Source organism: Tenacibaculum sp. (assembly GCF_050290165.1).
GTDB lineage: Bacteria > Bacteroidota > Bacteroidia > Flavobacteriales > Flavobacteriaceae > Polaribacter.
Window position 1 is genome coordinate 1 of the sequence record NZ_JBNKHD010000008.1, and the last position, 49904, is coordinate 49904.

Here is a 49904-nt window from a genome sequence, read left to right on the forward strand (position 1 = left end):
ATAGAAAAAATGGGCGATAAAATTTACTCTAAGAAAATTGCTAAAAAAGCCAATGTTCCAACTCTTGATCCAGTTTATATTGCCGAACTTTCAGATGATGAAATTATTAAACAAGTAAAAAAGATGACTTACCCAGTTTTAATAAAAGCCTCGGCAGGAGGTGGCGGTCGAGGGATGAAAAGGATTGATCAGGAGAAAGATCTTTTAGGGGCCATTACTGTTTTAAAACAAGAAGCAAAAGCAGCTTTTGGGGATGAGACACTTTTTATTGAAAAATTTATAACTAACCCAAGGCATATTGAAGTCCAAATTCTTGCAGATAAGCATGGAAATGTTATTCATGTAGGAGAGAGGGATTGTACTATTCAAAGGCGTTTTCAAAAAATTTTAGAGGAAGCACCTTCTCCTGTTTTGTCAGATAAAAAAAGAGAAGAAATTTGTAGCGCTGCTGTTCGTCTAGCAAAATCTGTTAACTATGATTCTGTGGGTACAGTTGAGTTTTTATATGATTTGGATAGTGAGCAATTTTATTTTATGGAAATGAATACTCGTATTCAGGTTGAGCACCCAATTACAGAAGAAGTAGTAGATTACGATTTAATTCGTGAACAAATTTTAGTTGCGGCTGGTGTGCCAATTTCTGGTAAAAACTACAAGCCACAATTACACTCTATTGAATGTAGAATCAATGCAGAAGATCCTTATAACGGATTTAGACCTGCTCCTGGTAAGATTACCTCATATCACGCTCCAGGAGGTCATGGTGTTCGTATTGACACACATGTTTATGCTGGTTATATTATACCGCCAAACTACGATTCAATGATTGCTAAGTTAATTGTAACGGCTCAAACAAGAGAAGAAGCAATCAACAAAATGAAACGTGCATTAGACGAGTATGTTATTGAAGGAGTAAAAACTACAATTCCTTTCCACAGACAATTAATGGATCATCCAGATTATGTAGCAGGTAATTATACTACAAAATTCATGGAAGATTTTGAAATGGAAGCATAACATGTTTCAACATATAATAAAAAAATCAGTGAGCTTACTCACTGATTTTTTTATTTCATAAATTCGCATAATGAATTTTTTATACAACTTACTTCTTTCAATCGTATCTATTTTACTTCCTATTGTAGCCTTATTCAACAAAAAAATAAAGCTGTTTTATAAAGGTAGAAAAGAAACTTTTTCAAAACTTGACAGTATTACTGCAACTGATAAAGTTATATGGTTTCATGCTGCTTCTTTAGGAGAGTTTGAACAAGGGAGACCCATTATTGAAGAGCTGAAACAACTTTATACAGACTATAAAATAGTAGTTACTTTTTTTTCTCCTTCAGGATATGAAATAAGAAAAAATTATCCGTTAGCTGATGTGATTTGTTATTTACCGTTAGACACTAAAACGAACGTTAAAAAGTTCATCAAACAAATACATCCTGAAGTAGCCATTATGATAAAATATGAATTTTGGCCTAATCTATTATCAGAATTAAAAAAACAGCAAATTCCAACCATCTTAATTTCGGGAATTTTTAGAAAAAAACAATCATTTTTTAAGTGGTATGGAGGTTTTATGCGTGAGAAACTAACGGTTTTCAATCACTTCTTTGTACAAAATGAAACTTCAAAAAACTTATTGAATTCTATCAAGTTTCATAATGTATCTATAGCCGGTGATACTCGATTTGACCGTGTACATGATATTCTACAACAAGATAACACCCTAGATTTTATTTCAGAATTTAAAAATAATCAATATACTACCGTTGCGGGTAGCACTTGGAAGGAAGATGAAGAACTTTTAGTTGATTACATCAACAATCATGCTTCTAATGATGAAAAGTTCATTATCGCTCCCCATAACATTCATCAAAAACAGATTAAAGAACTACAAAACTCCATTCATAAAAAAACAGTTTTGTTTTCTGAAAAAGACCAAAAGGATTTATCGGAATATCAAGTGTTTATTATTGATACTATTGGGTTACTCACAAAAATTTATTCCTATGCTGATATAGCTTATGTAGGTGGTGGATTGAAAACCGGATTGCATAATATTTTAGAACCTGCTACTTATGGCATTCCTGTTGTTTTTGGAGGTAATAAATACAAAAAATTTCAAGAAGCTGTTGATTTACTTTCTTTAGGAGGAGCTAAAACAGTTGTAAATACTAACAATTTTTCTAGTAATTTTGCTTTATTAGAATCAGGCAAAAAACTAAGAGAGCAAATGGGAAGTATTAACCACAATTACATTTCTAAAAATGTGGGTGCTACAAAAACCATTATCACTTATTTAAAAAACATATTATAATGGATTTTATATTACAACCTTGGCCTTGGTATGTATCTGGGCCACTTATAGCTATAATACTTTTCTTGTTTTTTTACTTTGGAAAAAACTTTGGAGTATCTACCAACCTAGAAACTTTATGTACAATGGCTGGTGCTGGAAAAGTATCAGACTATTTTAAAACAGATTGGAAAGAACGCGATTGGGCTTTGATTTTCTTAGTTGGATTATTAATTGGTGGGTATATCGCTATCAATTATTTGTCTGTATCTAAAGGTATTAACCTAAACCCTACAACTGTAAATGAATTAGCTGATTTAGGTTTTGCTGATGCAGGAAAAACGTATGTACCTAATGAGATTTTTAGCATTGATAATATGTTAAGCCTAAAAGGTTTTGCTATTTTATTAATTGCAGGAATTTTAATTGGTTTCGGAACAAGATATGCTGGCGGATGTACTTCTGGTCATGCTATTACAGGATTGAGTAGTTTACAATTACCTTCGTTAATTGCTGTAATTGGCTTTTTTATTGGTGGTTTATTAATGATTTGGGTTGTGTTCCCTTTAATTTTTGGTTAAAATGAAGAATATAAAATTTTTACTTATCGGAATTATTTTTGGAATTATCCTATCTAAATCTGAAGCTGTTTCGTGGTATCGTATTTACGAAATGTTCAAGTTTCAATCATTTCATATGTACGGAATTATCGGTTCCGCTGTAAGCATTTCAATGATTTTTATGTACTTCTTTAAAAGTGGAAAAATTAAAGATTACTTAGGAAATCAAATCAATATAAAAGAAAAACAAAAAGGTTTTATAAGAACTTTAGTTGGAGGAACCCTCTTTGGATTAGGCTGGGCATTAGCTGGCGCTTGTCCTGCTCCAATATTTGTATTGATTGGACACGGTATCCTTCCGATGATTATTGTCCTTTTAGGAGCCGTCTTAGGAGCTTTTATTTATGGATTGTTGAGTAAGAAGTTACCTAACTAATCTTTAATCGACAAAGGTTCAAATACATTAGAACTGGTATTATCCACCACTTTCCAGTTATAGATTTTAGAAAGCTGGTAAATCTTTGATAATTCTTCAAATAAACGTGTTTTAGCGTCTTTTTGCAGTCGAGACACGGTAATTGTCGATTGAATCTTTTCAATAGCTTTAGCGTTGAGATTATTCAGTTCTTCTTTAGAGAAAGTATTGAACTGACTTTGTTGTAAGTCGAAATACTTTATATCTGGAGAAATAACTACTTCTTCTGTGGGAATCTTGTTGATAATGATTTGCTTTCCGACACTGTCAATTTGAATTTCTAATTTAGATAAATCATAACCAACCTCAACCTTCGCATTTACAGAAAGCATTGCTCTTTTTTCAAAAGAAAGATATCCATAGAAGTATTTTTTAGCATCAGAATAATTATACATTTCAGAGAAGTTACCTTCAGCAACTACTAATTTACTAAGGTTTTGGATACCGTTCACAACTACCTGAATTTCTTCTTGCTTATATTTTTCTTCTTTTTTATTGTACCAAAACTTTGCAACTAAAAACCCGAATACAAAAACAGCAGTGTATTTTAAAAAACGCATGTAGTTCTTTTTTCTATAAATATAGAAAAAGTATCCAACCTACTTTACGAAGTTTGTTTTGCTTTTTTTTCTTCTTTAGGGAATGCTTGTTTGTTAAATAAGATAAGTAAAGCTACCCCAATGGTTATCCATGAATCGGCTCCGTTAAAAATAGCATTAAAAAAAGTGAAATTCTCTCCTTCATAAATTGGAAAATACAACATATCTACCACCTTACCATGAAACCATTCTCCATAAGGATTGTCAGAAAAAAGTGTCGCCGTATTATGATATGAAGAATCGAAAATTACCCCATAAAAGATAGAATCAATAATATTACCTACAGCACCTGCTAAGATTAATCCAATAGCAATAACTACTGCTGTATGCGCTTGTTTTTTGATGGTTTGCCATAACCAATACACAATACCAGAAACTGCAACAATTCTAAATAATGTTAAAAACAACTTCCCTGCTTTTCCACCAAACTCAAATCCCCAAGCCATTCCATTGTTTTCTGTAAAATGAATTTTGAACCAATCATTAAATACCACAACTTCTTCGCCTAGTTGAAAATGTGTTTTAATATATATTTTACTTAATTGGTCAATTAATATTGCCAAAACTACGGTAAGTATTGCGATGTATTTTTTAGACATTTTTTCAAATTAATGGAAACAAAAATAAGAAAAGTATTCTTATGTTTTTGATACTTCTATTTTATAAGAAAAGACCAATAAACATTGGAGCTCATTGGTCTTTTTATATTGATTAGATAATGTGTTTATCCTTTTAACCACGCTTTTCTCAACTCATTTTGTTGTTGAGTAGCATTTGGGTTTTCTTTTAAACTAGTTCCTGTAGTATACGATTGAGTTAGTGTTGTTTTAATTATCACTTCTTTTCCATCTCTCTCTAACTTTACCTCAACTTCTTTTCCTGGTTGCCACATGTACATATTCGTAAAAACCTGATTGGCTGTTTCTTTAGTTACAGCAACCCCATCAACTTCTTTAATAGCATCATTAGGTTGTGCTCCATTTTCTGCCCAAAAACTATTGGCTTTTACCGCATCAGTAAATCGGACAGTTTCTGTAGCTTTATCTGCCTTAACAATCATAGCGCCATTATTTTGGATGTAATTTGTTTTTACTTTTGATTCTTCTAACATTAATCCTGCTTTTGCAAAAAACTTGTTATAATCAATTGGTGTACCACCTACTACATGTGTATTTAAAAACTCTCCTATAGATGGATACGTCATCGCAGTAATCTCTTCAATCAATTTATCATCTTCAAAAGGTTTATTTTTCCCATACTTTAATGACAACTCTTTCATTAATGATAACACTCCTCTGCTTCCATTGCTCTCTTCACGCATTAAAATATCAATGCACATACCAATTAAAGCTCCTTTTTGATACACATTGTAATACTGAGAAGCATAAGGCTCGTCTAATACATTTTCACTCATTGTAGTAAAACTCATTGTATCATTCATAGAAGATGCCGTTTTAATTTTACCCATAACTTTACTGTAAAACTCGTCTTCTGAAACTAACCCTTGGTTTACTTGGAATAAAGTTGCGAAGTATTCTGTAATTCCTTCATACATCCATAAATGCTTAGAAAACGTTGGTTGGTTGTAATCAAAATAATGTACATCTTCTGAATGAACACTCAATGGAGTTACAATATGGAAAAACTCATGAGAAACCACATCAATCATACTCTTTGCTAAAGCTTGATCAGGCATTGCTTCTGGTAACACTACAACTGTTGATGTGTGGTGCTCTAAAGCTCCAAATCCTTTCGGCGCTTTTTCTGTTCCATCAGATAAGTATAAATAAATGTCATAACGAGCAGTACTATTGATGCTTCCTAAGTACGCTTTTTGCGCTTGCATCATCTTTTCCATAACAGCTTTTATTTTCTCTGCTGAATGCTTTTTATTTGGTGAGTATACACTTAATACAATTTTAATGTCTCCCACTTTAAATTCTTGAACATCTAAATCACCATAAAACATTGGGTTATCTGTAATATCAAAATAACGTGGTGCAAAATAGGTAGATGTTAATGTTGAGCTATCTTCACTTGTTTTTGTATCTACTACTTGTAACGCTGATGTTCTTTTAAATTTAGAAGGAGATACAACGTCTAATTTATACTGATTGTTTTTTAAAGAATCAAAATATCCAACAAATCCATGTAAATTTAATACATAGTTAGTTGATTCAATATTTGTTCCTGCTGGTGAAAATGGAGTTTCTCCTCCAATTCCTCCTTTAATTTCCATATCAAAAGTATCATTTACCAAATACGTTACTTTATCTAACTTCTTTGCATCATTGATTTCCCAAGTATTGGTATCTATTTTTTTCACTTCAAGTTTGTTTCCTTCGTAATCATAGGCTGTAAAATCATCTACATATTTACCGAAGTCACTCACAGAATAAGTTCCTTGCACTACTCTTGGTAATCTATAAATTGCTTTTTCAGTAGTAAAACGTCCCGGATTAATTGTTACGGGTACTTTATCATTAGTAACTTTTGTTAAATCTAAAGTGGTTACTATTGGATTATCAGTAGCCAAATCATTTGTAGTAGTCTTTTGTACAGAACTACAACTTGATAGTAGTAACGCTGCTATAGCTGTGGTGGTTAGTATACTTTTGTTCATTTTTAATATTTATTTATTATGAATTAGACAGCAAACAATATTGTTTGTTACATGAAATTTTATAAAATTTTGTTAATCTCCATAAGTTTACTACTCAACTTGTATGTTAATATTAGCATGTATAGAACTTATGGTAAGTAGTTTTGGGGAAGACGGTTCTGTTTTTATAAATGGAGAAACTTTTTTTTCGCTATTTATCATAATACTTCCTTTATTAGTAGAAAGATTTAATCCTATATTAGCTATTCTTGCGAATACATTTCCTTGAAAAAGATGAACAACAGTATTGTCTAATATTGTATTTAATTGAATATTTCCTCTTTCAATATATATGTTTAACTCACCTTGATAACTTTTTGAAGTTACTCCTATAGTTTTTCCATGAAGCGTTACTTTTTTGTTTTTAGGAATTTTAATATGTACACTAGCTCTTTGTAATCGTTTTGTAATATACTTTCTAAAAACACCTTCTTGGATTGGAGAAAAGTTAAGCTCGAATTCAATTTTCAAAACATTTTCTTCTTCTTTAAAAAGAATATTATGTGTGTTAGGGTTCTCATCATATAATACAACCTCTAACTCGTCATTTTCGGAATTCTCAATAACAATATCATCCAGACCGTATGTAACAATTTCTAGCTCCTCTTTTAACAGGCTTCTTTTTTGCATGATTTTTTCTTGGCAAAAAAGAAGTGAGTTACTAATAAATATAGCTATTAAAAAAATACACTTTCTCATATAAAAAAAGCCTCTAAAAGAGGCTCTTAATAGTTTATTATACAGATTATTGTTTACGTTTTGCTTCAATACTTAAAGTAGCATGAGGCACTAACTTTAAACGTTCTTTTTGTATTAACTTACCTGTAACTCTACAAATTCCGTAGGTTTTATTCTCAATACGAATTAGCGCATTTTTTAAATCACGAATAAATTTTTCTTGACGTATTGCTAATTGCATATTTGCTTCTTTGGCCATAGTATCTGACCCTTCCTCAAACGATTTAAAAGTAGGAGAAGTATCATCGGTTCCATTATCTGCTCCGTTTTTATAAGTTGATTGTAACAACTTTAAATCTTCTTCTGCTTTTTCTATCTTCTTGGTAATAATTTGCTTAAACTCCTGCAAATCACTATCTGAATATCTTATTTTTACATCTTCCATAATGCTATACTTTTTCAATTAACATTCTACTTTTAATGGTATCAAACTCAATTTCTGTACCATTCTTCAAAACATCAACAAAAGTTAGCTCTGTTGTTAATGTTTCTGCTTTGATGTAGTTTTCATTAGCCAATACCGATTCCCTTAAGTTATCAGCTTGCAAAATGGTTAATTTAATTTTATCGGTTACTTCTAAACCTGTATCTTTTCGTGCGTTTTGAATTCTATTAACTAATTCTCTTGCCACACCTTCTTTACGTAAATCTTCGTTTATTGTAACATCTAAAGCTACGGTTAACCCTTCCGCATTTGCTACCAACCAACCTTCGATATCTTTTGATGAAATCTCTACATCATCGGTTCCTAAAGTAATCATTTTATTATTAATTTCCACAGAAATTTCTCCTTCTTTTTCTATTTTGAAGATATCTTCCTGTGTGAAACCTTGTATTTTATTAGCTATTAGCTTCATATCTTTTCCAAATTTCGGTCCTAAAGCTTTAAAATTTGGCTTGATTTGTTTCACTAATATCCCTGAAGCATCATCTAATAACTCAATCTCTTTTACGTTTACTTCTGACTTAATTAAGTCGGCTACTGCTAAAATTTCTTCCTTTTGAGTTGCATCTAATACCGGAATCATAATTTTTTGTAATGGCTGACGTACTTTAATTTTTTCTTTAGCTCTTAGAGATAAAACTAATGACGAAATCGTTTGTGCATTTTCCATTTTACGCTCTAATGACTTATCTACTAAATCAGCATTATACTTAGGGAATTCTGCGATATGTACACTTTCAAAATTCTCTACCCCTGTAGCATTTGTTAAATCTTTATATAAACGATCCATAAAGAAAGGAGCAACTGGAGATCCTAATTTAGCTACAGTTAACATACATGTATACAACGTTTGGTATGCAGAAATTTTATCTTGTGCATACTCTCCTTTCCAGAAACGTCTTCTACATAAACGTACATACCAGTTACTTAGGTGATCTTGTACGAAATCAGAAATTGCTCTAGTTGCCTTAGTTGGTTCGTATTCTGCATAAAATGCATCTACTTTCTCTATTAACGTATTTAACTCAGATAATATCCATCGATCAATCTCTGGTCGTTCATTAATAGCTATTTCAGCTTCACTGTAAGTAAAATTGTCAATATTTGCATATAAAGAGAAGAATGAATAGGTATTGTATAAAGTTCCAAAGAATTTACGTTTTACCTCTTCTATTCCTGCAATATCAAACTTTAAGTTATCCCAAGGATTAGCGTTTGAAATCATGTACCAACGCGTAGCATCTGGACCGAATTCAGACAGTGTAGTAAATGGATCAACAGCATTTCCTAAACGCTTCGACATCTTTTGTCCATTTTTATCTAACACCAATCCGTTAGATACTACATTTTTGTAAGCTACAGAATCAAATACCATTGTTCCTATCGCATGTAAGGTATAGAACCATCCACGAGTTTGATCTACTCCTTCAGCAATAAAGTTCGCTGGGTAACTTTCTTTATTATCTATTAACTCTTTATTTTCAAATGGATAATGCCATTGTGCATATGGCATAGAACCAGAATCGAACCAAACATCAATTAAATCGCTTTCGCGCTTCATTGGTTTCCCTGATGAAGAAACTAGGGTAATTTTATCAACTACATTTTTGTGTAAATCGATGTTGTCGTAGTTCTCTTCTGACATGTTTCCTACTTCAAAATCAGCAAAAATATCTTCAGCCATCACCCCTGCATCCACAGCTTTTGCGATTTCTGATTTTAATTCTTCTACTGAACCAATACAAATTTGCTCTGTTCCGTCTTCAGTACGCCAAATAGGCAACGGAATTCCCCAGAAACGAGAACGAGACAAGTTCCAATCATTGGCGTTTTTTAACCAGTTTCCAAAACGTCCTTCTCCTGTCGATTTTGGTTTCCAGTTAATAGTTTCGTTTAAATCGAACATTCTATCCTTTATATCAGTTACCTTGATAAACCAAGAATCTAACGGGTAATATAAAATTGGTTTATCGGTACGCCAACAGTTCGGATAACTGTGTACATATTTTTCAACCTTAAAGGCTTTATTTTCTTCTTTTAATTGAATTGCTAGCTCAACATCCACCGATTTTTCCGGTGCTTCACCATCAGCATAATACTCATTCTTCACATATTTACCAGCATACGCTCCCATTTCTGGACGGAACTTCCCTTGTAAATCTACTAGTGGAACTGGATTCTCATTTTCATCTAAAACTAACATTGGAGGTACTTCTGGAGTTGCCTGTTTTGCTACTAATGCATCATCAGCACCAAACGTAGGTGCAGTATGTACAATACCTGTACCATCTTCAGTCGTAACAAAATCTCCCGAAATTACTCTAAAAGCATTTTCTGGGTTTTGGAATGGTAATGCAAACGGTAATAATTGCTCGTATTTAATTCCTACTAAATCAGCTCCTTTAAACTCTTTTACTACATAATAAGGAATTTTCTTATCTCCTGCTCCGTATGCAGATAACTCATCTGCATTTTCTACTTCATAGAATTTTCCAACAAATTGTTTACCTACCAAATTTTTCGCTAATACTACTTGAATTGGCTCAAATGTATATTGATTGAAGGATTGCACTAATGCATAATCAATCTTTGGTCCCACAGTTAATGCCGTGTTTGATGGAAGTGTCCATGGAGTAGTTGTCCATGCTAAAAAGTGTACATCTCCTTCAACTTGTAAAAACTCAGGTAACGTTTCTTTAATTGTTTTAAACTGAGCTACCACTGTAGTATCAGTAACATCTTGATAGGTTCCTGGTTGATTTAACTCGTGGGAACTTAATCCTGTTCCTGCTTTTGGCGAATACGGTTGAATGGTATATCCTTTATACAGCAAATCTTTATCATAAATTTGTTTTAGTAACCACCAAACCGATTCCATATACTTTGGTTTATAAGTAATATATGGATCTTCCATATCTACCCAATACCCCATTTTTTGAGTTAGGTCATTCCAAATATCAGTGTAACGCATTACAGCTTTTTTACATGCTTCGTTGTATTCTTCAACTGTAATTTTTGTTCCAATATCTTCTTTGGTGATTCCTAATTCTTTTTCAACCCCCAATTCTACAGGTAACCCGTGAGTATCCCAACCTGCTTTACGCTTAACTTGGTATCCTTTTTGGGTTTTATAACGACAAAATATATCTTTAATGGCACGTGCCATTACGTGGTGAATTCCTGGTAAACCATTTGCTGAAGGTGGTCCTTCAAAAAACACAAATGGTTCATTTCCTTCACGTGTAGTAATACTTTTTTCAAAGATGTTGTTTTCTTCCCAATAGTTTAATATTTCTTCAGCTACTTTTGGCAAATCCAATCCTTTGTATTCAGTAAACTTCTTACTCATTTTGTCGGTTTATTAATTGAATGTGCGAAATTACGTATTTTCTTGTAATTGTTGAGTTTGAGATATAAAAAAACACCTTAAAAAAGGCGTTTTTATTGTGAATTCTATTTTTAAGGAAACAAACTAACTAATCCCTCTTTCTTTTTTTATCTGTTCGTATGCAGCTTGAATTTTCTGGAACTTTTCATTTGCTCCTTTTTTATGCTCTTCTCCTAAGTTTTGCAACTTATCTGGATGATACTTTTTTGCCATTCTACGATAGGCTTTTTTAAGTTCATCATTACTTACTTCTTTTGTAATTTCAAGCATTTTGTATGCACTGTCAGATTCATCATAAAACATTGCTTTTATCGATGAGTAATCATGTTCATTGATGTACAGATAACTTGCTATTTTTCGTATTTCTTGTTCTTCAATACTAGTTACTTCCCCATCTGCTTTTGCTATTCCAAATAAAAAGTGAATTAATTGCAATCGCATAGAATGCGACATGTATTGACGGATTTGCAAGCAAACCTGACGTGTAGAAATTTGTTTCTTTATAATACCATTAAACAATTTAAATGCATGATTTGCTCGCTCTTTACCATACATTTTCACAAAATACATCCGAACATAATCCAATTCTCGCTGATCTATTCTTCCATCAGCTTTTATTACTACCGATGCTAATATCAACAAGCTAATTTCAAAATCTCCCGAAGTAGCTCTTCCCCTAGTTCCTTGACGCTGTTTTTGTTGATACTCCTGTTGTTCTTGCGTAAAATCTTCTACAGAAATCCCATCAATAAAACTACCAACAACGAATCCAACTATTGCTCCAATAGGGCCTCCTAATGTAAAGCCAGCACCAGCTCCAAGCCACTTTGCAAATTTTCCCATTTTAAAAAAATTAAAAGAGCAAAGATAAAATATTACCCCACTATAACCATAGCTATTTCAAGTTGATTGTTGCCATGAAAAGCAGTATCTTTGCATCAAAATTTAATTCAAAAATATGTATCCAGAAGAATTAGTAAAACCAATGCGTGATCAATTAATCAATGCTGGTTTTGAAGCTTTATATACCGCTGAAGATGTTGACAATGCTTTAGCAAAAGAAGGAACAACTTTAGTAATGGTAAACTCTGTTTGTGGGTGTGCCGCTGGTACTGCAAGACCTGGAGCTATTGCTTCTTTAGGTGCCGATAAAGTTCCTACACATTTAACAACTGTTTTTGCAGGAGTAGAAAAAGAATCTACTGCGAAGGCAAGAGAATATATGATTCCTTTCCCTCCATCATCACCTGCAATTGCTTTGTTTAAAGATGGTAATTTAGTACACATGTTAGAGCGTCATCACATCGAAGGACGTTCTGCAGAGGCAATCGCACAAAATTTAGCTGCAGCTTACGACGAGTTTTGTTAATCTTTTTAGACACAAGGCTTTTAGAATAAAAACCTAAAAATCCAGCAAATTGCTGGATTTTTTATTTATTGAGATTTTTCCTCGTTTGGGATGACATTTTTCTACACTTTCTTAATCACATTGGTAACAATCCCCCAAATAATAAAATTATTTTCTTCAGTTATTTTTATAATGGGATAATCTGGATTTTCAGGTTGTAACCAAACCTCGCTACCTTCAACTCTTAGACGTTTTACAGTAAACTCTCCATCTAAAAAACAAACAGCAATTTTATTATTCGTTGGTGAAATACTTCTATCAATCACCAATAAATCATTATCATCTAAACCTGCTCCAATCATCGATTGCCCACTTACACGTGCAAAAAAAGTTGCCTCTTTATTTCTAATAAGTTCTTCGTCTAATGAAATACGTGTTTCTCTAAAATCATCTGCAGGAGAAGGAAATCCAGCAGAAATACCAATATCCATAAAAATGGCTCCTTCACTTTCGTTTAATTCTTTTGGCAAGAAAAATGTCAATGCATCTGATGTATTCATAATCTATTTCACCTTGATAATATCGTTAATATTGGTTGTATACCTAGGAGATAATCGTTCTTGACGCATCTTCCACGTACGTTGTAAATCTTGATTGGCTAATTTAATCTTATCAGCTTTATAAGTCTGATTCATTTTATCAATTGCACTCATTAAAGAAGCATGTTTTGGGTTTTCATGAGAAAACATATCCAACTGATAATTGTCTGACGGCACCAAACCTGTTACAATAACACCTGCTCTTTTATATTGTACTCCTTTTTTAAAAATAGTACTAACCGCCTCTACTGCACTTTTACTTATCGTTAATGTTGAGTTTGTCGGATACGGAAATACCACTGTTTTACTCACTCGATGTTGCTCAGTATCTTTTTTATGATAATCACTACGCAACAATACAATTACCATATGACAACTAGAATTTTGTTTTCGTAATTTTTCAGCACAACTTGCTGCAAACGTAGAAATTCTTTCTTTAATATTGTCTAAATCTGAAAATGTATATTCAAAACTTCGAGTTGTTGCAATTGCTTTTTTAGTTGTAGTCTCCTCTAAAGACAACTTCGATTCTCCTTCTAAATCTTTTTTTAACTTCCAACCTGTGATAGATAAGTTTTTCAGTACCCAATCGTCATTCAACTTTGTAAAATCATACGCTTTTACACATCCTTTAGCTTGTAGTCTTTTTTGTATACCTCTTCCAATTCCCCATACCTTTTCTATAGGTGTCCATTGCAATGCCTTGACTCTTTTTTCTTCGGAATTGATTACATATACTCCTCCTGTTTCTTTTGGAAACTTACGTGCTATTTTATTTGCTACTTTACTTAATGCTTTAGTTGGAGCAATTCCTACACAAGTAGGAATACCTGTCCATTGTAAAATTGTGCTTCTAATTTTTGTTCCGTAAGAATCAAAATCACATGCTTCAAAGCCTTTAAATTGTAAAAAAGCTTCATCAATAGAATATACCTCAACATCAGGGGAAAATTGTTCTAAAATTTTCATCACCCGAGCACTCATATCTCCATACAATGGATAATTTGAAGACAACACAGAAATTTGATTGTTTTTACAAAACTGATCCCACTTAAAAATAGGAGCTCCAAATGGCAATTCTAATATTTTTGCTTCATCGCTCATTGAAATAACACACCCATCATTATTACTTAAAATAGCCACGGGCTTCCCTTGCAAATTCGGGTTAAAAACCCGTTCGCAAGAAGCATAAAAGTTATTACAATCTACCAACGCATACATAATTGTAAAGGTAAAGAATATTAAAAAAACGTACTCTAACTAACTTTCCCTATTTTTGTTATATGGTAAAGAAATTAAAAATTGACGGAATAGATAAAATCATTATCAAACGATTGGTTAATGATGCTCGTACCCCTATTTTAAGTATTGCACGTGAAGTGGGAATATCTGGAGCTGCTATACATCAACGATTACGAAAATTAGACGAGTCTGATTTAATCGAGGGTTACAAAATGGTACTAAATCCCAAAGCCTTAGGATATACCACTACCGCTTTTGTTGGGGTGTTTTTAGATTCTGCCAGTTTATATTCTTCTGCCATTAAACGTTTAAAAGAAATTCCTGAAATTGTAGAAAGTCATTATACCACGGGTAACTATGCCATTTTTATTAAAATCTTATGTAAGAACAATGAAGATTTGATGCACCTGTTAAATAAGGATATTCAAACTATAAAAGGAGTTTCAAGAACTGAAACTTTTATATCTTTAGACCAACAAATAGATCGACAAATAAAAATTTAAAAACCCCGAATGAACGATTTTATCTTCTACTTTAAAATAGGCTTGTTTCATGTATTAGACTTCAAAGCCTATGACCACATTTTATTCTTAATTGTACTAGCAGTTGTGTATCAATTTAAACAGTGGACAAAAGTATTATGGCTAATAACCCTATTTACCATTGGACATTCCTTAACACTGGCGCTTTCAGCATACGGAATCTTAAAAGTACGTGCAGATTTAATCGAATTTTTAATTCCTCTTACTATTTTCGTTACAGGATTAATGAATGTATTAACCGCTAAAAAAGCGTCGGTAGGAAAAGAAAACCAGAATTTGTTTTTTGCTTTATTTTTTGGGTTAATTCACGGATTCGGTTTTTCAAACTACTTTAAAAGCATAATAGGAAAAACCTCTGATAAGTTATTTCCTTTATTAGAGTTTGCTTTAGGTGTAGAAGCTGCACAAATTATAATCGTTTTAGGTATTTTATTAATTGGAACCTTAGTACAATCAATCTTTGGGGTAAATCGTCGTGATTGGATATTGATTACTTCTTCTATTGTAATTGGCTTTGCTTTACTGATGATGTTTAACCGTGTTTTTTGGTAAAAAATTAACGCCCAACTAATTCAAATCTAATTACCTTTAGCTTAACAAAGAAAACCTCTCTAAAAATTTTGAAGAAAAAACAATTAAAATATGACATTGCTTATTTAAAAATGGCAGCAGAATGGGGACAACTTTCACACTGTATCCGTAAAAAAGTAGGTGCTTTAATTGTTAAAGACAGAATGATTATTTCTGATGGCTATAATGGAACTCCTTCTGGGTTTGAGAATTTTTGTGAAGACGAAGAAGGATATACAAAATGGTATGTGTTGCATGCCGAAGCGAACGCCATCTTAAAAGTAGCTTCTTCAACACAATCGTGCAAAGGTGCTACATTATATATTACGCTTTCTCCTTGCCAACAATGTAGCAAACTGATACATCAAGCAGGAATAAAACGGGTAGTATATACTAGTGCATACAAAGATCGTTCTGGATTAGATTTTTTAGAAAAAGCAGGTGTTGAATTGACATATTTACCAAATGAATAAAAATAATTTACCTATATATTTATCTATTGCTGTAGTTTTTGGTATTCTTATCGGAACTTTTTTTAGCAATGGAAACTCTAGCAATTTTATTGGAAAAAGCTCTTCTAGTGAGCGTAAAATAAAACGCTTAATCGACTATATTCAAAGTGATTATGTTGACAATGTAAATACTGATGAATTGTTAGATGGAGCTATTACTGAAATGTTAGGAAAGTTAGACCCTCATTCGGTATATATTCCAAAAGAAAACCTACAGTTAGTTACTGAAAATATGCAAGGTAATTTTGTGGGTATCGGAGTTCAGTTTCGTATGATTGGCGATACAATTACAGTTATAGAACCTATTAAAGGAGGCCCGAGTATTGAAGCCGGAATTAAAGCTGGAGATAGAATTTTGCTTGCCAATAAAGATACTCTTTATGGGAAAAATCTTGAGACTTCTCAAATAATGCAAACCTTAAAAGGAAAACCTGATACCAAAGTTGATTTACAAGTTTATAGAAAAACCAACGATAGTATATTTAACATAACGATTAATCGTGGAAAAGTAAATATTAAGAGTGTAGATGTTGCTTACATGCTAAACGATAGCATAGGATATATAAAACTAGATCGTTTTGCTCGTAATACCTATATCGAATTTAAGTCTTCTTTAAAAAAATTACTTAGTAAAGGAATGACAGACTTAGTGCTAGACCTTCGTGGAAATGGTGGTGGTTTTATTGATATCGCGAACGATATTGTAGATGAGTTTTTGGAAGATGATAAACTTATTGTATTTACCAAAAATAATAAAGGAGATATTGTAAAGTCTTTTGCAACTGAAAAAGGTGATTTTGAACATGGGGGTTTGTATGTATTAATTGATGAAAACTCAGCTTCAGCCTCAGAAATTGTGGCAGGTGCCTTACAGGACAATGATAAAGGAATTATTATTGGTCGTCGTTCATTTGGAAAAGGATTGGTGCAACAAGAAATGGATTTAGGAGATGGTTCTGCTGTTCGTTTAACTACTGCACGTTATTATACCCCTACAGGACGCTCTATTCAAAAGCCGTATAAAGGAGAAACGCCTTCTGAAGAATACAATCATGATTATGAACACCGAATAGAAAATGGTGAGCTTTTCAATAAAGACAGTATTAAAACTGTAGATAGTTTAAAATACACTACACCTAAAGGTAAAGTAGTATATGGCGGAGGCGGTATTATTCCTGATTATTTTGTAGCGGTAGATACTTCTGCTTATGTTCCTACTATATTTTTTAGACCTTTAAACAATTTCGCTTTTACATACGTGGATAACAATCGTAAAAAATTAGCCTCAATAACGGTAGAAGATTTTATTGATAATTTTGATAAAAACAATGTAGTTTCTGATGAGTTCTTAACCGAGTTAAAAGATTTTAGACTTTCTGAAAGAACAAAAAATCAACTTCGCAATAACTTAAAAGTATTGATAGCTCGCGAACTTTTTAACGACGAAGGTTTATATAAAGTAGATCAACAAGATGACAAAATGCTTCAAAAAGTGTTTGAGTTAGAGAAAAACAGCATGATTAAAGAATAAGTTAAATCATAAAATAATTCTAACTCTTAATCTTTCTGTTTAGTTATAGAAAAACAGAATAATACTTGATAGCGTCTTTTTATCTCCTACAAAATTGTAGTTTTATTGCCTTGTACAAATTAGTCGTAGAATACTAAGTTTCTTCTACTTCAAATAAAGTAAGCGCAATGAAAAAATCAGCTAATACAAGAGCTACCATCTTACAACAAGCATTTGAACTCATTTATCAAAAAGGGTATCAATCTACTAGTATTGATGAAATTATAGCTACTACCAAAGTTACAAAAGGTGCTTTCTATTACCATTTCAAAAACAAAAATGAAATGGGTTTTGCTCTTATTAAAGAAGTAATACAACCCAAAACTATTGATATCTCAATTAGTTTTCTTTCTTCATCGGTTAATCCTTCCAATGCTTTATATAAAATGATAGAAAACTTACTCTTAAACAACTCTACATTAACTATTGAGTATGGTTGTCCTCTAGGTAATCTTGTTCAAGAAATGTCACCTATAAATAACGATTTCAAAAAAATACTTGAAGAAGTAAAAAACCTTTGGCTCAAAGCCATTACTACATTTATTAAAAACGGTCAAGACAATAACACTATAGCAAACCATTTTAATGCAGAAGAAGTAACTGAATTCATAATATCAAGCTATTGGGGAGTAAGAAACTTAGGAAAATTAGACACTACGAATAAGACTTATACAAACTACTTAAAACAGTTAAAGTTTTACCTAAAGGGTATAGAAAATAATTAGCCAATAAAAAACATACTAATTAGTATGTTTTTGTTTTACATTTGTATTATCCCAAAAAATAGACAATGCAAATACTTAAAAACGATCACAGTCCGTCAGTTTTAAACAAAACTGAAGTTTTTAACTTTAAAAGGCTCTTAATCTCTTCTAAAATAAGAGAAAACTACTCTAAATTATTATATAAAGCTGGAATCAAATCTTTGATTCAATTTGATATTGATACTATTAAAATTCCTGATTCTAAACTATCAAAATTAGCTGTAGAAGAAGCTAGTGATTTATGCAATACCATTCTATTAAATCATTGCTATAGAACGTTCTTTTGGTCGGCTGGTATTGCTGTTTCAGAAGAATTACAATACGATAATGAAACCCTTTTTGTTTCATCAATTCTACACGACATAGGTTTAAGCGATAAACACAATCATATATGTAGTCAGCAGTGTTTTGCTAATTATGGAGGAACTCATGCATATAAATTTGTGGCGAAGCATACTTTAAATCCACATACCCCTTCAATCATAAAAACTGCTATTGACATGCATTTATATCCTTCAGTTAGTAAAAAGAAACACGGGAATGAAGCTTATTTACTATCAAAGGCTGCGGCAATGGATGTTATTGGCTCACATGTATTCCAAGTACCTTCATTGTATATAAGACAAGTACATAAAACTTATAACAGGAATGGATTTAAGGATGATATTATAAACACAATGGAAAACCTCAATCATAAAGAAAATACAAGAGCAGATATTTTGTACAAAATGGGATTCCCTACAATGGCTTCTAAAAATGTATTAGACTCAGAATTTTTAAATTCTTAACTAAGTTTTGCTTCCCTCTTACTCTGATATACTTCACTAATCGTTGGGTTATGAGGGCAGCTTTTTATAATTTTTAATTCGTCTCCTATATTAACAAAACCTGTTTGTAATATTTTAAAATACACTCCAGGAAAATCTTTTTGCCAAAATTGTTTTACAATTTTCATATCATTAAAACGAACTCCCAATTTCATACAAGGTTGACGTGGTTTAGTTACTTCTATTATTACTTCACCCACCTCAAATGTATCTCCAACATGCAATAATGATTCATCTAGATTATCAATAGTTAAGTTCTCACCAAACATTCCAAAACTCCAGTTTAAATCAGGATACAGTTCTTTCCAATAACTATAATGCTCTTTTGAATATGCATATACAGCCTGATCAATGCCTCCATGATATTTTCTATCACAAATAGCATCATCCTTTACTTTTTCAACATCTAAAAAAATAGGATTTTCAACAGGAAATTTAAATATCCCAGTAGTAATGGTTTTTCCCTTCCAGTCAACTTCTTTTCTTTCTCCTATATTGGTAGCTACAATTTTCATTTGATTTTTTTATTCTATTAAGAAATCCTGTAATACATCTGCAATTTTTCGATTATCAGACAACTGTGGTATTTTGTTTTGTCCTCCAAACTTCCCTATTGACTTCATATACTCATGAAACCCTCCTTTTTTTACTTTTCTTATAATCAAAGGACGCAATACCTTACCAACAATCAAATCAAAATAATAGACATTTTGCTCTTGCATAGAAGCATCTATTTTTGAGGCAAGTTCTTCTAAATTATCAGGCTCATTTTCAAACTCAATAAACCATTCATGGTATGGCAATCCACTTTCTGGATTCACTTGTGGAGCAACGGTAAATTCACTCACATTAATATCAGTTCCTTTAATGGCATCATTCAACGCTTTTTCTACTTCTTTACCAATTACATGCTCTCCAAAGGCTGAAATAAAGTGTTTAATACGTCCTGTTACCTTGATTCTATAAGGTTTTAATGATGTAAACTCAACAGTATCGCCAATGTTATACCCCCACAAACCTGCTGAAGTATTTAAAATAATTACATAGTTTACTCCTAACTGAACATCTTTCAACGAGATTCTTGTTGGATTTTCATCGAAAAACTCATCTGCTGGAATAAACTCATAAAAGATTCCTGAATTTAGCTGTAACAACATTCCTTTTTCAGTCTGTGAATCTTGATACGCAATAAATCCTTCAGATGCAGGATACAACTCTACATAGTCTATTTTTTTTCCTATTAAGGTTTCAAACTTGTTCTTATAGGGTTCAAAATTCACTCCTCCGTACACAAAAAAGTTAAAATTTGGGAAAATTTCAGCAATCGTCTTTCCTGTTTTCTCTTTTAGCTTCTCAAAATACATTTGTACCCATGATGGGATTCCACTAATCACCGTCATATCTTCAGATAAAGTTTCTTCTACAATTTTATCAACCTTAACATCCCAATCTTCAATACAATTCGTTTCCCAACTTGGCAAACGGTTTTTCAACAAGTAATTTGGAACATAATGCGCTGCAATACCGCTAAGTCTTCCCAAATTTACTCCATTTTTATGTTCTAAAACAGGGCTTCCTTGTAAAAAAATCATTTTTCCATTTACAAAACTGGCATCGTTTGTTTCGGTAATATAAAATAACAAAGCATTACGTGCTGCTTTGATATGAGTGGGCATAGACTCCTTACTTATTGGAATATATTTTGCCCCAGAAGTTGTTCCTGAGGTTTTCGCAAAGTATAAAGGTTTTCCTTTCCACAATACATTTTCTTCACCAGCAACAACTCTATCTACATATGGACGTAACCCTTCATAATCGCTAATAGGAACCCTTTTTTTAAAGTCTTCATAGTTATTGATAGAAATAAAATCATGGTCTTTTCCAAAAGCGGTTTTACATCCTTCTGTAACCAAATATTGGAAAACTTTTTCTTGCGTTTTATGCGGTTCGTTTGCCCATTTATATACTTGATTTCTTACAATTTTTGCAAAAGGAATTGCTAGTGTTGATTTTATACTCATGTTTTATATTAGATGTTTAGAACCTTAGTTGCTTTATTTAAAAACTAACCTTTCTATATTTCTATTATCTTACTTATTGGAAATCTATATAATTTAACGGATTTACAGGAAATCCATTATTCCATAACTCAAAATGTAAATGCGGACCAGTGCTTAATTCTCCTGTAGAGCCTACATTCGCTATAGCCTCCCCTGACTTTACAATATCTCCCTGTTGTTTCAACAAGGTTCCGTTATGTTTATACACCGAAATAAACTCGTTAGAGTGCTGAATCGTAATTACGTAACCTGTCTCTGCCGTCCATTCAGCTAATATTACCGTTCCATCTGCTACTGCTTTTACCGGTGTACCAGTTTGTGCTACGATATCAATTGCATAGTGTTTATCGTTCATATCAAACGGTTGCGAAATACTTCCTGTTAATGGTGAAAAGAATACATTTTTAATTCTATTTTCTCCACCTTTATATAATGGAAAAAGATCTTTACTTTCAATCTTTTCTCTAAATAATGAATCTTGCCTTGTTGCTTGTAATTTACTTTCATCTAACACAATCGTCTGCATATCGGTAGTTAAAGAATCAATTTCTTCAGGTTTAATTTCTCCTGTTAAAACAGGTTTTAGTGCATTTGCATAACGCTCTATAATTGCCAACCTTGTTTTTAAAGAATCTGATTCGTAGGTTAACCTAGTAGCTTTCTTTTTTAATGCTGTTGAAGAATAGCCTGGTATGTATTCTCGTATTCCTGTAAAAGCAATTAATAATGTTGTTAATACAATAAGAATTATAGAAAACACCCCTCCTAAAACAAAGACATTTAATCTTGACAGTTTTAAAGAAAATCGTTCTTGAAAAGTATCTTCATTTAAAATTACCAAGCGGTATTTATCAGTTAGCTTCTGTTTAAGCTTTCGTGCTTTTTGAATTTTCGCCACGTTTTATACTTGTTTGGATTTCAAATATACAACGAAAAAATTTCAATTCTTTTCTTAAAAAAAGTTTAAAATATAGCTGATATTTTAACAAACCTATATAACCTTAAAATAAAAATTATATAAGCTCTTTTACGATTATTTTTTACATAAAAAAAGACCTGTTAATTAACTGGTCTTTAAAGCTTTCTTCTCTTTCCCTCTATCTCCTATCTTTTAACGTAATCTCTCTTACATTACCCTCAGTATCAGTTACTGTTGCAACATTATCACAAGATCCATCTCCAAAATCAATAGTATGTTTGTGCTCTCCTCTTGTTATTTCAACAACTCCACTCACAATATATCTACACACATATTCTCTTCTTAAACTCGTAGTTATAGTAACTTTTGCTTCTTTTCCTAATTTATTAACAGACTCCCAAAAACCAGAAATTAAAAATACATCGTCACCTCTTTCAACCGTACCTGCTCCTTCAATCATTTCTTTAATTTTTTCTCCTTTTTTAATAATTACTTCTCCAGTTGCTAAAGTAATTGTAAGATCTATTGAATAGGTTCTTTCAGGATTTCCACTAGCATTTTCTCTTACTCTAGAAACTGAAATGGTACCAACTACAGAGTTTTCATCAATCGAAAAGTTTTCGAATGTCACTGTTTTAGAATACGCTCCTTCTACTTTTACATATTCTATAATAATTTTTCCTACGAAAACGTGTCCTCTTTTTCCAGTACATCCATCACCAAAATCTATTGTAACAGTTTTACCTTCTGCAGTTTCTTCAACAGTTCTAAGTATGCATTCAGGATGGTTGCTTATTGAAGCTTCTCCTTTAGCAGCAATTTCTCCTATAGCAGCATCATCTTCAATAACACTCTCTAAGTTTGATGAAATATCATCTTCTAAAACTACATTCAAAGATTCTTCCGTTGTCAAATCAGCATTTAACAAGTCACTCGTTTCATTCGAATCACATGAAGTCAAGGTTAAAAAACCTAAGATGGAAAGGAAGTACACATTTCTTTTTACAAATTTTAAAGTCATAATTTCTATTTTTTAAGAGTTAATCAATTACTTTGACCTTAAGATTTGCAAAAAGTTTAATTATGGTTTTTATTTTTTATAAAAATTCATCTCATCAATATACTTCCATACTTGTTGAGAAAGCAAGGGTTTACAGTTCTTACCCTCTTTAATTGCCTTACGTATCATGGTTGAAGAAATTTCCACAATAGGTGCATCAATTCTGTGTATTTTTTTGTGATTACTGAATTGATTTTCTACAATTCCTTCAGAAACTCTCGGATATACATACACATGATAATCTTCTAAAATAGCTTCATAATTCTTCCATTTATGAAAGCTTTTCAGATTGTCTTCTCCCATGATTAAACTAAAATTATAATCCGGATACTTTTCTGAAATATGTGCTAAGGTATTTATTGTGTAATTAGGTTGGGGAAGTTTAAATTCTATATCTGAAGGTTGAATTTTTTCGTATTCTTGAGTTGCTAAATACACCATTTCTAATCGATGATGATTTTCTAACAACGAATTCTTCTTTTTAAAAGGATTGTGAGGCGTTACAACCATCCATATTTCATCTAAATCAGAATTTTCTACCATATGGTTGGCTATTATTAGATGTCCTATATGAATTGGGTTAAAAGTTCCAAAATACAATCCTATATTTTTCATAACCTCTTAAAATACTATTCTTCTTCCTGTGAAGTAACTTTTTGTAATCCTAAAAATTCATCTACTAAATCTTCTGCCTCTTGTAAAGCTACCGATAAATCATAATTTTTGATGATTTTATCAAACTGTGGGGCTGTTGCTAATTCTACCGAAGCCTTAGCTATACGCATGTTGATTTTATCTTCACTTTCAGTACTCCTCTTCTTTAAACGGATTTTAAGCTCATCAACACTTGGTGGCTTTACAAAAACTGCTAAAGTTTCATCTGGAAATTTCTTCTTGATACGCAAACCTCCAACAACATCAATATCAAAAATCACGTGTTTTTTTTGCGCCCAAATACGTTCTACTTCGGTTTTTAAAGTTCCGTAGAAATTATCGCGATATACCTCTTCCCACTCTAAAAACTCATCATTTTTTATTTTTTGCTTGAACTCTTCTGCTGAAATAAAATAATAATCTTTTCCATCAACCTCTTCACCTCTTGGTCCTCTTGAAGTTGCAGATATTGAAAATTCTAAATTAAACCGTTTTTGTGCTAATAAATGACGTACAATTGTTGTTTTACCTGAACCTGATGGTGCTGAAAACACAAATAACTTCCCTTTAAACTCCTTTGACATTTTTTATAAAACGTTTAATATTTGTTCTTTTATTTTTTCTAATTCGTCCTTCATTTGAATAACTAATTTTTGCATTGGAGCAAAATTAGCTTTAGAACCGGTTGTGTTAATTTCTCTACCTATTTCTTGTACAATGAACCCTAATTTTTTTCCATTAGAATCTTCGGTTTCTAATTGTTGTAAGAAATACTCTAGGTGATTTGCTAAGCGCACCTTTTCTTCATTTATATCAAGCTTTTCTAAGTAATAAATTAACTCTTGCTCAAAACGATTTTCATCTACCTCTACTTTTAAATCGTCTAAAGCTTTTTGTAAACGTTCTTTTACATGTGAAATTCGCTCACCGTCCAACTCCTTTACTTCCTCTAAAGCTGTTTGAATATTTGCTATTCTAAGTTTAAAATCTTCTTCTAAAGACTTTGCTTCGTCGATTCTATATTGAATAATTTCTTTCAACGCCTCATCTATGTGAGCATCTATTTGATTCCATTCTTCTTCATCCAATTCTTCACGCTCAGTTTTTAAAGCATCTGGCATTTTTACAGCCATTTTCATCAGCTCAATATCTTCTGAAGAACCTACTTGGGTTATATTTCTTAACTGTTGCATGTACGACCTTACGACACCTGTATTAACTGTGGTTGACGTTTCATCTGCAGTCATTTCAACATAAATAGAAAAATCCACCTTACCACGCACTAAGCTACTCGCTAGTTTTTTACGAACGTCCAATTCCTTTTCTTTATAATAAGAAGGAATTCTTGTGTTTAAATCTAAATTTTTACTATTTAAAGATTTAACTTCAATCGTTACTTTTTTAGAGGGTAGATGTAGTACAGATTTTCCATACCCCGTCATAGATTGTATCATAACTTCGTTTTAATAATCCGCAAAGATACATTTATTTATTGGGAGTTTCAGTAGGGCGCTTGGTCACTAAAAACACCCCTAAAAATATAAGTAATGCAGCCCCTATTTTAATTACATCTATATGATCACTTCCTACAATTAATGCATAGATGGCAGCAACTACAGGTTGTAAATAGATAAAAACACTTACTGTAGTTGGTTTTAATTTAGATAACGCGAACAAATTAAATAGATAAGTTATACAGGTAGTAAACAACACTACAAATCCTGCTTTTAAATAAATAGTTGTTGGCATTATTTGCCATTGAACTTCTAGTAGTTCTGAAATACCAAAAGGAAATACTAATAATAATCCAAAAAGATATAACCACTTTACAAAAACAATCGGATTGTATTTTGCTATCAACTTTTTTACAATTACTAAATACATGGCATAGGATGCTGCATTGATAAATACTAGAAAATTACCTAACATCATATTTGTTGCATCACCCTTTAATGGGTTTCCATAAGCTATTAAAATTACCGCTCCTATTAAACCAACAACAACTCCTGCTATTTTTCTTAAAATTAGTTTTTCTTTTAAAAGTATACTAGCAAAAATTAACACTAAAATTGGTGTGGTCACCATCATTACCGATGCACTAATAGGTGTGGTATAACTCAATCCTTTAAAGAAAGTAAGCATATTTAAAGCAATTCCGAAAAAAGCTGCCGTTGCTACTTTCTTGTAATCAGCTTTCTCTATAGAGGGTGCTTTCACAAAAAATCCTAACAACCAAAAAATCGTGGTTGCCCCTCCAACACGAAGTAATATGAACCCAAAAGGCTCTATATGTTCTTCCATCACTTCTTTTGCTACCGTAAATGTAATTCCGTAGATAAGTGTTGCTATAGATGTAGCGGTAAGTGCTAACGCTCTTTGGTTCATTTTTCGGGCTTTAAAAACAAGTGCTGCAAAGATGATGATAAAATTCATCTTTTTTTCTACTTTTTTACCCTATCTCATTCTTTTAACATCATATTATTATAACTAAAAAGCACTGCTAATGCAGTGCTTTTTCCTTTGGTTGATTAACTTTTGATTAGTCCACTAAAGGTGGTATTCTTAATACTTGTCCTGGATAAATTTTATCTGGGTGTGTTAACATCGGTTTATTTGCTTCAAAAATCACAGGATACTTCATCGCATCTCCATAAAATTCCTTAGCTATTTTACTTAATGAATCTCCACTAATTACTGTATGAAATTGTGCCATTTCAACTTCTTCAATCTCCTCAACTTCTGCAACTGTCATATTATCTTCAACCGTGGCAATTCCCTCTGTATTACCAACTACTAAAACTACTTTTTCTTTAGTCGCTAAATCAGCAGCCTCTCCCGTAACGGTTGCTTTATCATCATTTACTTTAATGGTTAGGTTTTCAATAGCAAGTTCTAATCTATGTACCGCATCTACTAACTTGGTGGCTTTTTCTGCAGCTTCTTCTTCTGTTGTTTTTCCTATGCCAAAAACTTTTGCTCCAGCATTTTTAATAAACGAAAAAATTCCCATTTCTTTTAAAATTTTATTTGTTAATATTTCCTTTCTTGTCTGACAATATACAATTTTTATATGTAAAAATTCACACAACGAAGATGTCTACCATCAATATCTATCATAAAAAAAATCACATTGAGAATTCAATGTGATTTTTATATATACAATTTTATTTCTTACTTCATTCTAAAACGAACTCCACCCTTGCGCTTTCAACTCAATTTCCTGATTTGCTCGTGTTACTAAATTCATCCCTTGATTTTCTTCTGTAATATGCCCAATAACAGTTAAGTTAGGGTTTCCTTTTATCTTATCATAATCATCAATAGAAACCGTAAAAAGCAACTCATAATCCTCACCTCCACTTAAAGCAATCATCGTACTATCCATATTAAATTCTTCAGAAGTAGCTATGACTTGCGGATCCAAAGGTAATTTATCCTCGTATATTTTACACCCTGTTTTACTTTGAGTACAGATATGCATAATTTCTGAAGATAACCCATCAGAAATATCAATCATAGAAGTAGGTTTTACTTCTAACTCTTTTAATAAAGCAGGAATATCTTTACGTGCTTCTGGTTTTAACTGACGTTCTATTATATAGGTATAATTATCTAAATCTGGTTGACTTTGAGGGTTTACCTGAAACACTTGTTTTTCTCTCTCCAACACTTGTAACCCTAAATAAGCTCCACCTAAATCACCCGAAACTACAATTAAATCAGTAGGTTTTGCCCCATTTCTATATACAATATCTTCTTTCTTCGCGGAACCAATAGCTGTAATCGAAATTAACATTCCCTTTGTCGAAGACGTAGTATCCCCACCAATTAAATCTACTTTATAAGTATCACAAGCCAATTGTATTCCTGCATATAATTCTTCAATAGCCTCTAATGGAAAACGATTAGATACCGCAATTGATACTGTAATTTGCTCAGCTGTAGCGTTCATAGCATATACATCAGATAAATTAACCATTACAGCTTTATATCCTAAGTGTTTTAAAGGCATATAACTTAAATCAAAATGTACACCTTCTACTAACAAATCGGTAGTAATTACAATTTCTTTATCCGAAGAGCTTATAACTGCTGCATCATCTCCTACTCCTTTTATTGTTGAAGTATGATGTATTTTAAAATGCTTTGTTAAATGGTTGATTAGTCCAAACTCTCCAAGTTTAGCCAACGAAGTTTTTTCTTGATTTTTATCTTCTAACATGTTGCAAAGATAATGACAAGTAAATAAACAAACTCATTTCTAACCAATAAACAGTTTGAAATAAAAATAGGGTTTTACTGTTTTTATATGTTATATAATTAGCTAATTAACTATTTTAGTATTCTTTAAACTTCATCTTATGAAAAAGCTTAAAATTTTATTCGTCTTTTTTGGTCTTCTTTTTTTGACCTCTTGTTCTTCTTCTAATGAAGAACCTATAAAAACTAATAAAATAGTATGCTCTGGTGGTAAGGCTGGTATATACCCCTGTAATAATTATGATTTACTATTAAACATTCCATTAGACACCTTTGGAGCCACAGATGGGAGTGATTGCTGGGGATGGACAGACGAAACTACCAATAGAGAATATGCTATTATGGGTGTTAAAAACGGAACTGTTTTTGTAGACATCACTGATACTGAAAACCCTATTTATTTAGGCAAATTACCAACTGCAACTGTAAGCAGTTTTTGGTGGGACGTAAAAGTTTATAATAATTACGCCTTTATCGTTAGTGAAGCAACCAACCATGGTATGCAAGTTTTTGATTTAACCAAATTAAGAAATGTTACCAATCCTCCTGCTACTTTTACAGCAGACAAACATTTTACTGATTTTGGTAGTGCACATAATATAATCATCAACGAAAATACTGGTTATGCATATCCAGTAGGTACAAGTAAGTCAGGAACCTATAAAGGAGGTCCTTTATTTATCAACATACAAAACCCATTGAATCCAGTAAGTGAAGGTGGATGGGGAATGGACAACTACAGTCACGATGCACAAGTAGTTACTTACACAGGTCCTGATTCAGATTATACCGGTAAAGAAATCTTAATAGGTAGCAATGAGAACGAAGTGGTTATTGTTGATATTAGCGACAAGGCAAACCCTGCAACTATTTCTAAAATTTCATATGCTAATGTAGGTTATACACATCAAGGGTGGTTTACAGAAAACCAACAATTCTTTATTCTAGGAGACGAACTGGATGAACAAAATTTCGGGAACAATACTAGAACAATCATTTTTGACTTTACTGACTTAGATAATCCTAAACAGCATTTTATTTACACAGGTCCAACCAGCGCTATCGATCATAATGGATATGTAAACAATAATACTTTTTACTTAGCCAATTATACTGCAGGAGTTCGTTTTATAGACATCACAAATATCACGAGTTCATCTATTAGTGAAATTGGTTATTTTGACACCTACCCTGAAAACAATGGAGCTAATTTTAACGGTGTTTGGAATGTATATCCTTTTTTTAAAAGTGGAAAAATCGTAGTTAGTGATATTAACAGAGGTTTATTTGTGATTAAAAAACAGTAAATGTTCAAACATATTTCATCTATATTCTTATTAAGTGCAATTATATACAGTTGTAGTAATGATGACGGTATACATATTCCATCTTCAACAAAAACCCCTGATATTGACTTTATAAAAACTTTAGGAGGAAGTGTTAATGAAAGTGGTAGAAGTGTTGTTGAGGCTTCTGATGGAGGCTATGTAATTACTGGATTTACACAAAGTATAGACGGAGATATTGAAACAACTAGAAACACAATTCAATATGATTTTTGGGTCTTAAAATTTGATAGTCAAGACAATCTTCAATGGCAAAAAAACTATGGAGGAACTAAAGATGACAAAGCCTTTAAGATTATTCAAACTAACGATAATGGTTTTGTTATTGCTGGTTATGGTAAAAGTGATGATGGAGATGTAGACACTAACGAAGGGTTTGATGATATTTGGATTTTAAAATTAGATGCAAATGGTACTATAGTTTGGAAAACAACTACTGGTTTTTCAGGCGCTGATCAAGGCTTTACAATAACCCAAACTACCGATGGAGGATATTTTGTTGGAGGTATACTAGATGTTACTGCGTCAGGAGGCTTAGGAAACTCAAAATTTACGGCAAGACACGCTGGTGGAGATTATTGGGGACTTAAACTCAATGCCAGTGGTAATATTGAATGGCGTAAATATTTTGGCGGCACAAATACCGATACTTGTTATAGTGTTTCTGAAGCTTCTGATGGCTATATTTTAGTTGGCTCTTCAGACAGTAACGATGTGGATGTAAAAGACAACAAAGGAGCCTATGATTTTTGGATTGTTAAAACTGATAAAAACGGAAATTTTCTTTGGGAAAAATCTTTTGGCGGAACAGAAATTGACGAAGCGAGAGCTATTACAAAAACGAATGACGGAAATTTTATTATTATTGGAGACACCAGAAGTTCTGACAAAGACATCACTCAAAACAATGGTGGCGCTGATGTATGGGTTATAAAAATAACACCACAAGGAAATCTTTTATGGCAAAAAAATTATGGAGGCTCTAGTTTTGACGTTGGACGTTCAGTAAACAAAACTTCTGATGGTGGTTTTTTAATTGGAGGAAGCTCAAGAAGTACTGATAACAACTTTGAAAATAAAGGGCAAAATGATGCGTTAATACTAAAAATTGACAAAGACGGGAACCTAATATGGCAAAAAACAATAGGTGGTACCGAAATAGACTATTGTTACGATGCTGTTGAGCTAACCAATGGAAGCATCATTGCTGTTGGAGAAAGCAGTAGTAACAATCAAGATATAACAACAAACAAAGGTTTTTCAGACCTATTAATCATCAAAATGAAATAAATAATGAAGCGTTTTTTAACTCTTTTTCTTAGTGTATTACTTTTTTCTTGTAGCTCAGACAATGACGAACCTATTAAAGAAGTTTCTGTAAAATTGAAATTCACCCAAAACTGGGATGGAACCACAATTGAAACGTCCGATATTAATAATACTGAGTACACTAATAAACTTGGAACAAAACTTAACATAAGTGAATTACGCTATTTAATTTCACGTGTAGCCCTTACCAATGGCGCTGGAGATACCACTAAATTTGAAGGTTACAAACTAGTAGATATAAACAAACCAGACGATTTAACTTTTTCCCTCTCTCAAAAAGTATCGGAAGGAGATTACCAATTGTCTTTCACTTTTGGTTTCAAAAATGAAGATAATACCAGTAGTACCTATCTTGATTTAAACTCCGTTAATTGGAATGTTCCTGACATGGAAGGTGGTGGTTATCACTTTATGCAATTGGAAGGTAAATACAAAGATACTTTAGGCGTACAAAACTCATACAAATTTCATGCTGTAAGAGCTTATGATCAAGAAAAAGATTCCATTCTAGATACTTCATTTACAATTACCGCAGGTTCAGTTCTCCTAAAAAACAACGCAACTATAGAAGTTAAAATGAATGTTGCTGGATGGTTTAAAAGCCCTAACGATTGGGATTTGAATGAAAAAAGCAGTGTTATGATGGATTTTGAGGCTCAGAAATTAATATCAGAAAACGGTCAAACAGGTGTTTTCAGCTTAGGAGCTATCACTCAATAAAAATAACATGGCACAAAAGAGTATATATCTATTTTTATTACTTCTTCTTTTGATAAGTTGTTCATCAAAAGAAGAGAATGATGTATATACTCCTACCCCTGCAAGCTTAAAAATACCTGAGCTTTTTCAGCAAAAAATAATAGCTCCAGTAATTCCTACCAACAATCCATTAACAGTAGAAGGAATTGCTTTGGGTAAAAAATTATTTTTTGACCCTATTTTATCAAAAGATAACACACAATCTTGCGCTAGTTGCCACAATCCCAAAAGAGCTTTTACCGATGAAACTCGTTTTAGTGATGGTGTAGATGGTCAATTCGGAACCCGAAATTCTATGCCTCTATTTAACTTAGCATGGAACTATGACGAACGTTTTATGTGGGACGGAAAACAACTAAGTATTGAACGTCAAGCCTTCGCTCCTGTTAGGAATCCTATAGAAATGCATAGTAATTGGGTTGATGTTGCTAAAAAATTACAGGAACATACTGAATATCCAACACTTTTTCAACAAGCATTTAGAACATCAAAAATAGATTCAACTCTGGTAACAAAAGCAATTGCTCAGTTTGAAAGAACTTTAATTTCAGGAAACTCAAAATTCGACCAATATCTATTAGGTAAAACTCAACTAACTCCAGAAGAGTTAAATGGGTTTAATGTCTTTTCTGACGAGACAAAAGGGGATTGTTTTCATTGCCATGGCAGTAACAACAATCCTTTATGGACAGATAACAAATTCCACAACAATGGATTAGACGCAACTTTTACCGATTTAGGTTTAGGAGCTGTAACAGGTGATCCAAACGATAATGGTAGATTTAAAACCCCATCTTTAAGAAATTTAAAATTTACTGCCCCTTATATGCACGATGGACGATTTACTACTTTAGAAGAAGTAATCAATCATTATTCAGAAGGATTAAAATACTCACCTACTATTGATCCTTTAATGAAAAAAGTCAATCAAGGAGGTGTTCAACTTTCTAGTAAAGACAAAGCGGATTTAAAAGCCTTTCTTTTAAGTCTTTCTGATAACGACTTCATAAATAATACTGATTTTCAGCAATAATATATTAACAATCAGCACTTAGATTTATAGTATAGACAAATTTTATCGTTTCATAGCTATATTCATTTCAAAACATGACATAAATCATATTTTGTCATTATCTTTGCAATTGATTTAGATTTAATCTATTTAAACGATGATAAAAGTTTCAGACACAGCAAAAAAGAAAGTCATTGAATTAATGACAGATGATGGATTTGATACTACAACCGACTATGTTCGTGTTGGAGTAAAAAGTGGTGGTTGTTCAGGATTATCATACGACTTAACTTTTGACAAAACCCAACAAGAAAATGATAAAGTTTTTGAAGACAATGATGTAAAAATTGTTGTCGATAAAAAAAGTTTTTTATACTTAGTGGGTACTACTTTAGAATATTCTGGAGGTTTAAACGGTAAAGGTTTTGTATTTAACAATCCTAACGCTAATAGAACTTGTGGTTGCGGAGAAAGTTTTTCTCTGTAAAATCATTACACCAAAAAGAAGACTTAAAAACTGATGAGTAAATATACCGAGGACGATTTAAGAGAAGAATTAAAAACCAAAGAATACGAGTATGGTTTTTATACTGATATTGAAAGTGATAAATTTCCTAATGGGGTAAACGAAGAAATTGTTCGTGCCATTTCTAAAAAGAAAAACGAGCCTGCATGGATGACCGAGTGGCGTTTAGAGGCTTTTAGAATTTGGGAACAAATGGAAGAACCAGAGTGGGCTAACGTTACCTACAAAAAACCTAACTTCCAAGAAATATCTTATTACTCAGCACCTAAAAAGAAACCTAAACTAAATAGTTTAGATGAAGTAGATCCTGAGTTATTGGCTACTTTTGAAAAATTAGGAATTTCTTTAGAAGAACAAAAAAAATTAGCCAACGTAGCGGTTGATATTGTAATGGATTCTGTTTCGGTAGCTACTACTTTTAAAGAAACCTTAGCTGAAAAAGGGATTATTTTCATGCCGATTTCAGAAGCTATTCAACAGCACCCTGAGCTGGTTAAAAAATATATTGGTTCGGTAGTACCGCAAACCGATAACTTTTACGCTGCATTAAATTCAGCAGTATTCTCTGATGGATCTTTCTGTTATATTCCAAAAGGAGTTCGTTGTCCAATGGAGCTATCAACCTACTTCCGTATCAACGAAGGAGGTACTGGACAGTTCGAGCGTACTTTAGTCATTGCAGATGAAGGCAGTTACGTTTCTTATTTAGAAGGATGTACTGCTCCGCAACGTGACGAAAATCAATTACATGCAGCAGTAGTAGAGTTAATTGCCTTAGACGATGCTGAAATAAAGTACTCAACTGTACAAAACTGGTTCCCTGGTGATTCAGAAGGAAAAGGAGGAGTTTTCAACTTTGTAACAAAAAGAGGATTGTGCGAAACCAATGCTAAAATTTCTTGGACACAAGTTGAAACAGGATCAGCTATTACTTGGAAATATCCTAGTTGTGTTTTAAAAGGAAATAATTCTGTAGGTGAATTTTACTCAATTGCAGTAACTAACAACCATCAGCAAGCTGATACAGGAACTAAGATGATTCACTTAGGAAAAAATACCAAATCAACTATTATTTCTAAAGGTATTTCTGCAGGAAAGTCACAAAACAGCTACCGTGGATTGGTGCAAATCAATGCTAGAGCAGAAAATGCACGTAACTTTTCTCAATGTGATTCTTTATTAATGGGTAACGAGTGTGGAGCACATACCTTCCCTTATATCGAAGCAAAAAACAAATCAGCTCAAATAGAGCACGAAGCTACTACCAGTAAAATTGGTGAAGACCAATTATTTTATTGTAATCAACGTGGTATTGATACCGAAAAAGCAATTGCGTTAATTGTAAACGGATTTAGTAAAGAGGTATTAAATAAATTGCCAATGGAATTTGCTGTAGAAGCACAAAAATTACTAGAAATTAGTTTAGAAGGAAGTGTAGGATAACCAAATAAAAAATTAATATAATGAAGAAAATATTTTTATTAGCTCTTTTAGCAATTATTAGTTTTAGTTGTAAAAATGCTGAAAAAAAACAAGAAGCTAAAGAAGAAAAAGTAGCTGAAAAACCTCAAGTTAAACTTTATGTTTTAGATGGAGGTTCAATTTTAGTAAATAAATTGGAGGTTTTTTCTCAAGACACAACATATACTGGGCAGTCTAAACAGTTTGCAGATGCTTACTATGTGATATCACACCCAAAAGGAAATTTAATATGGGACGCTGGTTTACCAGAATCTTTAGTTACTGACAAACCATTTACAGAACCTAGTGGTACATTTACATTACAGCGTGCTGATTCATTAAAAAATCAATTACAATCTATTGATTTAACTGTTGATGATTTTAAGTATATCGCATTATCGCATCCTCATTTCGATCACACGGGGCATGCAAATTATTTTAAAAATGCAACTTGGTTAGTTCAAGAAAACGAGTATGATTTTATAACTAATGATTCTGCAAAAGTTAAAGATCCTAACACCTACAATTCTATCAAAGAATTAACAAATGTTCAAAAGATAAAAGGTGATTATGACGTATTTGGCGATGGTACTGTTGTTATTAAATACATGCCAGGTCATACGATTGGTCATCAAGCTTTATATATTGAAGCTGGTTTAGAAAAACCTATCTTATTAACAGGTGATTTATATCACTTTGAAGAAAATAGAGAAACTAAAGGTGTTCCTTCTTTTAATTACAATGTTGAGCAAACTCTAGAAAGCATGGAAAAGTTTGAAGCTTTCGCAAAAGAAAAGAATGCTGAGGTAATTATACAACACTCACCAAAAGATTTCGAAAAATTACAAAACCTATTAAAAAAGTAACCATACAGTAATGTTAAAAATAGAAAATTTACACGCAGGGATAGAAGATAAAGATATTCTTAAAGGAATAAACTTAGAGGTAAAGGCAGGCGAAGTACATGCTATTATGGGACCTAACGGAGCAGGTAAAAGTACCTTATCATCTGTTATCGCTGGTAACGAAAATTACGAAGTAACTTCAGGATCTATCGAATTAGATGGTGAAGATATTAGCGAATTAGCCCCTGAAGAAAGAGCACATGCAGGTGTATTTTTATCATTCCAGTATCCAGTTGAAATTCCTGGTGTTACTGTTACAAACTTCATCAAAACAGCTATTAACGAATCGCGTAAAGCTAAGGGATTAGAAGAAATGCCTGCAAAAGAGATGCTTAAGAAGATTCGTGAAAAATCAGAATTATTAGAGATTGATCGTAAATTCTTATCTCGTTCTTTAAACGAAGGTTTCTCAGGTGGTGAGAAAAAACGTAATGAGATTTTTCAAATGGCTATGTTAGAGCCTAAACTAGCTATTTTAGATGAAACTGACTCTGGTTTAGACATCGATGCTTTACGTATTGTTGCTAACGGAGTTAACAAACTAAAATCTAAAGACAATGCTGTAGTGGTAATTACACACTACCAACGTTTATTAGATTATATCGTTCCTGATTATGTACATGTTTTACACGATGGAAAAATCGTTAAAACTGGTGACGCTTCACTTGCTTTAGAATTAGAAGAAAAAGGATACGATTGGATTAAAAACGAATTGGCATAATTGATATATACAATTAACGCTAAGAAGTAATGACAGCAAGAAAATAATGGAGTTAAAAGAGAAAATATTATCATCATACGTAGCTTTTGAAAACGGTGTAAACATCAATTCAGATTTACACGAAATCAGAACAGAAGCATTACAAAACTTTGAAAAGTTAGGCTTTCCTACTAAAAAGTTAGAGGCTTGGAAATACACATCTTTAAATTCAATTTTAAAAGAAGATTACAGCATATTTCCAGACCGTGATGCCGCTGTTGAGTTAGCGGATGTAAAAAAGTTTTTCATTCATGAAATTGATAGCTACAAAATAATTTTTGTAGACGGAAAATACAGTTCATTTTTATCAAATACCACACACGACGGAAAAGATATCTGCCTGTTATCAGCCGCTTTTTCAAAGGATAAATACAAACCTATCGTAGAAAAGTATTTTAATAAAATAGCAAAACAGGATAACTTAACTTCATTAAACACTGCATTTGCTACTGAAGGTGCATTTATTCACATTCCTAAAAATGTTGAGGTAGAAAAACCTATCCAAATCATCAATTTTACCACAGGAAAAGAAAGTGCTACAATGTTACAACCTCGTAACTTAATTATTGTAGAGCAAAATGCACACGTTCAAATTATAGAACGCCACCAGAACCTTAACAACAATGCTGTATTAACCAATTCTGTAACTGAAATTTATACTGATACACACGCTACAGTAGATTATTATAAAATACAGAACGATAACAACTTTGCTTCTTTAGTTGACAATACATACATAGAACAACAAAAAGAAAGTACCTGTTCTGTACACACGTTTTCTTTTGGTGGAAATATTACTCGAAACAATCTAAACTTCTACCAAAAAGGAGAATACATCAACTCTGTTTTGAAAGGAATAACCATTATAGAAGGAAAACAACATGTAGACCACCACACATTGGTAAATCACATAGAACCAAACTGTGAAAGTCACCAAGATTATAAAGGCATTTATGGTGATCGTTCTACTGGGGTATTTAACGGTAAAGTTATTGTTGAAAAAGAAGCTCAAAAAACAAATGCATATCAGCAAAACAACAATGTTTTGATTAGTGATAAAGCAACTGTAAATGCTAAACCTCAGTTAGAGATTTTTGCTGACGACGTAAAATGTTCTCATGGTTGTACAATTGGTCAGTTAGATGACCAAGCATTGTTTTATATGCAACAAAGAGGTATTCCTAAAAAAGAAGCTAATGCATTACTAATGTATGCCTTTGCGAATACTGTTTTAGAGAGTGTTAAAATACCTGAAGTAAAGAAAAGAATTACTAAGTTAATTGCCGATAAGCTAGGCGTGAATATTGGTTTTGATTTATAAAAACATAAGGCATTAGTGAGTTAACTAATGCCTTTCTTTTTAACTTTCTTATGCTATGAAATCTAAGTTTTTAAAAAACTTATCTATTCCTTATCCTTACTTATTTCACACTAAAAGGAATCTGATTATTGCATGTGTTTTAAGTGTAATACTCTTTTTTATTAATTTTTATTTCTCCCCTCAGATAAACATTAATAATACTTTCTTTACGAACAAATTACAAGTTTGCTTAACCACTAGCATCATTACTTTTTTTAGTATTTTGTTCTTTACCGAAGTTATTCCGAAAGTTTTTTTTACTTCTGAAGTAAAGGAAAATTGGAATACTTTACAAGAATTTTTCTTCACAATAGGAATACTAATTTCTATTGCTCTTTTTCAAAATAGTTTTTTGTTACTGTTGAAAAATGGTGCTATCCACACCTTTTTTTCAAGTTTAATAAATACATTTTTTTACGTCGTTTTAATAGGCACTATACCTGTGCTTATAATTATCTGGATTAACTATGTAGTTATTTTAAAAGAGAATTTAAAAAGTGTTAAAGCATACAACGAACAACTTCAAAAAGAATTAAAATTAAAAGACAAAGAAGCTGTTTTATACATAGAGACCAATAATATAAATGAAACCTTAATTTTAGACCTCAACACCTTCTTATTTGCAAAATCAGAAGGTAATTATGTAGATATCTACACTAAAAACCTAAACACGGTAGATGTTAAACCTTATAGAATATCTATTCAAAAATTATTAACTGATTTATCCGATTATCCTTTTATTTTTAGTACACATCGATCTTATATAATCAATATTAAAAACATAAGAAGAACCTCCGGAAATGCGAGAAATTATAAAATTTCATTTTCAGACATTTCACAAGAGGTTCCTGTTTCTAGAAATAAGTTTAAGGTATTTAAAGAGGCTTTTGATAAATATTATAAAGAGACTAAATTAGAAAGTGTAGCCCACGCTTAAGCCAAAAAACAGTCTTGAATCAAAATCTCCAGGTCTGAATCTACCATTATCAAAAATTCCTTTTAACGAGCTCCAAACATCTAAACTTATGGTTACTCTATTAAAAGTGTAGCCTAAAGAGTTTATCATTCCGTAATTAAAATACGAATAAGAGTTCTTATACTTTTCGTACACATTTAAATGCCCTATATACAAACTTCCTTTAGATTTAAGATTTGTATATCCTAAAAAAGGTTGAGCAGAGAAATAAAACCTTCTTTTATTAAAAGGATAAATACTTAAATCTAACAACCCTGCTACTGTTAAATCTCTTGTATATCCATCAACATAATCTGTAAACATGTTTTCATCTTCATTAATAAAACTATTTTGATAAACTGCACCAGCCATTAGTGTAAGTCTTTTCGTTTCTAACAAGCTTTTCTTAGCTTTGAAAACAATACCATAGTTCTCTCCGAAACTTACATTGATGATATCTGTTGTATATCCCAACTCCAGTTTCCATTTCATCGTATTTTTATCTACTTGAGCATTACTTGTTAAACCGCTTATTAAAAGCAGCACATATAAAATCTTCTTCATCTTTATTCAATTATTTGCAATCCATTTTTAAATCCTTTTATTGGGCTATTTCTATGCGAAGTATTAATGAGTCTATCATAGCTAAAATTAAAGTCATTATAGTTACTCGATTCAATTTGTTTTACCAAAGCACTATAAGAGGTATTCATACCCACTCCTTCTAGATCTCCCATAGCTATGTAAAGAGATTTATCATCTAGCGTATTTTGTTCTCTAGCATTTAACTCAAGATTGAATATATATGAGTTATACCACATTAAATTGGGGCTTATTGCAATTGCATTATCAAAAAGGTTTTCTTGTTCCTCTTGCATCATAACATACAAGGCAAAATAACCACCTAGTGAATGCCCATAAATTGTTTTTGTTAAGCTATTTATATGATAGTCTTCCTCTACTCTTGGTATTAATTCTAAGTTGAGAAAATCAATAAACTTTTTTGCTCCTCCAGAATCTCCATCAAAGCCCCTATCATAAGGATAAGAATAATCTGTACCTCTTTCGTTATCTCCGCTATAGCCAATACTTACTAAAATAATATTGTCTTTCCCTTCTGAGTTTAGTACTTCTACACACTCGTTATAATAATCGTCTCCATCCAATAAATAAACAACATGGTATTGTTTTGTGTTATCAATTTCTTTAAGACTAGCCACCTTAATAGCATACTTAAATTTTGTTGAATTTGATTTTACTATAAAACGTTCTTGTTTAATAGTAGGAGGTAAATCTTCCTCTGCACAGCTTATCAATAAACAGGCAAAAAAGCATAAAAATAAAACTGTTGTTTTAGTGTTAGAATAAATAATCATCTTGGTATTTTTTAGTTATTTCTTACCAAAAATATCTCTCTTATTTACGCTTGTATTTACTAAAACCCTAAGTGGTATGAAATGTTCTTAATTTGTGATGAAAGGACTATTTGTAAATCATCATTTTACACAATGACACAAAGTTTTAGATGGAAAACCCAAATTAAATGTGAAGTATTAGACTGGTTAACCAACAAAATATAAACCAAGAAAAAAAGCTACTTCTATTAGCCTCTAATTTCTCTTGTCAAAAGGTATAATGATTCCTTTTTCTATATAATTTTTAAGCCCATTTAGCAACAATGCCCAACAGTAAGATGAATGTTTGAAATGAGAATTTTGTTCTGACCAACCTTTATGGAAAAAATGAACCCAAGTAACACCACTTTCTTTCTCAAATAAATCAAAGCCAAAAGTTGTAGAGTTCCAGTCTTTGTCTGATTTAATCATTTTTATATGAAAGGAATTGTTTTCTTTACACTGAACCACCTCACCATACCAATTGTAAGGTTCACTAAAAAAGAAATTGTATTCTGCTCCTATTTTTGGGTTTCCAGTACACTTTAATGGCCACCAATGCGCCAAATCTTCAGGGTTACTAACTGCTTTAAAAACCTCGTTTGACAATGCTTTTACAGGAAAGTTATGATAAATAGCAAAACCCTCTTCATTTGCTTCCATAAGTACTTGATTTAATAACTCTTAAAGTTACTAAAAAATTAAACAAATTCCCTACACAATATGTTGCATAGGGAATTTAACTTAACAATAAAATTTACAGCCTTAAAACTTTCCGTTTGTATGAGCCATTTCTTGAGGAATTTCTTGTACAACATCCCAATGCTCAACAATTTTATTATTCTTTAACCTAAACAAGTCATAAAAAGCTTGAGCTTTTCCATACCACTCACCTTCACTCATTGTAAGAACAAAATTCCCTTCTCCTAATACCTTATGTAGCTTTTGATATTTAAACATGTTATTTTGAGAAGTTAAATAGTTTATTGCTTCTCCTAATCCCTCTAATCCATCTTTTATCATTGGGTTATGCTGAAGATACTCTTCTGTACTAATATAATTCGTGATTTTTTCTGGGGCTTTTCCAAATAAAACATCATTAACAAAATTAGTTACAATCTCTTTATTTGAATTTGTTTTATCCAAATCAGTAATGTCTGTAGCACCATCAACTTGTGAACGACCACTAGCGGTTTTATCAACCTTTGGAGTAATGTTATCCCAATGCTCTGCAACTTTACCATCTTTCATTCTCCACACATCAAAAGTAACAACCTCATTAGCTCCAAAAGCGTCCGCATTGTGATAAGAATTATGGAAAATAATAAACTCACCATCTTGTAACAATCTATGATTGGTATATGTTGTTTTCGCTTCTTTTAAAGCTGGCAGAAATCCTAACACTGGTTCAATACCTGAAGGTATATGTGGATTATGCTGAATATAATTAGTTGCGAAATATTTTTTTACTCCTTCCTCATTGTAGTCTGTAAAAAAAGCATCCTGAGCTTTTTGAGCTGTAATTTTTAAATTTTCCATTTTAGTATCCGTTTTAATTTGACCTTGTAATTTTGAATTTGTTGGGATTGAATTACAACTTAATAATGTTGTAAAACCTACTGCTATAACTATCGTTTTTTTCATTGTGATTACTAGTTTAAAAATGATAGTACAAAACTATGACAGAAAGAAAGTAGCAAATAGGTCAATTAAAAGAATAAAATGGTAAATATCGAACCTTTATGTTTTTATATAGCTATTTTTAAATTCATTAGGGGTTAATCCCGTACGCTTTTTAAAATACTTTACAAAATTTGTGGACTCTTCAAATCCCATTAAGTAAGCTAATTCTGTGCTTTTAATTGTAGAATTAACAAGATTTCTCTTGGCTTCTAAAATTACAAACTCATCAATATATTGTTTAGCAGTTTTATTAATCACCTCTTTAACAACAACATTTAAATGTTTATAAGTCACGCCCAGTTCTTGCGCGTAAAAATCTGCATTCTTATTCCTTATAAATGTCTTTTTTAACTTTGTTTGAAACTTCAAAAAGAGTCGTAACTTTTCAGAGTCTTTAATATAATCTGTTTCGTTTTTTTTAATTTCTTCAACCTTAGAAAAAATGATACTGAATAAAGAATCAACAATGTGCTTTTTATTGAAACTATCAGTTGATTTATAAAATTCTTCAAAAATTAATTTTACATATTCTGGTAAGTTAGATGTTTGACCTACTTGAACCTTCGGAGAAAAAAGTTGTGGAGTTAATAAACGAATGGCTGTGTCTTTTGGAATTTTTGCCAGTTGCTCTTTTAAATAATCCTCTGTAAAGAGGATTAAGAAACCTTTTAAATCTTTATTAAATTTAAATGCATTTACTTGTCCTTTTGATACATAAATTACCGTATTCTTTTCCACTTTGTGCCAAACAAAATCTATCAACTGTTCCGATGTTCCATCTGTATAAAAAGCTAGTTGATAAAATTCTAATTGGTGTGCTTTTTCTGGAGAATGATTAAAACTATCTTTTTCTTCTTTAATTTTTTCTAAAGTGATTATTTCAATTCCTGAAATTTCAGGTGATTTAGATTTAAATAGTAAGTTAGGTATTTCTCTTTTCATACATCAAACACATAAACTGTATATTTCTTAAAAATAGTAATTCTTAAACAAAAAACCCCGTACTGTTTATGCGGGATTTTAATATGTATAAAACCATATTTAGGTTTACATTTCTAAGGCTTTCTTAGGATTGCTATCCATTAATAATTCTACTGGATTTTCTAATGCTTCTTTTACAGCTACTGAGAATCCAACAGACTCACGACCATCAATAATTCTGTGATCGTACGATAATGCTACATACATAATTGATTTCATCTTCATTTTATTAAACGCAGCTAACATAGATAACTTCTTACTTTCAGTGTTACGAGATCCTATACCTAGAGTTCCTATATGAGGAACAACTTTCATAAAAAAGAAAATTAATAACCTAAACATAAACGCTAATTTGAAATTACAAGCTCTTTTTTTTATATATTTATGAAAATCAATCAATTATGAGCAAAACTTACCAATCAATGTTATTAATTACAGGGATAGTAATTTTAGCATATGGAGTTTATACCCTTTTTCAGCCAGAAACACAGGTTTCTATTGGTGATTTAGATTTAGTTAAGGCACAAGACAACACAGGCTCATATATTACCATTGTTATAGGTATTACTGCAATTGCTTTAAGTTTATTTAGAGGTAAAAAACAATAACTGTACTTCCAATAAAAATAAAAAAATGGAAAATATTTACTTTATAATGATTGTAGCATTAGTAGTGCTGGCAGTAGCAGATTTAGTTGTTGGTGTTAGTAACGATGCGGTTAATTTTTTGAATTCTGCCATTGGTTCTAAAGCAATCCCTTTTAAAACAATAATGATTGTTGCAAGTTTAGGAATCTTTATTGGAGCTGTTTTTTCTAGCGGTATGATGGAAGTTGCCCGTAAAGGAATTTTTGTTCCTGGCGAATTTATGTTTAATGAGATTATGATCATTTTTATGGCAGTAATGATTACCGATATTTTACTCCTCGATTTCTTTAACACTTTAGGGATGCCAACATCTACTACAGTTTCTATAGTATTTGAGTTATTAGGAGCTGCAGTGGCAATGGCATTGATTAAAATAGGAGCTTCGGATTCACAAACATTTTCAGATTTATTTACATATATAAATACAGAAAAAGCATTTCAAATTATTTCAGGTATTTTACTCTCGATATTAATTGCTTTTTCTGTAGGAACACTAGTGCAATACGTTTCAAGATTAATTTTTTCTTTTCATTACGACAAGAAAGTAAAATATTTAGGAGCTTTATTTGGAGGTGGTGCATTAACAGCAATTACATATTTTATCTTTATGAAAGGTTTAAAAGGAACACCTTATTATAACGATATAAAAGGAATGTTAGAAGGAAATGAAATTATGATCATCTTCATTTCATTTGTTGCTTGGACAATCCTTTCTCAAATATATATGAGTGTCTTAAAGAAGAATATTTTTATTCCTATTATAGCAATAGGTACGTTTGGTCTGGCATTAGCTTTTGCCGGGAATGACTTAGTAAACTTTATAGGTGTACCAATGGCAGCATGGCACTCTTATGAAGCTTGGATTACTTCTGGAATTGACGCAACTGCATTCTCCATGAAAGTTTTAGATAAAAAAGTACCAACAGAACCACTGTTGTTATTTTTAGCTGGAGGAATTATGGTACTTACATTGTGGTTTTCTAAAAAAGCACACTTAGTAGCTGATACAGAAATTGGTTTATCAAGACAAGGAGAAGGAGCTGAAAAGTTTAAACCTAACACATTATCAAGAGCAGTTGTTAGATTTACAATGTTAGTTTTTAAATATACAAATACTGTGTTACCTGCATCTGTAGTTCTAAAGATAGACAAACAATTTCAAAAACCAGTAGTTACGGTTTCAAAGAGTAAATCACATGAGTTACCAGCTTTTGATCAAATAAGAGCGTCGGTTAACTTAATGGTAGCAGGAGTTTTAATTTCTATTGCTACTTCTATGAAATTACCACTGTCTACAACCTATGTAACATTTATGGTTGCAATGGGTACCTCTTTAGCAGACAGAGCTTGGGGGAGTGATAGTGCTGTATATAGAGTTGCAGGCGTTCTTAATGTAATAGGAGGCTGGTTTGGAACTGCTATTATTGCATTTATAGCTGCAGGTATAATGGCACTGTTAATTAACTTGGGTGGGCCAACTGCAATTGCAGTATTATTATTACTAGCAATTTTATTATTAGCTAGAAACTATATAACTCATAATAAAAAAACAAAAGAATTAAAAGCAGAAGATAGATTGAGTAAAGCGGAAGGAAATTCAATTCAAGGAGTGATAGAAGAAAGTGCTGATAATATTTCTAAAGCTTTAAAAAGAGTTTGTAAAATTAATGATATGACTATTAAAGGTCTAATTAATCAAGATTTAGTTCTACTTAAAAAAGCTAAGAATAATGTAAATAAGCTTGAAACAGAAATTGAAGATTTACAGAGTGAAATTTTCTACTTTATTAAAGAATTGGACGACTCTTATTTAGCTGCAAGTAAATTTTATATAGATGTTACTGGGAGCTTACAAGATGTAGCCCAATCATCTAGCTTAATTGCAAAGATTAGCCACAAACATGTAAACAACAACCATAAAGCATTAAAGAAAAAACAAGCGACTGAGTTATTAGAGGTTAATAATAAATTAATAGACTTATTAAATGATATTAGTGAGATTTTTGATTCTAGGAGTTTTGAAAAGATAGTTCCAGAAATACTTGATAGAAAGGTTACATTATTAAATCATTTAGAAGAGTCTATTCAACTTCAGGTTGAAAGAACAAGAACTGAAGAATCAAGCCCCAAAAACGCTACCTTATATTTCATTATTTTACTAGAAACGAAAGACTTAATAAAATCTAATATAGAAATTTTAAACCTGTATTATGAAAAGAATGAACAATTGAAGAACTAAATTTGTTCTAATATAAACAAAAAATCCCGCACAGTTTGTGCGGGATTTCTATATGAATAAAACCATATTTTGGTTTACATTTCTAAGGCTTTCTTAGGGGTGTTATCCATTAATAATTCTACTGGATTTTCTAATGCTTCTTTTACAGCTACTAAGAATCCAACAGACTCTCGACCATCAATAATTCTGTGATCGTATGATAACGCTACATACATAATTGGTTGAATTACCACCTCACCATTTACCGCCATTGGACGATTAACGATGTTATGCATTCCTAAAATTCCACTTTGTGGAGGATTGATAATTGGTGTAGATAACATAGATCCAAATACACCACCGTTAGTGATTGTAAACGTACCTCCTGTCATTTCATCAACAGTAATTTGTCCGTCACGAGCACGTAATGCTAAACGCTTTACTTCGCTTTCAACTCCTCTAAACGTTAAATTTTCAGCATTTCTGATTACTGGCACCATTAATCCTTTAGGACCTGATACTGCAATAGAAATATCTTGGAAATCGTGACTTACTTTGTAATCTCCATCAATCATAGAGTTTACATCTGGATACATTTTTAAAGCTCTTACAACTGCTAAGGTAAAGAATGACATAAAACCTAAGCCTACACCGTGTTTCGCTTTAAACTCGTCTTTATACTCGTTACGCAAGTCAAAAATCGGTTGCATGTTCACTTCGTTAAACGTAGTTAACATCGCAGTCTCGTTCTTTACAGAAACTAAACGTTGTGCTACTTTACGACGTAACATTGATAATTTCTTACGCTCACTACTACGAGATCCAGTACCTGGAGTTCCCATAGATGGAACAGCATTTACAGCATCTTCTTTAGTAACACGACCGTCTTTACCAGTTCCTTTAATATCATCTGCACTCATTCCTTTTTCAGCTAATACTTTCTTAGCTGCTGGAGATGCTGTACCTGTTGCATACGTTTCCTTAGCAGGTTCAGCTTTTGGTGCTTCTTTTTTCTCTTCAGTTTTTGGTGCCTCAGTTTTTGGTGCTCCAGCTCCATCAGGTCTTGCAGCGCTCATATCAATATGACAAACAACAGCTCCTACTGCTACTGCATCACCTTCTTCAGCTTTTAAAGTGATTATTCCGCTTTCTTCCGCAGGCAATTCTAACGTTGCTTTGTCAGAATCTACTTCGGCAATCGGTTGATCTTTCTCAACGTAATCACCATCTTCAACTAACCAAGTTGCGATTTCTACTTCTGTAATTGATTCCCCCGGAGAAGGAACTTTCATTTCTAAAACCATCAGTTCTAAATTTTATATATCTGAATTATTTTATTTCTTTTATTTGAGCGTTTCCCTATCGGGTCGGGCTTTTCGCGCTACACGATAGCTTACTTCAATCCCTAACGCATTTATTTTTAATCAAAAACCTTATCAATAATAGCTTGATGACGTCTTCTAAAACGAGCACTTGAACCTGCTGCTGGTGCCGAACGATATTCTTCCGAAGCACACTCTAATCTAGCCAATTCAAAACGTTCTAACATGTATGTCCAAGATCCCATATTTTTAGGTTCTTCTTGTGCCCAAACATAACGCTCTACATTTGGGTACCTATCCATTACTTCTTTAATTCTATCATTGTGTAATGGAAATAACTGTTCTATACGAATTAAGGCTACATCTTCTCTACCTAATTTTTCACGCTCTTCTAATAAATCGTAATAAAACTTACCTGTACAGAATACCATTTTCTTCACTTTTGAAGTATCAACAGTATCATCAATTACTTCTTGGAAGGTTCCGTTAGCTAAATCTTCTATAGAACTTACTGCTCTTGGTAAACGTAATAAACTTTTTGGTGTGAAAACTACTAACGGCTTTCTAAAATCACGTTTCATCTGACGACGCAAAATATGATACATATTTGCTGGTGTTGAACAATTTGCTATTGTCCAGTTATCAGTTGATGATGATTGTAAGAAACGTTCAATTCTACCTGACGAGTGTTCTGGTCCTTGCCCTTCATACCCATGAGGTAATAACATTACCAATCCATTTTGTAACTTCCATTTATCTTCTGCAGAAGAAATATATTGGTCGAACATAATTTGTGCTCCGTTAGCAAAATCACCAAACTGAGCTTCCCAAATTGTTAGCGTATTGGGAGTTGCCATTGCATATCCATAGTCGAAACCTAACACTCCATATTCCGATAAGTGAGAGTTGTAAATAGTCATCTCTCCTTTATTCTTAGGATTTGTGTTTAACAAGTTAACACGCTCTAGGGTATCTTCATCACGCATAATTGCATGACGATGAGAGAAAGTACCTCTTTCTACATCTTCCCCAGAGATACGAACATCATATCCTTCTTCTAGTAAAGTACCATAGGCTAGGTTTTCAGCAGTACCCCAATCTAACAAATTATCTTCAAAAACCATTTTTTCACGTCCGTGTAAAATACGTTCTGCCTTACGAACAAACTTGTGTCCTTCTGGAGTTTTTGAAATTACTCTTGCTATATCTTTTAAACTATCTATAGGATAGGTTGTATCTACAGGCTGCAACATATCTTGCAACTGTTTGCGTATAAAACCTTTCCAAACATCAGGCATAAAATCTTGAACTTTTGCTGTTTCTTTCTTTTTAGATTCAGCAAATTCAACTTCTAAATGAGCCTTAAATTCTTCGGTAATTTCTTTTAGGTACTCTGCAGTAATACTACCTTCCGCTATTAATTTATTAGCATAAATTTCTCTAGCATTTTTATGCTTAGAAATCGCCTTATATAATTTAGGTTGTGTAAAACGAGGTTCATCACCTTCGTTATGACCATATTTACGGTACCCTAACAAATCAATAAAAATGTCCTTATTGAATTTCATACGATATTCAACAGCCATTTCCATTGCATGACAAACAGCCTCCGCATCATCAGCATTTACGTGTAATACTGGTGATAAGGTTACTTTAGCAACATCGGTACAATAGGTACTTGAACGAGCATCTAAATAGTTCGTAGTAAACCCTACTTGGTTGTTCACCACTACGTGAATAGTACCGCCAGTTTTATATCCGTTTAATTGTGCCATTTGCACAACTTCGTATACAATACCTTGACCTGCAATTGCAGCATCACCGTGTACTAAAATTGGAAGAATTTTATTTCCATTCCCATCGTAATCTTTGTCTATTTTAGCTCTAACAATACCTTCAGCAACAGCATCAACAGTTTCTAAGTGAGATGGGTTTGGAACTAAGTTCATTTTCATCTTTTGCCCACCTTGATACTCTTTGCTAAGCGTTAAACCTAAGTGATACTTTACATCTCCATCAATATCCTGGTCATCAAAATCTTTTCCTTCAAACTCACTAAATAAATCGCGAACAGGTTTTTTAAAGATGTTGACCAAGGTATTTAAGCGTCCGCGGTGTGCCATTCCTAACACACACTCTTCAACTCCATACAATTCAGCAGCATCTCTAAGGGCAACACTTACCCCTGGTATTAAAGTTTCACCTCCTTCAACAGAGAATCGTTTTTGTCCTACATATTTAGTTTGTAAGAAACTCTCAAAAGTCGAAGCTTGATTTAATTTAGTTAAAATGTATTTTTTAGCTTCTACATCATAACTAGGATGGTTTGCATTTTTGTTTAAACGCTCATTCCACCACTTTAATTCTTCTGGGTTACGCACATACATGTACTCAACCCCAATACTTTCGCAGAAAACAGATTTTAAATACTCTATAATTTCAGCTAAGCTTTTAGGCCCAATGCCTAACACCTCACCTGCACTAAAAACAGTAGATAAATCTGCTTGACTTAAGCCGAAGTTCTCAATATCTAATGTAGGCGTATAAGTTCTTCTATTACGAACTGGATTTGTTTTAGTAAACAAATGACCTCGCGTACGGTAACCGTTGATTAAATCGATTACTAAAAATTCTTTACGTACTTCTTCAGGGACTTCTATTGAGACTTCTTCATCTGTTAATGAATAATTCTCGTTAGCCAAATCATATCCTTGAAAAAAACTTCTCCAACTTGGTTCTATCGCATCAGGGTTTTTTTGATATTGTTCGTACAAATCACCTATAAAACCTGTATGTGCTGCGTTTAAGAACGAAAACTTGTCCATATATTTTGTTATACTTTTCTATCTATAAGAATAATGGTGACAAAAGTACAACTTTTAACAAAAAAAGCACTTCTTTTTAGCCTAATTTTAAACTCTTTAACGAGTCTTTTCTTTTTGTTAAATTTCAGTTAACAGCCTCCTTTTTTAAGAAAATAAAGTGCTGTAATCCAGAAATTAAAAAAAATACCTGTACTTTTTATTAAAAATAATTTGCAGATATAAAAAAAGCACTTAAATTTGCACTCGCATTTTAAGACAAGCATGTTTTAAATTCCTCCTTAGCTCAGTTGGTTAGAGCATCTGACTGTTAATCAGAGGGTCC

The 49904-nt window shown here is 32.2% G+C and carries 50 protein-coding genes; 23 read left to right on the forward strand and 27 right to left on the reverse strand.

Annotation, left to right across the window (positions count from 1 at the left end):
• The 4 genes from ACQY6M_RS07540 to ACQY6M_RS07555 all read left to right on the forward strand — a co-directional run.
• The coding region (locus ACQY6M_RS07540) for an acetyl-CoA carboxylase biotin carboxylase subunit (protein ID WP_428744940.1) at nucleotides 1-1017 on the forward strand (1017 nt) is incomplete at its 5' end.
• Between the two features lie 70 nt (nucleotides 1018-1087).
• On the forward strand, nucleotides 1088-2326 hold the full coding sequence (locus ACQY6M_RS07545) for a 3-deoxy-D-manno-octulosonic acid transferase (RefSeq protein ID WP_428740996.1): 1239 nt from the start codon (nucleotides 1088-1090) through the stop codon (nucleotides 2324-2326).
• On the forward strand, nucleotides 2326-2886 hold the full coding sequence (locus ACQY6M_RS07550; protein WP_428740995.1) for a YeeE/YedE family protein: 561 nt from the start codon (nucleotides 2326-2328) through the stop codon (nucleotides 2884-2886). The genes ACQY6M_RS07545 and ACQY6M_RS07550 overlap by 1 nt, the downstream gene beginning before the upstream one ends.
• A gap of 1 nt (nucleotide 2887) precedes the next feature.
• On the forward strand, nucleotides 2888-3301 hold the full coding sequence (locus ACQY6M_RS07555; protein ID WP_428740994.1) for a DUF6691 family protein: 414 nt from the start codon (nucleotides 2888-2890) through the stop codon (nucleotides 3299-3301).
• Here the strand turns inward: ACQY6M_RS07555 and ACQY6M_RS07560 are convergent.
• The 7 genes from ACQY6M_RS07560 to ACQY6M_RS07590 all read right to left on the reverse strand — a co-directional run bounded on the left by ACQY6M_RS07560 (nucleotide 3298) and on the right by ACQY6M_RS07590 (nucleotide 12015).
• Nucleotides 3298-3900 carry a DUF4230 domain-containing protein gene (locus ACQY6M_RS07560; RefSeq protein ID WP_428740993.1) on the reverse strand — a complete coding sequence of 201 codons (603 nt, stop codon included), beginning with the start codon at nucleotides 3898-3900 and terminating at the stop codon, nucleotides 3298-3300. The genes ACQY6M_RS07555 and ACQY6M_RS07560 overlap by 4 nt on opposite strands.
• A 44-nt stretch (nucleotides 3901-3944) precedes the next feature.
• Nucleotides 3945-4538, reverse strand: coding sequence for a lipoprotein signal peptidase (locus ACQY6M_RS07565; RefSeq protein ID WP_428740992.1), 594 nt, complete (start codon nucleotides 4536-4538; stop codon nucleotides 3945-3947).
• A gap of 125 nt (nucleotides 4539-4663) precedes the next feature.
• Nucleotides 4664-6562 (reverse strand): peptidase M61, encoded by a 1899-nt coding sequence (locus ACQY6M_RS07570; RefSeq protein WP_428740991.1) that lies wholly within the window; start codon nucleotides 6560-6562, stop codon nucleotides 4664-4666.
• Nucleotides 6563-6652: 90 nt separating this feature from the next.
• Complete coding sequence (locus ACQY6M_RS07575) at nucleotides 6653-7231, reverse strand: hypothetical protein (protein WP_428740990.1); 579 nt, start codon at nucleotides 7229-7231, stop codon at nucleotides 6653-6655.
• Between the two features lie 115 nt (nucleotides 7232-7346).
• Nucleotides 7347-7724, reverse strand: coding sequence for a TraR/DksA family transcriptional regulator (locus ACQY6M_RS07580; protein ID WP_428740989.1), 378 nt, complete (start codon nucleotides 7722-7724; stop codon nucleotides 7347-7349).
• Nucleotides 7725-7728: 4 nt separating this feature from the next.
• Nucleotides 7729-11133: an isoleucine--tRNA ligase gene (gene ileS, locus ACQY6M_RS07585; RefSeq protein WP_428740988.1), complete on the reverse strand. Its 3405-nt coding sequence runs from the start codon at nucleotides 11131-11133 to the stop codon at nucleotides 7729-7731.
• Between the two features lie 123 nt (nucleotides 11134-11256).
• Nucleotides 11257-12015 carry a TerB family tellurite resistance protein gene (locus ACQY6M_RS07590; RefSeq protein WP_428740987.1) on the reverse strand — a complete coding sequence of 253 codons (759 nt, stop codon included), beginning with the start codon at nucleotides 12013-12015 and terminating at the stop codon, nucleotides 11257-11259.
• 115 nt (nucleotides 12016-12130) lie between these two features.
• On the opposite strand from ACQY6M_RS07590, the gene ACQY6M_RS07595 reads away from it, so the two are divergent.
• Nucleotides 12131-12541, forward strand: a complete 411-nt coding sequence (locus tag ACQY6M_RS07595; RefSeq protein ID WP_133538062.1) for a BrxA/BrxB family bacilliredoxin — start codon at nucleotides 12131-12133, stop codon at nucleotides 12539-12541.
• Nucleotides 12542-12642: 101 nt separating this feature from the next.
• Here ACQY6M_RS07595 and ACQY6M_RS07600 read toward each other — a convergent pair whose 3' ends face one another.
• Nucleotides 12643-13080 carry a LexA family protein gene (locus tag ACQY6M_RS07600; protein WP_428740986.1) on the reverse strand — a complete coding sequence of 146 codons (438 nt, stop codon included), beginning with the start codon at nucleotides 13078-13080 and terminating at the stop codon, nucleotides 12643-12645.
• 3 nt (nucleotides 13081-13083) lie between these two features.
• Complete coding sequence (locus ACQY6M_RS07605; protein ID WP_428740985.1) at nucleotides 13084-14340, reverse strand: Y-family DNA polymerase; 1257 nt, start codon at nucleotides 14338-14340, stop codon at nucleotides 13084-13086.
• 62 nt (nucleotides 14341-14402) lie between these two features.
• Between ACQY6M_RS07605 and ACQY6M_RS07610 the strand changes: the two genes are divergently transcribed.
• From ACQY6M_RS07610 to ACQY6M_RS07635, 6 genes are all read left to right on the forward strand, one after another.
• Nucleotides 14403-14864, forward strand: coding sequence for an Lrp/AsnC ligand binding domain-containing protein (locus ACQY6M_RS07610; RefSeq protein WP_428740984.1), 462 nt, complete (start codon nucleotides 14403-14405; stop codon nucleotides 14862-14864).
• Nucleotides 14865-14873: 9 nt separating this feature from the next.
• Nucleotides 14874-15455 (forward strand): HupE/UreJ family protein, encoded by a 582-nt coding sequence (locus ACQY6M_RS07615; protein ID WP_428740983.1) that lies wholly within the window; start codon nucleotides 14874-14876, stop codon nucleotides 15453-15455.
• A 65-nt stretch (nucleotides 15456-15520) separates the two neighbouring features.
• On the forward strand, nucleotides 15521-15946 hold the full coding sequence (locus ACQY6M_RS07620) for a deoxycytidylate deaminase (RefSeq protein ID WP_428741032.1): 426 nt from the start codon (nucleotides 15521-15523) through the stop codon (nucleotides 15944-15946).
• A complete protein-coding gene (locus ACQY6M_RS07625) occupies nucleotides 15939-17516 on the forward strand; it encodes a S41 family peptidase (RefSeq protein ID WP_428740982.1) in 1578 nt (525 codons plus the stop codon). The genes ACQY6M_RS07620 and ACQY6M_RS07625 overlap by 8 nt, the downstream gene beginning before the upstream one ends.
• Nucleotides 17517-17683: 167 nt before the next feature.
• Nucleotides 17684-18280, forward strand: coding sequence for a TetR/AcrR family transcriptional regulator (locus tag ACQY6M_RS07630; protein WP_428740981.1), 597 nt, complete (start codon nucleotides 17684-17686; stop codon nucleotides 18278-18280).
• Nucleotides 18281-18345: 65 nt separating this feature from the next.
• A complete protein-coding gene (locus ACQY6M_RS07635; RefSeq protein WP_428740980.1) occupies nucleotides 18346-19107 on the forward strand; it encodes a nitrile hydratase in 762 nt (253 codons plus the stop codon).
• On the opposite strand, the gene ACQY6M_RS07640 is transcribed toward ACQY6M_RS07635, so the two are convergent.
• The 10 genes from ACQY6M_RS07640 to thiL form a co-directional block, all read right to left on the reverse strand.
• Nucleotides 19104-19661, reverse strand: a complete 558-nt coding sequence (locus ACQY6M_RS07640; protein ID WP_428740979.1) for an MOSC domain-containing protein — start codon at nucleotides 19659-19661, stop codon at nucleotides 19104-19106. The two genes, ACQY6M_RS07635 and ACQY6M_RS07640, sit on opposite strands and share 4 nt — an antisense overlap.
• A gap of 9 nt (nucleotides 19662-19670) precedes the next feature.
• On the reverse strand, nucleotides 19671-21167 hold the full coding sequence (locus ACQY6M_RS07645) for a GH3 auxin-responsive promoter family protein (RefSeq protein ID WP_428740978.1): 1497 nt from the start codon (nucleotides 21165-21167) through the stop codon (nucleotides 19671-19673).
• A gap of 73 nt (nucleotides 21168-21240) precedes the next feature.
• A complete protein-coding gene (locus ACQY6M_RS07650; RefSeq protein WP_428740977.1) occupies nucleotides 21241-22104 on the reverse strand; it encodes a M23 family metallopeptidase in 864 nt (287 codons plus the stop codon).
• A 199-nt stretch (nucleotides 22105-22303) separates the two neighbouring features.
• Nucleotides 22304-23146, reverse strand: a complete 843-nt coding sequence (locus tag ACQY6M_RS07655; RefSeq protein WP_428740976.1) for a hypothetical protein — start codon at nucleotides 23144-23146, stop codon at nucleotides 22304-22306.
• Between the two features lie 69 nt (nucleotides 23147-23215).
• On the reverse strand, nucleotides 23216-23800 hold the full coding sequence (gene nadD / locus ACQY6M_RS07660) for a nicotinate (nicotinamide) nucleotide adenylyltransferase (RefSeq protein ID WP_428740975.1): 585 nt from the start codon (nucleotides 23798-23800) through the stop codon (nucleotides 23216-23218).
• Nucleotides 23801-23814: 14 nt separating this feature from the next.
• Nucleotides 23815-24423 carry a guanylate kinase gene (gene gmk / locus ACQY6M_RS07665; protein ID WP_428740974.1) on the reverse strand — a complete coding sequence of 203 codons (609 nt, stop codon included), beginning with the start codon at nucleotides 24421-24423 and terminating at the stop codon, nucleotides 23815-23817.
• 3 nt (nucleotides 24424-24426) lie between these two features.
• A complete protein-coding gene (locus ACQY6M_RS07670; protein WP_428740973.1) occupies nucleotides 24427-25293 on the reverse strand; it encodes a YicC/YloC family endoribonuclease in 867 nt (288 codons plus the stop codon).
• 31 nt (nucleotides 25294-25324) lie between these two features.
• Nucleotides 25325-26224 carry a DMT family transporter gene (locus ACQY6M_RS07675; RefSeq protein ID WP_428741031.1) on the reverse strand — a complete coding sequence of 300 codons (900 nt, stop codon included), beginning with the start codon at nucleotides 26222-26224 and terminating at the stop codon, nucleotides 25325-25327.
• A 154-nt stretch (nucleotides 26225-26378) separates the two neighbouring features.
• Nucleotides 26379-26849, reverse strand: coding sequence for a peptidoglycan-binding protein LysM (gene lysM, locus ACQY6M_RS07680; protein WP_428740972.1), 471 nt, complete (start codon nucleotides 26847-26849; stop codon nucleotides 26379-26381).
• 171 nt (nucleotides 26850-27020) lie between these two features.
• A complete protein-coding gene (gene thiL / locus ACQY6M_RS07685) occupies nucleotides 27021-28061 on the reverse strand; it encodes a thiamine-phosphate kinase (protein ID WP_428740971.1) in 1041 nt (346 codons plus the stop codon).
• A 139-nt stretch (nucleotides 28062-28200) separates the two neighbouring features.
• Here thiL and ACQY6M_RS07690 point away from each other — a divergent pair, with 139 nt between their 5' ends.
• The 10 genes from ACQY6M_RS07690 to ACQY6M_RS07735 all read left to right on the forward strand — a co-directional run bounded on the left by ACQY6M_RS07690 (nucleotide 28201) and on the right by ACQY6M_RS07735 (nucleotide 38494).
• Entirely contained in the window at nucleotides 28201-29406 is a 1206-nt protein-coding gene (locus tag ACQY6M_RS07690; RefSeq protein ID WP_428740970.1) for a choice-of-anchor B family protein, read from the forward strand.
• The gene (locus tag ACQY6M_RS07695; protein WP_428740969.1) at nucleotides 29407-30735 is read left to right on the forward strand and encodes a hypothetical protein; all 1329 of its coding nucleotides are present in this window, start codon (nucleotides 29407-29409) and stop codon (nucleotides 30733-30735) included.
• Between the two features lie 3 nt (nucleotides 30736-30738).
• Nucleotides 30739-31494 (forward strand): MbnP family protein, encoded by a 756-nt coding sequence (locus ACQY6M_RS07700; protein WP_428740968.1) that lies wholly within the window; start codon nucleotides 30739-30741, stop codon nucleotides 31492-31494.
• 7 nt (nucleotides 31495-31501) lie between these two features.
• Complete coding sequence (locus ACQY6M_RS07705; RefSeq protein WP_428740967.1) at nucleotides 31502-32566, forward strand: cytochrome-c peroxidase; 1065 nt, start codon at nucleotides 31502-31504, stop codon at nucleotides 32564-32566.
• 136 nt (nucleotides 32567-32702) lie between these two features.
• Nucleotides 32703-33032: a HesB/IscA family protein gene (locus ACQY6M_RS07710; protein ID WP_133538083.1), complete on the forward strand. Its 330-nt coding sequence runs from the start codon at nucleotides 32703-32705 to the stop codon at nucleotides 33030-33032.
• Nucleotides 33033-33065: 33 nt separating this feature from the next.
• The gene (sufB, locus tag ACQY6M_RS07715) at nucleotides 33066-34514 is read left to right on the forward strand and encodes a Fe-S cluster assembly protein SufB (protein WP_428740966.1); all 1449 of its coding nucleotides are present in this window, start codon (nucleotides 33066-33068) and stop codon (nucleotides 34512-34514) included.
• Between the two features lie 20 nt (nucleotides 34515-34534).
• Entirely contained in the window at nucleotides 34535-35398 is an 864-nt protein-coding gene (locus ACQY6M_RS07720) for an N-acyl homoserine lactonase family protein (protein ID WP_428740965.1), read from the forward strand.
• A gap of 10 nt (nucleotides 35399-35408) precedes the next feature.
• Entirely contained in the window at nucleotides 35409-36158 is a 750-nt protein-coding gene (gene sufC / locus ACQY6M_RS07725) for a Fe-S cluster assembly ATPase SufC (protein WP_428740964.1), read from the forward strand.
• A gap of 46 nt (nucleotides 36159-36204) precedes the next feature.
• Nucleotides 36205-37518: a Fe-S cluster assembly protein SufD gene (gene sufD, locus ACQY6M_RS07730; protein WP_428740963.1), complete on the forward strand. Its 1314-nt coding sequence runs from the start codon at nucleotides 36205-36207 to the stop codon at nucleotides 37516-37518.
• A gap of 481 nt (nucleotides 37519-37999) precedes the next feature.
• Nucleotides 38000-38494: a LytTR family transcriptional regulator DNA-binding domain-containing protein gene (locus tag ACQY6M_RS07735; protein WP_428740962.1), complete on the forward strand. Its 495-nt coding sequence runs from the start codon at nucleotides 38000-38002 to the stop codon at nucleotides 38492-38494.
• On the opposite strand, the gene ACQY6M_RS07740 is transcribed toward ACQY6M_RS07735, so the two are convergent.
• The 6 genes from ACQY6M_RS07740 to ACQY6M_RS07765 form a co-directional block, all read right to left on the reverse strand.
• Nucleotides 38471-39076: a hypothetical protein gene (locus ACQY6M_RS07740; protein WP_428740961.1), complete on the reverse strand. Its 606-nt coding sequence runs from the start codon at nucleotides 39074-39076 to the stop codon at nucleotides 38471-38473. The genes ACQY6M_RS07735 and ACQY6M_RS07740 overlap by 24 nt on opposite strands.
• Nucleotides 39077-39078: 2 nt before the next feature.
• Complete coding sequence (locus ACQY6M_RS07745; RefSeq protein ID WP_428740960.1) at nucleotides 39079-39888, reverse strand: alpha/beta hydrolase; 810 nt, start codon at nucleotides 39886-39888, stop codon at nucleotides 39079-39081.
• Between the two features lie 234 nt (nucleotides 39889-40122).
• On the reverse strand, nucleotides 40123-40569 hold the full coding sequence (locus ACQY6M_RS07750) for an SRPBCC family protein (RefSeq protein ID WP_428740959.1): 447 nt from the start codon (nucleotides 40567-40569) through the stop codon (nucleotides 40123-40125).
• Between the two features lie 102 nt (nucleotides 40570-40671).
• On the reverse strand, nucleotides 40672-41550 hold the full coding sequence (locus ACQY6M_RS07755) for a nuclear transport factor 2 family protein (protein WP_428740958.1): 879 nt from the start codon (nucleotides 41548-41550) through the stop codon (nucleotides 40672-40674).
• Nucleotides 41551-41646: 96 nt separating this feature from the next.
• Nucleotides 41647-42531 carry a helix-turn-helix domain-containing protein gene (locus ACQY6M_RS07760; RefSeq protein WP_428740957.1) on the reverse strand — a complete coding sequence of 295 codons (885 nt, stop codon included), beginning with the start codon at nucleotides 42529-42531 and terminating at the stop codon, nucleotides 41647-41649.
• A gap of 105 nt (nucleotides 42532-42636) precedes the next feature.
• Complete coding sequence (locus tag ACQY6M_RS07765; RefSeq protein WP_428744941.1) at nucleotides 42637-42912, reverse strand: 2-oxo acid dehydrogenase subunit E2; 276 nt, start codon at nucleotides 42910-42912, stop codon at nucleotides 42637-42639.
• Nucleotides 42913-42971: 59 nt separating this feature from the next.
• On the opposite strand from ACQY6M_RS07765, the gene ACQY6M_RS07770 reads away from it, so the two are divergent.
• Both ACQY6M_RS07770 and ACQY6M_RS07775 read left to right on the forward strand, forming a co-directional pair.
• On the forward strand, nucleotides 42972-43178 hold the full coding sequence (locus tag ACQY6M_RS07770; RefSeq protein ID WP_428740956.1) for a hypothetical protein: 207 nt from the start codon (nucleotides 42972-42974) through the stop codon (nucleotides 43176-43178).
• A gap of 25 nt (nucleotides 43179-43203) precedes the next feature.
• Nucleotides 43204-45456 carry an anion permease gene (locus tag ACQY6M_RS07775; protein WP_428740955.1) on the forward strand — a complete coding sequence of 751 codons (2253 nt, stop codon included), beginning with the start codon at nucleotides 43204-43206 and terminating at the stop codon, nucleotides 45454-45456.
• Between the two features lie 74 nt (nucleotides 45457-45530).
• On the opposite strand, the gene odhB is transcribed toward ACQY6M_RS07775, so the two are convergent.
• Both odhB and ACQY6M_RS07785 read right to left on the reverse strand, forming a co-directional pair.
• Nucleotides 45531-46739: a 2-oxoglutarate dehydrogenase complex dihydrolipoyllysine-residue succinyltransferase gene (gene odhB, locus ACQY6M_RS07780; protein ID WP_428740954.1), complete on the reverse strand. Its 1209-nt coding sequence runs from the start codon at nucleotides 46737-46739 to the stop codon at nucleotides 45531-45533.
• A 116-nt stretch (nucleotides 46740-46855) separates the two neighbouring features.
• Nucleotides 46856-49582: a 2-oxoglutarate dehydrogenase E1 component gene (locus ACQY6M_RS07785; protein WP_428740953.1), complete on the reverse strand. Its 2727-nt coding sequence runs from the start codon at nucleotides 49580-49582 to the stop codon at nucleotides 46856-46858.
• Nucleotides 49583-49904 lie beyond the last annotated feature (322 nt).

Bases quoted from the DNA above. Each gene is read 5' to 3' on its own strand.
- ACQY6M_RS07545 (WP_428740996.1), top strand. From the start codon at position 1,088: ATGAATTTTTTATACAACTTACTTCTTTCAATCGTATCTATTTTACTT.
- ACQY6M_RS07550 (WP_428740995.1), top strand. From the start codon at position 2,326: ATGGATTTTATATTACAACCTTGGCCTTGGTATGTATCTGGGCCACTT.
- ACQY6M_RS07555 (WP_428740994.1), top strand. From the start codon at position 2,888: ATGAAGAATATAAAATTTTTACTTATCGGAATTATTTTTGGAATTATC.
- ACQY6M_RS07560 (WP_428740993.1), bottom strand. From the start codon at position 3,900: ATGCGTTTTTTAAAATACACTGCTGTTTTTGTATTCGGGTTTTTAGTT.
- ACQY6M_RS07565 (WP_428740992.1), bottom strand. From the start codon at position 4,538: ATGTCTAAAAAATACATCGCAATACTTACCGTAGTTTTGGCAATATTA.
- ACQY6M_RS07570 (WP_428740991.1), bottom strand. From the start codon at position 6,562: ATGAACAAAAGTATACTAACCACCACAGCTATAGCAGCGTTACTACTA.
- ACQY6M_RS07575 (WP_428740990.1), bottom strand. From the start codon at position 7,231: ATGCAAAAAAGAAGCCTGTTAAAAGAGGAGCTAGAAATTGTTACATAC.
- ACQY6M_RS07580 (WP_428740989.1), bottom strand. From the start codon at position 7,724: ATGGAAGATGTAAAAATAAGATATTCAGATAGTGATTTGCAGGAGTTT.
- ileS (WP_428740988.1), bottom strand. From the start codon at position 11,133: ATGAGTAAGAAGTTTACTGAATACAAAGGATTGGATTTGCCAAAAGTA.
- ACQY6M_RS07590 (WP_428740987.1), bottom strand. From the start codon at position 12,015: ATGGGAAAATTTGCAAAGTGGCTTGGAGCTGGTGCTGGCTTTACATTA.
- ACQY6M_RS07595 (WP_133538062.1), top strand. From the start codon at position 12,131: ATGTATCCAGAAGAATTAGTAAAACCAATGCGTGATCAATTAATCAAT.
- ACQY6M_RS07600 (WP_428740986.1), bottom strand. From the start codon at position 13,080: ATGAATACATCAGATGCATTGACATTTTTCTTGCCAAAAGAATTAAAC.
- ACQY6M_RS07605 (WP_428740985.1), bottom strand. From the start codon at position 14,340: ATGTATGCGTTGGTAGATTGTAATAACTTTTATGCTTCTTGCGAACGG.
- ACQY6M_RS07610 (WP_428740984.1), top strand. From the start codon at position 14,403: ATGGTAAAGAAATTAAAAATTGACGGAATAGATAAAATCATTATCAAA.
- ACQY6M_RS07615 (WP_428740983.1), top strand. From the start codon at position 14,874: ATGAACGATTTTATCTTCTACTTTAAAATAGGCTTGTTTCATGTATTA.
- ACQY6M_RS07625 (WP_428740982.1), top strand. From the start codon at position 15,939: ATGAATAAAAATAATTTACCTATATATTTATCTATTGCTGTAGTTTTT.
- ACQY6M_RS07630 (WP_428740981.1), top strand. From the start codon at position 17,684: ATGAAAAAATCAGCTAATACAAGAGCTACCATCTTACAACAAGCATTT.
- ACQY6M_RS07635 (WP_428740980.1), top strand. From the start codon at position 18,346: ATGCAAATACTTAAAAACGATCACAGTCCGTCAGTTTTAAACAAAACT.
- ACQY6M_RS07640 (WP_428740979.1), bottom strand. From the start codon at position 19,661: ATGAAAATTGTAGCTACCAATATAGGAGAAAGAAAAGAAGTTGACTGG.
- ACQY6M_RS07645 (WP_428740978.1), bottom strand. From the start codon at position 21,167: ATGAGTATAAAATCAACACTAGCAATTCCTTTTGCAAAAATTGTAAGA.
- ACQY6M_RS07655 (WP_428740976.1), bottom strand. From the start codon at position 23,146: ATGACTTTAAAATTTGTAAAAAGAAATGTGTACTTCCTTTCCATCTTA.
- nadD (WP_428740975.1), bottom strand. From the start codon at position 23,800: ATGAAAAATATAGGATTGTATTTTGGAACTTTTAACCCAATTCATATA.
- gmk (WP_428740974.1), bottom strand. From the start codon at position 24,423: ATGTCAAAGGAGTTTAAAGGGAAGTTATTTGTGTTTTCAGCACCATCA.
- ACQY6M_RS07670 (WP_428740973.1), bottom strand. From the start codon at position 25,293: ATGATACAATCTATGACGGGGTATGGAAAATCTGTACTACATCTACCC.
- ACQY6M_RS07675 (WP_428741031.1), bottom strand. From the start codon at position 26,224: ATGAACCAAAGAGCGTTAGCACTTACCGCTACATCTATAGCAACACTT.
- lysM (WP_428740972.1), bottom strand. From the start codon at position 26,849: ATGGGAATTTTTTCGTTTATTAAAAATGCTGGAGCAAAAGTTTTTGGC.
- thiL (WP_428740971.1), bottom strand. From the start codon at position 28,061: ATGTTAGAAGATAAAAATCAAGAAAAAACTTCGTTGGCTAAACTTGGA.
- ACQY6M_RS07690 (WP_428740970.1), top strand. From the start codon at position 28,201: ATGAAAAAGCTTAAAATTTTATTCGTCTTTTTTGGTCTTCTTTTTTTG.
- ACQY6M_RS07695 (WP_428740969.1), top strand. From the start codon at position 29,407: ATGTTCAAACATATTTCATCTATATTCTTATTAAGTGCAATTATATAC.
- ACQY6M_RS07700 (WP_428740968.1), top strand. From the start codon at position 30,739: ATGAAGCGTTTTTTAACTCTTTTTCTTAGTGTATTACTTTTTTCTTGT.
- ACQY6M_RS07705 (WP_428740967.1), top strand. From the start codon at position 31,502: ATGGCACAAAAGAGTATATATCTATTTTTATTACTTCTTCTTTTGATA.
- ACQY6M_RS07710 (WP_133538083.1), top strand. From the start codon at position 32,703: ATGATAAAAGTTTCAGACACAGCAAAAAAGAAAGTCATTGAATTAATG.
- sufB (WP_428740966.1), top strand. From the start codon at position 33,066: ATGAGTAAATATACCGAGGACGATTTAAGAGAAGAATTAAAAACCAAA.
- ACQY6M_RS07720 (WP_428740965.1), top strand. From the start codon at position 34,535: ATGAAGAAAATATTTTTATTAGCTCTTTTAGCAATTATTAGTTTTAGT.
- sufC (WP_428740964.1), top strand. From the start codon at position 35,409: ATGTTAAAAATAGAAAATTTACACGCAGGGATAGAAGATAAAGATATT.
- sufD (WP_428740963.1), top strand. From the start codon at position 36,205: ATGGAGTTAAAAGAGAAAATATTATCATCATACGTAGCTTTTGAAAAC.
- ACQY6M_RS07740 (WP_428740961.1), bottom strand. From the start codon at position 39,076: ATGAAGAAGATTTTATATGTGCTGCTTTTAATAAGCGGTTTAACAAGT.
- ACQY6M_RS07745 (WP_428740960.1), bottom strand. From the start codon at position 39,888: ATGATTATTTATTCTAACACTAAAACAACAGTTTTATTTTTATGCTTT.
- ACQY6M_RS07750 (WP_428740959.1), bottom strand. From the start codon at position 40,569: ATGGAAGCAAATGAAGAGGGTTTTGCTATTTATCATAACTTTCCTGTA.
- ACQY6M_RS07755 (WP_428740958.1), bottom strand. From the start codon at position 41,550: ATGAAAAAAACGATAGTTATAGCAGTAGGTTTTACAACATTATTAAGT.
- ACQY6M_RS07760 (WP_428740957.1), bottom strand. From the start codon at position 42,531: ATGAAAAGAGAAATACCTAACTTACTATTTAAATCTAAATCACCTGAA.
- ACQY6M_RS07765 (WP_428744941.1), bottom strand. From the start codon at position 42,912: ATGTTTAGGTTATTAATTTTCTTTTTTATGAAAGTTGTTCCTCATATA.
- ACQY6M_RS07770 (WP_428740956.1), top strand. From the start codon at position 42,972: ATGAGCAAAACTTACCAATCAATGTTATTAATTACAGGGATAGTAATT.
- ACQY6M_RS07775 (WP_428740955.1), top strand. From the start codon at position 43,204: ATGGAAAATATTTACTTTATAATGATTGTAGCATTAGTAGTGCTGGCA.
- odhB (WP_428740954.1), bottom strand. From the start codon at position 46,739: ATGGTTTTAGAAATGAAAGTTCCTTCTCCGGGGGAATCAATTACAGAA.
- ACQY6M_RS07785 (WP_428740953.1), bottom strand. From the start codon at position 49,582: ATGGACAAGTTTTCGTTCTTAAACGCAGCACATACAGGTTTTATAGGT.